We start from the raw sequence: 57,671 nt of genomic DNA, 5'->3' as shown, positions 1-57,671 counted from the left end.
GATCACTTTTCACATTGCGCAGCAGCTGATTATTCAGCGCATGTCCCGATTTATAGGCATCATATTTAGCAATAATCTGGTGTCCCAATAAATACAAGTCACCAATTGCATCCAGTATTTTATGCCGGACAAACTCATCAGCAAACCGCAGCCCCTCCTCATTCACCACACCGGTGTCATCCAAGCCAACCGCGTTATCCAAGCTGGCGCCTAACGCCAGATTATTAGACTTCAGATAGTCCAAATCCTTCATAAAGCCAAAAGTCCGCGCTTCACTGACTTCATAAACAAAAGTTTCTGTCGAAAAATCAATCGTTGCTGACTGGTCTTCTTTTTTAAAGGCCGGATGGTCAAAATCAATGGTAAAATTCAGCTGAAAGCCCTCATGCGGACTGAAGACAGCTTTTTTATCGTCAATATAGGCAGCCACAGGCTTCAATATTTTAATGAATTTTTTTGGCGCGTCCTGCTCAGCCAAGCCGCCCTGCATCAGCAAATAAATAAACGGCCCTGCGCTGCCATCCATAATCGGCACTTCTGACGCAGACACTTCAATAATCAAGTTATCAATACCTAAGCCTGCGATTGCACTCATAATATGTTCAATGGTGCCAACTTTGGCATTTTCCTGAACTAAATTTGAGCACATGAATGCTTCCTGGATCAGCATGGCATCTGCTGGAATATCCACTTTCGGTTCCAAATCGATGCGGCGAAACACAATTCCCCCGTCTGCATGATGCGGCACAAAGTTAATCATGACTTTCTGCCCACTATGAAGACCAATTCCGCTCGCTTTCACGACGCGCTGCAGGGTACGCTGTTTCAACATGCTTCTCATTCATCGGTAGATAAAACCGCTATACGTTAGCATATTTAGCCATTGATAAAAAACAAAAAAGGCAGCATTACTGCCACCTTTTTATATTTTTTTATTAAAAATCAACGCACTGATAGTTACTTGCGCTGTTGATTTTTTAAATAATCCTGAATGCTCATAGGTGTCGGGCGCGGGCTGGAAACCGCAGGAGCCGACTGAACCGGCATGCCGTTAGTGCCATCCGCCTGCTGGCGCTGAATTGCAGGTACATCATCTTCATCAACCGCCGCCTGCGCCGCAGTCTGCTGGCGGACCGCCTGCACGCTTGGACGCTTCACAGGTTCTGCAGAATCTGCAGAATTTCGGGTCAGGCCTGTCGCAATCACCGTCACGCTGATTTCATCACGCGCATCGGGATCAAAGACTGTGCCATAGAACACTTGCCCTTCATCCAAATCGACAATTTGATTGACCACATCGGTGATTTCTTCAATTTCACCGAAAGTCACATCATCGCCGCCCGTCACGTTAATCAAAATGCCTTTAGCATTCATGATGGTCACGTTATCCAGCAATGGACTGCGGATGGCTTGTTCTGCAGCCTGGCGCGCACGGTTTTCGCCGCGGCCAGAACCTGCACCCATCATCGCGTAACCGCGTGTGCTCATTGCCGTTTTCAAGTCAGCAAAGTCAAGGTTGATATGCCCTGGACGGACCACCAAATCAAAAATACTGCGCACTGCATTCAATAGAACGTCATCTGCTTTTTTATAAGCATCTTTCATTGAAATATCGCGGAACACTTTCAGCAAACGCTGGTTCGGAATAATAATCAGGGAATCAACATGCTGCTCTAAAGCCTCAATGCCTTTTTCTGCGGACTGCTGGCGGCGCTTGCCTTCAAAGTTGAAGGGCGTAGTCACCACGCCTACAGTCAAAATACCCATCTCTTTCGCAATTTCAGCAACCACTGGCGCTGCGCCTGTGCCTGTGCCGCCGCCCATGCCGGCAGTCACAAACACCATGTCTGTACCTTCCAAATGCTGGCGGATCAGTTCACGGCTTTCTTCTGCGGCCGCCTGTCCAACTTGAGGATTGGCGCCTGCGCCTAAGCCGCGTGTGCCCTGCTCGCCCAGCTGGATTTTGAACTGCGCATTCATGCGGTCCAGCGCTTGCTTATCGGTATTTGCGCAAACAAACTTCACACCCTGAATATCTGATTCAAGCATGTGCTGCACAGCGTTTCCACCTGCGCCGCCTACACCGAATACAGTGAAACGGGCTTGACCAATGCTGTCGCTTTGATCATCTTCTAAAAATTCAAATGAGGCCATGACCTGTAAAATTCCTAATCTTAATCGGCAGTCACATCAGCCCGTATACTGCCTTGATCTTAATAAAATTGTTTTTAGAATGCGGTTCCGGCCTGAGCTTGTCAAGTTCAAGCGATATTCCGTACAACTTCCCAACAATATTCCCAAAAAATTCCACTTAAAAGATGGATTTCAGTGTTTCATTCAAGCCTGACCAAGCACGCTTGACGCGTTGCGTCATTGATAAGCGCTCAGGATCATCCTGCTCTACAATCGTATCCTGCGTATCGCTTTGGCTAAACATCAGCAGGCCAGCTGCTGTTGCATATTGCGAACGGCGCAGCGCAGCCTGATTCTGTTCATCGGCATGCACCTGCACCGGCGGATTGCCCAAATGTGCAGAAACACCCAGTGTTTTGCGCGCAAAACTGACCATCCCTTCAATTTGCCCAGCATCTCCCGTCAATACCACACCATGATACAGGCCGTGAATCGCGCCATTGCGTTCCAGCACTTCCCGCACCAAGCCCAGTATTTCATCATAGCGGGCGATAATGATTTCCGTCAGCTCAATGCGGCTGATGGTTTGCGGGCCATCAATGCCTTGGAACTGAATCATATGATCCGGCTTAACAACTTTGAGATCTACACAGCCGTACAGCAGCTTAATGCGTTCCGCTTCTTCAGTCGTGGTTTGCAGCACCGCCGCGATATCGCGGGTGACATGCTCACCGCCACGCTGCAGCGTGTGCGTCATGGCCAAACGGCCATCCAAATATACAGCCACATTAGTGGTACCCGCGCCGATATCCAGCAAGCAGACGCCATATTCGCGCTCATCTTTCAGCAGGCAGGCTTCAGCTGTCGCCAAGCTGGAAATCACCATGCGCTCAACACCGATATTGGCGCCTTTCAATGCACGGTCCAAATTCTGCATGGTGCTGATCGGCAGCATCATCAAATGATAGTGCCCAGTCATGCTGTGCGCAGACATGCGGATCGGGTTAAACACCCATTCTGGCGCATCATCCAGCTCAAACCCAAGCGGCACTGCGCTGACCAGGTAATGATCCGATGTTAAATGGCTGGCTTTGGCCAGTTCTAATGCACGCACCACTTCATTGGTTGTTATTGTATGGTCCGTATTTTCTACAGGTGTACGCCCAGAGGCATAAAAACTTTTCAATTCGGCGCTAGGAATGGAAATCCATGCAGAATGCACACGGCATTCCGCCATGTCTTCCGCTTCCTGCACTGCATTTTTAATTGCGGTAATCACCTTATCGAGACTGACAATTTTGCCTTTATTCATGCCTCGGTTACGAGCGGTCGCCATGCCAATCACCTGAATATTATCCGGTGCATGGACCTTACCAATCAAAACTGAAACTTTATGTGTCCCAATGTCAATCGCAACAACTGAGGGAACAGCTTCATTCATTATTTACTACTACCATTCACTTGTTCGTTTAATTTATGGCTCAAAGCCTCTATGCGTAAAGCCAAACATTATGGCTTTACCGCTATTCCATCCGCAATGCCTGTGTCATTAATCGTTACAACAAAATGACCATTTAATATTTTAGGCGGCGCAGAGTTTTTCCACTGAATCGCCAAACCATTTCTATAGCGCAAGTCTATTGCTGAAATATTAGGCCAAACCGGCTTTAAATCCGCGCTGGCCAGATGACTCAAGCGTTGAAGCTTACTCATGGTTTGATCCTGATCAACAATAATGCGCAGGCCTGAATCAAACTGCATAAACCAAGTCATGCGTTCTGTTAAATATAATTCTTTTAATCGAATGCCGACCGGCAGGAATAATTGATTAATTTCGTTGTAGCGGCGCATCATCATTTTTGAATGGCTGACCGGCCCATGCAGCAGCGGCAAATTCTGATAATTCCGAGGGGTCACCTCTGTGAACACATCTCCGCTGTCGCTCAGCAATCGCCCTGTTCCCCAACGTGCAATTGCATTGCGAGGCATCACCCGCACACGAATGGCATTTGGCCAGGCACGCGATACAACAACGCGATCGACCCAAGACATTTCTAAGGCGCGGTCGCGTATGGTTTTTAAATCTGAGGTAAAATAATTTTCCGTCACCGCTGGAGCGACATGCGCCAGTACCTGTTTCTGCTCGGCATCCGACCGCGTGCCGACTACATCCAGCGAGGCGATTTGCGCGTCCGTCATCACCCGATACAGACCGAACACCCCTGCCGCCAATACAAATGCCGCAATCAGCAGCAAAAGCCAGCCGCCTGCATTCGCAAGCTTCTCTTTACGGGTGGGAGGCTTGTCATGTATTGAGGTAACTGCGGCGCGCTTGCGGCGCATGGATGCAGGGAGTTGAGCCATATCTTAGTGAGCCGCACCTGTCAGTGTCTGCTCTAAAATCGCGACACACAATTGATCAAAATCCAAACCTACAGTTTTGGCCGCTTTCGGCACCAATGAATGGCTGGTCATCCCCGGCACGGTATTCACTTCCAGCAGCCAAAAATCACCATTTTCATCCTGCATCGCATCAATGCGTCCCCAGCCGCTGGCGCCAACGGCCTGAAAAGCACGCAAACACAACGCTTGCAGCTGCTTTTCAACGTCTGCCGCCAAACCGCAAGGAATGCCGTATTCCACATCATTACGATTATATTTTGTTTCATAATCATAAAACGCGACATCCGCAGGCGGCTGCAAACGGATAACAGGCAAAGGCTGGCCATTTAAGAATGAAATGGTGTATTCGCGGCCTGTAATCCATTTTTCCGCCATGACCACAGCATCGTGCAGCGTTGCTTTTTCAACAGCGCCCGCTAGGTCTTCAGCTTTTTCAACCTTGCTCATGCCCACACTGGAGCCTTCATGCACAGGCTTAATAATGAGCGGTAAACCAAGGCTGGCAATCACGTCATCTAAATTCGTATCTTTTGCAATAATGCGGTATGGCGCAGTAGGAAGCTCAGAACCTTGCCAAATTTGCTTGGTTTTAACTTTATCCATGCCAATGGCGGAGCCTTGAACGCCTGTCCCGGTATAGGGGATATTCAGCCATTCCAGCGCGCCCTGAATTTGACCATCTTCACCACCGCGGCCATGCAGCACAATAAATGCGCGGTCATAACCCACCAGTTCCGTTACACAGCGCTCTTGCGGATCAAAACCTTCGGCGTTAACCCCTGAGCGGACCAATGCTTCAAGTACCGCTTTACCGCTATCTAGAGAAACCTCTCGCTCAGCAGACTTACCGCCAAGCAACACGGCAACTTTGCCGAACTTTGAAGCATTTGACACGTTTATATCCTTAAACTTTAAAACTGGTCGATCAAATCAAATAATGCATCCAAATGAAATGCTTATTTTAAATATAGGCTGTTATGAGCCAGCTCAATAGAGATAGCTCCAACATTACCTGCGCCCTGCGTTAATAACAAGTCACCTGGCTGCAGCACTTTTTTCATTACATTCTGAATATTGCCTTCTACAGGATCAATCAGAATTGGCTCTACTTCTCCGCGCAGGCGGATACTGCGCGCCAGCGCGCGGCTGTCTGCGCCCACAATCGGCTTTTCACCTGCAGAATAAACTTCCAGCAGAAGCAATTGATCGACTTGTGACAATACATCAACAAAATCGTCAAAACAGTCGCGGGTACGGCTGAAACGGTGCGGCTGGAACATCATCACCAAGCGACGGTCCGGATGGCTCGCGCGGGCAGCCTTAATGGTTGCCTCCACTTCTTTTGGATGGTGGCCATAATCATCCACCAGCTTGACATCCCCCTGCTCAAGCGCAAACTGGCCTTGCACCTGAAAACGGCGTCCAACACCGCTGAAGCCTTCCAATGCACGCGCAATCGCGGCATCTGAAACACCTTCATCTGTCGCAATGCCTATTGCAGCCAATGAGTTCAGAATGTTATGCGCGCCCGGCATATTAATGGTGACACGCAATGGCTCGCGGTCTTTACGCAATACCGTAAAGTGCGACTGCATGCCTTGATGCTCAACATCCACAGCGCGGACATCATTGTCTTCATTGAAACCATATGTCAGCAATGGACGGCCAATGCGCGGCATGATTTCACGGATATTGGCATCATCGCCGCAAACCACAGCCAAACCATAGAATGGCAGCTTTTGCAGAAATTGCACAAAAGTATCTTTTAAAACATCGAAGCTGCCGCCATAGGTATCCATATGATCGGCATCAATATTGGTGACAATCGCGGCCATCGGCTCCAAGAATAAAAATGATGCGTCTGACTCATCAGCTTCCGCGACGATATAGCGGCTAGCGCCCAATGCCGCATTCACGCCGGTACGGTTCAATAAGCCGCCGATCACGTAGGTTGGATCGAGGTTTTCTTCCGCCAGCATGCAAGTCACTAAACTGGTCGTTGTGGTTTTGCCATGCGTACCCGCAACCGCAATACCATGGCGGTAGCGCATCAGTTCACCCAGCATTTCTGCACGGCGCACCACAGGTGTACGTGTTTCAATAGCTGCTTTAATTTCAGGGTTTTCCTGATCAATCGCAGTAGAAACAACAATGACGTTTGCACCTTGAATATTTTCCGCTGCATGGCCGATATACACTTTAATGCCGTTTTCTTCCAGCTGCGCAGTGGTTTTAGACGGCTTAATGTCTGAACCTGACACTTTATAGCCTTGGTTCTTTAAGACTTCTGCAATACCGCACATGCCTGCACCGCCAATCCCCACAAAATGAATGTGTTTGATCCGGCGCATTTCAGGCACTTTAATTAATTTTTTCGCTTGCTCAGCAGGAGTTGAAGGAGACATAAATTACTCTGATTACAATTCTTGAATTAAACGGGCCACATGCTGTGCTGCATCGGGCTGTGCCTGCTGGCGCGCTTTCACCGCCATTTCCTGTAATAGCTGGCGGTTCATCAGCGGCTGCAGCAGCGCTGTTAAGCTTTCTGGCGTCATCTGGGCCTGCGGGCAAATTTTCGCAGCATTGATGTCGGCCAGGAATTTGGCATTTGCTGTCTGGTGATCATCCACTGCGCTTGGCAATGGCACAAATACTGCGGCAAGGCCTGCAGTGGCGATTTCCGTCACTGTCAGCGCGCCTGCACGGCAAATAATCAAGTCTGCTTCCGCATAGGCTTGCGCCATATCTTCAATAAACGGCGACACTTCAGCATTTAAGGTTGCGGGCGCATCCGCATAACGCGCCTGCGTCGCTTCGGCATTGTTTTGACCGCACTGATGAAATACATTCAGCGGCACATTCAGCTGTTTCAGCGCTTCCGGCACACATTCATTCAATGCACGTGCGCCCAAAGAACCGCCGACAATTAAAATCCGCAGCGGCTGCCCCGCTTTTTCCCGCTCTTGATAGCGCCAGGACGGATTTAAAATTTCAGTAATTTCCTTGCGCACCGGATTGCCGGTCGCCACAACTTTGGATTGCGCAGGAAACGTATTCGGGAAGGCTTCACAGACCACCTTGGCAATACGTGACAGCTGGGTATTGGTAAAGCCTGCGACAGCATTCTGTTCGTGAACAATCACGGGAATGCCCAAGGCGCGGGCAGCCAAACCGCCCGGCCCGGCCACATAACCGCCAAAACCGGCAACAGCATCAACTTTCAGCTTTTTCATATAGCGCATAGCGCTGAGTGTGGCTTTTAAAATTTTAAAAGGCGCCAAAATTTTGCGCACCATGCCGTTGCCGCGCACGCCTTGAATATCAATCTGATAAATTGGAATATTATGATTCTTCAGCAGCCGGTTTTCCATGCCTGCCGGCGTTGCCAGCCAAGACACGGCAATGCCTTTTTGCTGCAATTCTTTTGCCACGGCCAACGCGGGGAACACATGTCCGCCCGTACCTGCGGCCATCATCATTACATGTTTAGGCTGTTTTAGCTGTGCATCGGTCACGGTCTAATTCTTCAATTTAAATAAGGCTAGAGTAAATCGTTATAAGCAGACAATTGTAATCACAAACGCATTGCCGTGAAAGTTTATTTGCTTTATTTCACGGGCTGCACCATTGTTTTTTTCTGCAGATTTTGAAGTTTAAACTAGTTTTATTATTAATCGGGCTAAATTGTCAAATTTTATACATTTTTAAACCTTAAATGCCTAAATCTCCCATCTTGGGACTGCGTCGCAGGACCTCCAAAAAACTTCAGGCATAAAAAAAAGCCCCGAAGCGCTCTTTTTTATGCCATTTAAAGATTAAGCTTTCAGCCCATTTTCCAAGACATCAAACAAATCATCGGCAATTGAGGTGCCAAATTGCGCATCAATTTCACGCACGCAGGTTGGGCTGGTCACATTAATTTCAGTCACATAGTTGCCAATCACGTCCAAGCCCACAAAAACCAAGCCTTTTTCACGCAGGAATGGCCCAACCTTGGCCGCAATCGCCTTGTCATTTTCGGTCAATGGACGCGCTTCACCCAAGCCGCCTGCCGCTAAATTGCCCCGCACTTCGCCATTTTGAGGAATGCGCGCCAGACAGTACGGCACAGCTTCGCCATTGATCATGAGAATGCGTTTATCGCCATCCACAATTTCTGGAATATAGCGCTGCGCCATAATCGGCTGCGTGCCGTTATTGGTCAGAATTTCAATGGTCGAGCCGATGTTCACGCCGTCTTGAAATAAACGAAAAATTCCCATGCCGCCCATGCCGTCCAGCGGCTTCACAATCACATCGCCATGTTCCTTGATAAATTCGCGGATCAGGCTTTGCTGGGACGTCACCAGCGTCGGCACCTGAAGTTCAGGAAACTGTGTCGCAAACAATTTTTCATTGCAGTCCCGCAGGCTTTGCGGCTTGTTGATGATCCATGCGCCCTCGCGTTCCGCCTGCTCTAAAATATAGGTGGCGTAAACAAAGTTCATGTCAAATGGCGGGTCTTTACGCATCAGCACGACATCATAAGCCGCAATTGATTCTTTTTTCTTTTCGCCCAGCTCATAGTAATGATTGTAGTCTTCAAAAACCTTCAGTGGAGAAATCAGGCCAAAAGCCTTGCCTTGATCGATATACAAGTCCTGCTGCAATGCATAGCCCAATTCATGGCCGCGGCGGGAAGCTGCCCAAAGCATGGCCATAGAAGTATCTTTTTTCAGGTTTACATTTTCGATGGGATCCATCACAACAAGTACACGCATCTGGAACGCTCATAAAGATTTTGATTGGTGAAAAGTATAGCGGAGATTGGTGCAGATGTTTTCTGATTTTTTACGATGCTTATCTTCAATTCTGCATGTATAGAGATGAAATACAAATTTATGCGTTCTGTTTATTTTCAAAAAATTTTTCTGTATTTTGAGCATAACCACCCTCTAATAAGCCTTCAAAAAGATGCAAAAAATCGGAATTTTTAGCCTGCAGCCATTGCCGATTTTTTTTGGCATTCCAGCCTTTATGAGATAAAGTGTAGACGCGGCTACGGCTCCAGCTTGGATTGCTTCGGGCTTTAGCCCAATGGTGCGGAAATGGGCCAGCTTTTTTCATTATTTATGCAGTTTTTTACATCGCGCGCTGAGGAATTCAATATGCAGCAAGCCATTATTGGTTTTCACCAAGATGATGAAAGCCATTGGGTTGCAGAGCTGGCTTGCGGTCATACGCAGCATGTGCGCCACACTCCTCCTTGGCAAAATCGCCCGTGGGTCATGACTAAGCAAGGCCGCCAAGAAAAATTAGGATTTTCACTGCCCTGCAAGGCATGTGCAGAAACAGCGCCGCTATAAAAGCGGCGGCCAATCAGGCCTTTATTTTCAATCAGCCAGACCATTCAATCATCTCAGATAGAAACAATTGCAATGCTAAGCAGCTATTATTTATAGCAATATTAAATTATTGAAAAATAAAAGCATTAATGTTTTTAATTTAGTGTATGATATGCCTAACTGGAAAAAAGTATTGTTCCATTAAGCCTCTTTAAAGTACCGCAGTTTTATTTCATAATCCGCCGTTTTTTCAGATCGTTGTTTCAATTCTTGTTGTATTTTCGAGTTATTCCATAGTCATTTGCGTGACTAAAATTACTAAAATTTACTAGGTTATAGATTATGTCTAATACTGTTACTGGCACCGTTAAATGGTTCAACGAAACTAAAGGTTTTGGCTTTATTCAACAAGAATCAGGTCCAGACGTTTTTGCTCATTTCAAAGAAATCAACAGCACAGGCTTCAAAACTTTGTTTGAAGGCCAAAAAGTTTCTTTCAGCGTAGTTGAAGGTCAAAAAGGCCCGAACGCTGTAAACATCGTTCCTCTCTAAGTTTTTAGAGACACGAATAAAAGCACCGAAAGGTGCTTTTTTTTATGCGAAAAATTTACATTGCATCAATTAGTAATTATTTAATAATAAATAATTACTTAAACTCAATTTTCATCAATAAAATTTAAAATACAAACGATCACATGCTGTTATTTTTTCAATAAAAACCCCCATCATGAATGGGGCTTTTTTAAAATTCAAAGCTGATCTTAAAATTAAATTCCGTATTTCACACGGTAGGCTTCCATTTTCGCTAAGGCTTCTTTTTCACCTTTCGCATCCAGAAAATCCATTAGGTCTTTCATTGTAATCAGCGCATGAACTGGAATTTCCAATTCTTTTTGCACTTCTTGAATGGCAGACAGATCACCTTGGCCTTTTTCCTGACGGTCTAAAGCCACCAAAACGCCAGCAATTTGCGCGCCGGCATTTTTCAGAATAGTCACAACTTCACGAATTGCAGTTCCTGCCGTGATGACATCATCAATAATCCAGACTTTTTTACCTTCAACAGATGCGCCGACTAACACGCCGCCTTCGCCATGATCTTTAGCTTCTTTCCGGTTAAAGCCCCATGGCACGCTCACGCCATGATTTTGCGACAAAGCCACAGCCGTTGCAGCCACAAAAGGAATGCCTTTATAGGCAGGGCCAAAAACCACTTCGACATTTGCGCATTGCGTTAATTTATCTGCATAGCCCGAAGCCAGCAATGACAAGGCTTCACCATCATTCAGCAGGCCTGCGTTAAAAAAATAAGGACTCACACGGCCCGATTTTAAAGTAAACTCACCAAATTTAAGCACGCCGCGTGATAATGCGAGTTCGATAAAAGCCTGAGGGTTGAATGCCGCTTGCGCTGTCATGGGGTGCTCCATTTTTTTAAGTTGAGGTTAAACCTGAGCATGATACCAAAGAGTAGCTATCCAAGTGATCAAAAAATTCTAAGAGTCGTTTCAATTAACGTCAACGGCTTGCGCTCTTCTGTGACCAAAGGCTTGCTGGAGTGGCTGGAACAGTCCGATGCCGATGTGATCTGCATGCAGGAAAGCCGCATTACTCACGTGCAATGGACCGATAAATTCAAACCGGAAGGCTGGCATACGCATCTGTTCCCCGCAGAGCGCGCAGGCTATGCCGGCACCGCCATTTACAGCCGCCTGCCCTTCCTCTCAGTCAAAGACGGCTTAGGCTTTGAACTGGCGGATTCGCAAGGCCGTTTTATTGCTGCGGAGTTCGATTTAGGCTTAGGCAAATCGGCGCACATCTGCTCGCTTTATTTGCCATCCGGCTCTTCCGGCGATGAAGCGCAGGCGCGCAAAGACCACTTCTTAGAAGAATACACAAAAATTCTGAAACAATGGCGCGACGAAGACAAATCCATCATTGTTTGCGGCGACTACAATATCGTGCACAAGCGCATTGATATTAAAAACTGGTCAGGCAATCAGAAATCTTCCGGCTGCCTGCCGCATGAACGCGCATGGCTGGATCACATTTATGATGACTTGGGCTATGTTGATACTTTCCGCGAAGTGCGCAAAGAAGCAGAATTGTATTCTTGGTGGTCCAACCGCGGTCAAGCCCGAGCCAAAAACGTCGGATGGCGGATTGATTATCATGCCTGTTCCCCAGACTGGAAAGAGCGCACGGTTAATGCATGGGTATTCAAAGATGAGTGGTTCAGCGACCATGCACCGGTAATTATTGACTATAAATTGTAAATTTTTTGCAGATTAAGTAAACACATGTTCACTGAATCAAGGTCAATTTCTCACAAGCACTGCCGTTTTAGCAGATTTATCTCACTTTGAATGCAGCGCATTATTGTCGCACGGCACAGGGACATGTCAGGATGACACAAAAGGATAGGACGCCGTAGGAAGAAAACAAAAACAGACTAAAAGATTTAGCTTGTTTTTCATGGATGTGACAATGGACGTTGTACTGAGACCCGCATGATCAGGATGATTAAATGCGGGTTTTCTCTTTTTCCCCTCATCAATTTTCCTGCATTTTAAGCAGTTACTCGGCAAATACCTGCAGAGATCTCTGCACAGCGTATTGTTGTATTTTATTATTTTTCTTTTTTTATGCTGTGCGTTGCAGACGCTTGATTTTAATCTTCGATTTTTTTCAATATTTGCTGATCTGTTCTTCTTGGCTCTCAGTCTAGAGCGGCTTTATGTCGATTTCATTACAGCAGCGGCACGCATGCTAAAAAAAATTAAAATGATAAAAGCGGCGGACACAGGCATAGAGCTTTCACGCATTTTTAGTTAATCTGTTGAACATTGCATAACTTATTACGTTTAGGATATATCCCAATGCTCAAGATTTACGGCATCAAGAACTGCAGCACCATGAAAAAAGCCTTCGACCTGCTGAATGAATTAGGCCTTGCTTATGAATTTCATGACTATAAAAAACAGGGGATCGATGCTGAAACAGTAAAAACGTGGCTGGATGCCAAAGGCGCGGACATTATTTTGAATAAAAAAGGCACCACTTGGAAAAAGCTTGATGAAGCTGAACAGCAGGCAGCGCTTGCTAGTGAGGCGCATTTAATTGAAACCCTGACAGCGCACAGCAGCATGCTTAAACGCCCGGTACTGCAAACCCAGCAAGGCCTGATTGTCGGTTTTGATGAAGGCGCTTACCGTAATTTAAAATAAAATTTAAAGATGCTTACACCCGACGGCCGCGTATAAAAAAACCTGACTGCATACAGTCAGGTTTTTTGAATTTCTCTGGAATTGCCTTTTGGATCAGGCAAGACCGGCTCGGGCAAAATCAGTTCGCGCGAATCCAAGTTTGGTTACGGCCAAGCACAGAGACGCCAATAAAGCCGCGCAACTCAAGTTTTTTGCCGCCATCAGCAATCTCACCTTTCAAGCGGTAAGTTTTGCCAGACTGCGGATCTAAAATAGTCCCATCTGCATAGCTTGTACCACCGGTATTTTTAAGGCCGCTGACAATACGCAAGCCTTTCAGTGATTTGTTGTGATACGGGCCTTCACATTTGGTGCAGGCATTTTCTTCGCCCTTGGTCAAAATCTGCTGAATGCTGGCAGTCAATGTTCCATTCTTTTGCTCAGTAAATTTTACAATAGCTTTCGGCTGCTTGGTTTTATCATCAATTGTCTTCCAAGATGTGCCATTTAAAGGGTCTGCAGCGTTTGCCAATGCAGTCAACCCAAGTAATCCTAATGCTAGCGCAATTTTTTTCATTTTTGTTTATTTCCCTGGTCTGGTATAGACAGCTTAATTATTAAAAACTCACAACAAATTTGCAATTTTTGAATGTGACCATTTAGTGTAACCTTGTAACTTGTGTTGGTAAATAAGCAAACTCAGGCCAAAAAAGATAAAAAGATGGAAACAGCATGAAGATCTCTCCACTGACGAAACAATTATTTACAGAACGTTTTCTGAAAGCGGCAATCCGCGCGCCCAGCCAGTTCAACCTGCCGCCCGGCACGCTGCGTTTTGCACTGGAACAGCTCTGCCGCATGATTCCGCAAAATTCCGATATTCAGGTGCGTCCGCTGCGCCTTGCAGGCCTGCGTGCGGAAGAGCTGAAACCGCAAAATGCGTCCACGCAGCTGATTTTCCATATTCACGGCGGTGCATTTTTTCTCGGCTCAATGAACACCCACCGCGCATTCTTGACGCAAGTGGCCGCGCGCACACAAATGCAGGTGCTGCATTTGGATTATCCGCTGTCACCCGAATATCAATATCCAGAAGGGCTGGATGCGCTGTTTGATGTTTACTGCCAGCTGCTGGACCAAGGCATACAGGCCAAAGATATCATTTTGTCAGGCGATTCCTGCGGCGCTAATTTAGCCTTGGCGCTGGCGCTGCGGATTCAAAAAGAACAGCTCCCGCAAGTCAGTGGGCTGATTTTAATGTCACCCTTTTTAGATTTGACCTTAAGCAGCGAATCACTGCGCTTTAACCAAAAGCATGATGCCCTGCTGAGTATTGAAGCGCTTGAAGCAGGCATCGATTATTATGTGCCAAAATCTGTAGACCGGGCAGATCCCTTTGTTTCTCCGTTTTTTGCCGATTTAGCCGGATTGCCGCCCATTCATATTCAAGTCGGCTCGAAGGAAATTCTGCTGGATGATGCGCAGCGCTTTAAAGACAAGGCGGATGAGGCCGGTGTAGATGTTGAATTTAAAATCTATACGGGGATGTGGCACAATTTTCAAATGTTCAGCGCATGGTTTGAAGAAGGCCAGCGCGCTTTGGCGGATCTGTCTGATTTTGCCCACCGCCTAGACCGGGACTGAGCCGCTATGGGCAAGGCAACAGTTTGTGCCGCATCATCTGAGAATCCAAGTATAAAAAAAGGTCAGCCGAAGCTGACCATAAAAAGCTGAATCCATTGAAGGGAGAGGCTTCAGCCGAGGAAATATTCTAAATTGCTTGAATTTTAGACATTGCATCCGCCATGGCTTTGTCTTTCAGCTCAGCGCCCATATTGACGCCTTCTGCACGGATAATTTCAACATCATTCACGCCAGTAAAGCCAAATACGGTTTTCAGCATGCCTTCCTGAAAATCGACAGGGCTGTTTTCACCGTAAACACCGCCGCGGCTGCTGGCGATATAGGCTTTTTTACCGCCCGCTAGGCCAACAGGGCCATTTTCAGTATATTTAAAGGTTTTGCCTGCCACACTGATACGGTCAATCCAAGCTTTTAAAGCAGAAGATAAGCCGAAGTTATACATGGCTGCGCCAACAACCACGACATCGGCATCCAGATACTGCTGAATAATCTGCTCACCCAAAGCGGCCTGTTCTGCATCTTTGCCCATCAAAATTTCAGCGGTCAAATGCGGAATCGGCTGCTGCGCCAAATCCAAATAATCCACTTGCGCATCCGCATGCTTGTCTTTCAGCTGCGCAACAATGGCTTGGCTAAGCTGGCGGGATACTGAAGCGTCACCCATGATGCTGGAATCGATATGCAGAACTTTCATGATCAAACCCGTTTCTATAATTTATGAATTGAGGCTAGTCTACAAAAAATTCAGGAATGAAATAATCCTCTGCATTAATACACACTGTTTCATATTCAGAACAATTTGGGCATTTTGCCTTTCCGGTCTAAGTCTTGATTGAAAAATAGCCATTACCAAATGTTTTAAAGCATGCTATTTTAGATTTTAAAACAGCCTATCTACATAAACTTTAAGAAAAAAATATAATTATGATAAAGGTGAATATAAACGCATGAAGATAGTTCCTCCAAAAGGCGAAGCCGTCTCTGAGCAAAAAATTCTGAAATATATGCTCGAAGATGAAGTCGTCATGAACTGGAATATCCTCAAAAAATGCGCACTCATGCTTTTTTTAGGGGCGGCCGTTCATCTGACCTGGATCATCTGGAAGTCCTTTGTATTGCTGACCCCTAGCGTTTGGCAATGGGTCAATGTCCCTTCAGTTCAATCTCAGCTCATATTGAACAGCATTTTTTTCGTGCTGCTGCTTCTGCTGATCTGGCCCTGCTTTGCTTGGCAGCATAAACGCTGGGTCAAACTGGCGCTGCCCTATTTATCGGTCGGGCTGTTTGTGATTTCGCTTTGCCGTGACGGCTATCTGGTAGGTGTACTCAGCCCCGCCACCATGATTTCCTACGTCAGCTTAGTTACAGTGGGCCTAGTGCTGCTTCCGCGCGTGATCGTATACAGCGCATTTATCCCGGCCACCTTATATTTAATTGGCAGCGCTTATCTCAGCTATACAGGCAATTTAAGCTATGGCCCGCTATTTCAAATCAACGGCCCCTATTACAGCAATCATTTTTGGCTGCTGTCGATGCTGTTTTTTATCACGCCAATCTTATGCACTTGCCTCGCCCTGTTTGAAATTCTGCTGAGCCAATGGCGCCACCGCGAGCGCTTAATTCAGCAGCTGAGTCAAATGGACCCGCTGACCAATTTATTCAACCGCCGCAGCATCAATCAGTGCCTCGACCGATTAAGTGATCCCGACCAAGAAGACTATGCGCTGGTGCTGCTGGATCTGGATCACTTCAAACATATCAATGATCAGTTCGGGCATCATAAGGGCGATGAAGCCTTAGTGAAAGTCAGCGAAATTCTTAGCCAGCTGGTGCGCGGCACTGATGTAGTTGGACGGTTCGGCGGTGAAGAATTTATTTTAATTTTGCATCAATCCAGTTTAGAACAGGCGCAGCAGGTTGCAGAGCGCTGCCGTTCAGCGATTGAGCAGGTTGAACTGTTTGCCGATGAAGGACAGCGCATTCACATTACCGCCAGTTTCGGCATTGCCGTTTCTGAAACTGAATTCCGGCCGCAGCAGTTGCTCAGTCAGGCTGACAAAGCCCTGTATCAAGCCAAAGCCAACGGCCGAAATTCAGTTGAAATCTATTTTTCAGCTTCAGAACCAGCGCGATAAGGCTCCCGGTCAGGGATTGGCTTCCAAATACGCGACCCGCATCGGTTCAGCCACAGCCTCTTGCATCCATTGCTGCACGGCTGGATGCGCTATCATCAGCGCCATATAGCGCTGTGCAGAATCACTGACCGGCAGTCCATACGTATTCAAACGCATGACGACTGGCGCATAAAAGGCATCTGCAATTGAAAATTCTCCGCACAGAAAGCCATCTAAGCGTGGACGCGCCGTCCAAATTTGCTCAATGCGCGCCATATCCTTGCGCAGGCTTTCATCCTCTGCCCATAATTTTGCGCCCAATGCCTTTAAATCGGCATGAATATTCATACCGCATTGGCTGCGCAAGCTCATGAAACCGCTATGCATTTCTGCCGAAATACAGCGCGCCCGAACCCGCAGCGCCAAATCGGCAGGCCACAGCGCATGCTGCGGAAATTTCTCCGCCAAATATTCACAAATGGCCAGCGAATCCCAGACCATCTGCTCTTGATCCAGCAAAATAGGAACCTTGCCATTCGGATTGACCGCCAGCACTTTTTGTTTGAACTCGCCCGCATAGGGTTCATCCGAAAAGACGATCATGACTTCATCAAAAGGCAGATTGAAGGCCTTCAGCACCAGCCAAGGGCGCATGGACCAGCTGGAATAATTTTTATTTGCGATTAACAGCTGCATCGCCATACTCCTGATTAGCTAAGACAGCGGCAAGAGTCAAAACCGGCTCAGCTGCTGCAGCAATTCTTCTTCTGTAAAAGCGCCAGTCAGGCGCAGCCCGCGGACTTCCTGATGCTGCTCATTTAAAAATAAATAAGTTGGCGGGCCTAAAATATCCCACTGATTCAGCAAAACCTGATGCGCCTCATCATAATGACTCAAATCCAGCTTGATTAAATAATAAGGCGCCAAAGCCTGCTGCACTCGCGCGGACTTTAAAATACGGTGTTCTATGGGCTGGCAAGCCACACACCAGTCGGCATAGACATCAATAATCGCCTTTTGGCCTGCCGGAATTTGACTCAGCATCTGCTGAAACTCAGCCGCGGTCTTCGCCTGATGCCAAAGCGCCTGCGCAGATGCCTGCTCAGCAAAAAAACGCTGGCTTTGCTGATACTGGCTGTACGCCATATATGGTACGGCCAGCCCCAGAGCCAGAATATACAGCCATTTCAGCGGCGCACTGCGCCGGAAAATACACCGGAGAAGATAGCCGACAAAACTGAGTTCCAGCGCCAAAGACAGCCATTGCATCCAGGCTTCACTGATCAGCGGGCGGACAAAATACAGCGCCAGCCCCAGCATAATAAAGGCGAACAGCACCTTGATCTGGTTCATCCACATGCCTGCCTTAGGCAAAACGCGCGAACCCAGCACACTGGCCAGCAACAGCGGCGTCCCCATGCCAAAACCCAAAGTAAACAGCAGCAGTGCGCCCTGCCACTGGCTTTGGGTTTGTGAAATAAACAGCAGCGCGCCAGCCAGCGGCGCCGTCATGCATGGCCCCACCAGCAAGGCTGAAATCATGCCCATAATGCCGGCGCCGACCAGACTGCCGCCTTTTTGCATCGACTGCACATGATCCAAGCGCTGCACCAGCGCACGCGGCAATTTAATTTCAAACAGCCCGAATAAATTCAGCGCAAAAACCACAAACAGCAGGCTAAAAGCAATTAATGTAGACGGCTGCTGCAGCCAGCGCTGAAAATTCAAGCCCGCAGATGATGCTATCAGCCCCAAAACCGCATAGACCATAGCCATACTGCAGACAAAGGTCAGTGCAATCATCCACGCTTTTAAGCCTTTGCTGTCACGGACAATCAGTGAGGTCAAAATCGGCAGCATCGGCAAAGAGCAGGGCGTGAACGCCAAGAGCATTCCTAAACCGAAGAACAGCAGCAAACCATATGCCAATGAGCTTTCCGCTAACTTTTCTGACCACATTTGATCTTGGGCTGCTGCTCCTGAATCATCAGCGGCAGCCCTATTTTCCTGCGCTGCCGCGGGGGCCTCAGAAACAGGCAATGCGCTGTTTTGCGCATTACTGCTGCTGGCTAAATCCAGCAGCTGACGGCTCTTGCCCTGATTTTGCAGGCTGACTAAGCCATTGGCATCGGTTTGAAAGTCGATGCTTTGCGGCGGATAGCAAACGCGGTCTTTTGCACAGCCTTGCCATGTCACATGATACTGCTGTGAGGCTTGAGTCGGAATATGCAGCTGCAGCTGCTGATAATAGACCTGCACTTGACCAAAATTATCGTCATGCAGGCTTTCAGCAGGCGGTAAATTCAGCGCCAGCGGCTGGGTGCCCTGCTGTACAGTAATTTTGTGCTGATAAAGATAATAATTGGGCGGAATGCTCCAGCTCAGCTCAGCCTGCTGCTCAGAGCTGGAAATTACCGTCAATGGAAAAGCTTTCTCAGGAGAAAGCAGTGCCGGTTCCGCCTGCAGGCCTGCGCTGCAAACCAGCACGGCAAAAGCTGCGCCATAAGCCAATTTATTCATGCAAATAGACTCATCCTGAGATTATCTAAAACCTGTACCGCCTTAAAATAGGTATGCAACACCTAATCCAGACCGGTAGCTTTTATTTTTGCCGTTCAAGTCGACGCCCACACTGGCATCCAGCTGCATCCGGTCATTGACCGCATACATTAAACCGGTGCCCAACGCATATTCCTGATCTTCGCTTTCAGCTTTGCGGAATACGAATTCAGAATAGCCGGATAATTTCCCAGCAATTTGATATTCAATCGTTGGAATAGCGGAAACCGCCCAGTCGCTGTTTTGAACTTCATAACGCATCGTAATCGAAGTATTCAGCAATTCACTGTATTGATAGGAAACTGCCGAGCTCAGGCTGTAAATATCATCATCATTGCTGAAGCCTTCATTGCCGGTAGCCAAAATGGCTTCAGCTAAAATGGCCATAGACAGCTGTTCATCGTCCAAATCAATGGCTTTTTTCAGGCCAATGCTGACATCGCCCAAACCATCGTTTTCTACACTGCGTCCGCCAGTTTTAGTTTTAAACCATGCAGGGCCCTGCCAGCCCAATTGCAGTTCTAAATCTTTGGCCAAGCCTGTGCGCAGCAGCATGTCACCGTTCAAAGTCATATTTTTTGACTTTTGTCCGGCGGCATCGGTACTTTCCTGATAAGCCGCGCTAGGCAGCCCTTGTTCCCATGCCAGCTTGCCCACCGGCGTGATGCCTGTGCCAAAACCTGTACCCGGACGGTCAAACGAAAAATCTGCAGCCAGACTGCATGTACTGACGACTGTCAGCGCGGAAATTGCAAATATTTTGATTGTTGTATTCATCGTCGTCATGAAAGTCCCGTTAATTATGCCAATTCTTTGGTCATTTTGGCGCCATGGCTGCGCAGCAATTCTAAAGTCTGTTTTTCTTCATCCAGTGATTCAGACCAGTTAATCTCATCGAAATCGCAGTCGAAAAATAAATCGCTGATGGATGACAGAATCGTTAAGCCGTCGCTGTCTTTGCTGTTCGTGTTCACCTGTTCTTCCAGCAGGCGTTTTACAGCAGGCACGCACGCAGCGCTGGCAGCATCCCATAATGGGCCATATAGCTCCTCTGCATCCCATAAATGCAAATTCACTTTAGCTGAAATCAGCGCGTCTAAAATATCCATATGCACAGCCAGACGTTCCTGCTTCTGAGTTTCAGACAATGGCGCGCCCGCTTCATACGCTTCGCAAATTTCTTCCCACCATTTGAATAAGCCGTCAGACCAGACAGAAATCGCAGGGCCTTTATCAAAGTCGATAAAATTCGGATTCAAGCCTTCCGCTAATAGCTGCTTAACCTGTGTCAGGTTCTGCTCTTCTAAAGCTTGCACAAAAACTTGCTGCTGGGCTGTTAACATGGGAAAGCTCACTTCAAATGATTAATGGCGATAGAATAATGACTATTATGCCGAATAAAGCGCCTTTTGTTTTGACTTAATGTAAAACAAGCTGAATTTTCTTTAAATAGGCACAGCGGCTTACAATTCTTCAACGCATAAAAAAAGCCCCGCAGGGCTCTTTTTTAAGTTCTTCTAAAAAACAAATCCTGTTAAGCCTCTTCGTCATCTGCATCAGCAAACGCCGGCTGAGTTGCACGCGGATTTTCTTTTTTCTCAAAGACATGCTCTAAACTTCGTTTTAAACGCTCAATTGCGCCATGAATAGCAGTGTCCACATTATGGCCTTTATGGTTCACAACTACTGGCTTCAGACCAGCTGGACGCGCTTCGATCATGCATTTAATGTCGTCGCTGCCGCCCTTGTCCCCATTTTCGTCACTTAAATGCACCGAAAAGTGAGTAATTCGTTCACTATGGCGCTGAAATTCCTGATTCAGTTCTGCACGAACGTATTCGATTAAACGCTCATTATTTTGGATGTTTTTATCTGTACGGATTTCTATGTTCATAATATCATCCTCAACTTTCTGGATTATCTATAAAATTTTGTGCAAAACTTTCTTATCTTGGCACACTCACACTCGCTGTTTTAATACAGCCAGAACATCTTCAATTCAGTTTGGAACGGCGTCCTCCACATTGAATGATGAACACTTTTATAGTCTGCAGAACTGTGTCCTTATACTTCGAATATCGGGCCTAAGTGAAAAATTTGCAAGTGCTATTTTATGTTTTTTTGAAATCCTTATAAGGCTTATGGCTTTCCTTTGGCTGCACGCCATTTGGTGCAGGATTTGCACCGCTTCTCTGCTAAAAGCTGTGCAGCTGAGAATTCAATTAATTTAAGAAAAAGTTAAAAAATAAACATTTACCTATATCAAGCATTCAAAATTAAAAAATTAAAATTGAACTTTTTAGACCTCCAGTCATTTTTGGCTTTATTTTTGCTAAAGAATCTGTATGCTTTCAATGCTTCTCGGGGGAGATATTTTTTAATGAAACTTACACAATTCGCAACTGCATGTGCACTGGCTTCAGCTGCTGCGCTCACTCAGGCTTCGCCAATCGTATGGCAAGACTTCAGCTTAACTGGCCTGTACGGCGACAACTATGAAGTCGGAACCGAAGACCGCACCACAGTAACTGCAGAATATGCGGCTAAACTTAAATACTCCGATGTATTTTTCTTCGTTGACCAGCAAGTGGACGGCAATGACGATCATTCTACATATTTAGAATTATCGCCGCGTTTAAGTTTAGGTGAAGTCTCTGGAAAAAAACTTTCTGCAGGCCCAATTAAGGATGTATTAATTGCAACCACTTGGGAACACAATGCCGGGTACCGGACAAATCAGGAATTCAATAACTTCTTGTACGGTGTAGGTTTTGACCTTGATATTCCGTATACACAGTATGCCAGCGTAAACTTCTACCGCGCAGACAACGATGTGCAAAAAGATGACTACCAAATGACCATCACATACGGTGTGCCATTTAAACTAGGCTCTGAAGATTTCTTAGTCGACGGCTTCCTGGACTGGTCTACTGCGGAAAAAGGTGATCATGCCAGTGAATTGAACTGGACGACTCAATGGAAATGGAATGTGGGCAAGCATATTTCTCCAAAAACCCGATTATATCTTGGTGTGGAACACTCAGTTTGGAACAACAAGTACGGGATTTCAGGCGTAGACCAAAATGATGTCAGCGCTTTAGTGAAATACCACTTCTAAATTCCATCCGGAATTCAAAAAGCAAGGTTTTCAGCCTTGCTTTTTTTATGCCTGAGCTATCTAATCCTATTATTTTTCATCTGACTGCGATTATGCCTTTCACAATCCGCACCGCAACAGAACAGGATCTGCCCCATATCTTGGCAATTTACAATCCTGAAGTCCTGCAAGGGTTTGCAACCTGGAATGATCAGGCTTTCAGCCTTGAATCTTTTCAGCGCAAACTGCAGGAGTTCAAACAAAACCATTGGCCTTTTTTTGTGATTGAAGATCTGGAAACATGCAAAATTGCAGGCTATGCCGACTACGCGCCTTTTCGCAATTTTTCAGGTTATCGCCATACCGTTGAGCATTCACTGTATATTTCACCGGATTACGCGCGGCAAGGCTTAGGCAAGCACCTGCTGCAGCATTTGATTGACGCGGCCAAACAGCAGGGCAAGCATGTCATGGTGGCAGGCATTGACCACGGCAATACGGCGTCAATTGCACTGCATCAGCAATTTGGCTTTGTGCAAACAGGCTATATGCCGCAAGTCGGTAAAAAGTTTGGCGAATGGCGCGATCTCGTGCTCATGCAGCTGATTTTAAATTAATTTTTCTGGCCTAATTTTGCTCTGTATAACGCTTAATACCGCAAAATTCTGTCTGGCCGCAGTCCGGTACAAATCTTGCAGCTGCACATAAATCAGCTTCAGCTCCGCGAGCCGGATTTCCTGCGCCAAGGCTTCTGGCGCCGTATGCACAATATCAAACTGATAGCGCTTTTTAAGCTCATCAACACTCAAACTGCGCAGCTGCTGCTGTATTTCAGCCGTCCGCACCACTGTGTTGTAGCGCACCGCTTCCGGATGATCAATCCGTTCAGACAGCGGATGCTCGGCCTGAATCACATATTGCAGCGCATGTTCAGCAGTCTGCTCTTCGGGATTCAAGGCGCGGTTTACTGTATCCCAAGTATCGCCTAAATAAAGTGACTGCTGGATAAATGGCGACTCAAGCACAGCCTGTGAATTACCAGCCTCTAGAATCAAAGTTTCTAAGTCATTCGGATGAATTAAATATAAGCTTGCTTCCATGGTTTATCTTCTTGTCATGATCTTCACTTCAGATTAACGCGATTCAATCAAAAATATGCTGAGAAATTGTATATATACGCAACTCAATCCGCACAGAAACGCTCCGTTTCATGTAAATAATCCATTCTTTTCCCGCGGGACAATGAATCCGGCCTGCAATTAGCAGGCGCTGTCAATTCCGTACTTAGACAAAGCCGTTCCTCGGCAAGCCCGCAAAAAAAAAGCCGCAATCAATGCAGCTTTTTTTTGACACAATGTTCCTAATTTAAACCGTTAATTCGGCTAAATTCCCTTTCTGCTCCAGCCAATGCTTACGGTCGCCGGAACGTTTTTTTGCCAGCAGTTTATCCAGCAAGCCCGCGGTAAAATGCACATCATCCAAATCCAGCTGAACCAAACGGCGCGTATTCGGGTCTAACGTGGTTTCGCGCAATTGACTGGCGTTCATTTCACCTAAGCCTTTAAAGCGGGTAATTTGCGGATTTTTGGTTTTGCATTTTTTCAAAATGCCTTCGAGTTCATTATCGTCCAAGGCATAATGCACATCTTTATTGTCATCAATCCGATACAGCGGCGGCATGGCCACAAATAAATGCCCTTCTTCGACCAAGGCAGGAAAATGCTTGACGAATAACGCGCACAGTAGCGTTGCGATATGCAGGCCATCCGAATCGGCATCGGCCAAAATACAGATTTTGCCATAGCGCAATTCAGACAAATCATCACTGCCCGGATCAACACCGATCGCAATCGCAATATTATGCACTTCCTGCGAAGTCAGCACTTCATCCGAAGAGACCTCCCAAGTATTGAGGATTTTCCCGCGGATCGGCATGATGGCCTGAAAATTCTTGTCCCGCGCCTGCTTGGCCGAACCGCCAGCAGAGTCGCCTTCCACAATAAATAATTCAGATTCTTCCAGTGTATGCCCAACGCAATCTGACAATTTACCGGGTAAAGTCGGGCCAGCCACAATTTTTTTACGTTCAACTTTTTTAGCCGCTTTTAGGCGCCGCCCTGCTTTCGCGATGGCCATTTCAGCCAGCTGCATGGCAATATCTGAATTTTGATTCAGCCATAGGGCAAAAGCGTCTTTGGCAATATTCAGCACCACGCCTGAAGCTTCACGGCTCGATAAGCGCTCTTTGGTTTGACCGGAGAACTGCGGTTCTTGAAATTTCAGTGACAGAATATAATTCACGCCGTCCCACACATCTTCTGCGGACAGCTTCATATTGCGGGGCAGCAGATTGCGCAGTTCACAGAATTCACGGATGGCATCGGTGACGCCTGAACGCAAGCCATTGACATGCGTGCCGCCTTGCGCGGTTGGAATCAAATTGACATAGCTTTCTTGAACCTGATCACCGCCTTCGACATTCCAGCAAATGGCAAACTCAGCACTGGCGCGGTCAGCATCTCCGACAGCGACAAAAGCAGGCATCGGCAGAATTTCACGGTCCTGCAGCTCATCCATCAAATAGTCAACAAGGCCATTTTCAAACTGCCATTCAATCTTTTCATTATTGATTTCATCAATATAAATGATCTGCAGGCCTGCCGCTAAAACGGCTTTGGCTTTTAAGTTGTGCTTTAATGCTTTTAATGCAAATTTAGGTGAATCAAAATATTTGGTTTCAGGCCAAAAATGCACAGAGGTCCCTGTGGCGCGTTTGGCGCATTTGCCTTCCAGCACTTCCAATGGCCCAACAGGTTCACCCTGTTCAAAGGCCATTTTGTAAAGATTGCCCTGACGCTGCACTTCCACTTCTACACGCGTCGACAGCGCATTGACCACAGAAATGCCGACCCCATGCAAACCGCCGGAAAACTGATAGTTGTCTGTGCTGAATTTACCGCCTGCATGCAGTTTGGTTAGAATAATTTCAATACCGCTTTGGCCATATTCAGGGTGAATATCAACCGGCATGCCGCGGCCGTTATCTTCTACCGCCAGCGAACCGTCTTTGTAAACGGTGACCGTAATTTTATTTGCATGGCCGGCAAGCGCCTCATCCACAGCGTTATCAATCACTTCCTGCGCCAAATGGTTTGGACGGGTGGTATCGGTATACATGCCCGGCCGGCGGCGGACCGGGTCTAAGCCAGATAATACTTCAAGTGATTGAGCCGTATATTGCGTCACGTTGCAAAATTCCCTGCATAATTGGTTAAAATATTAATCTCAAGCGCTACAGTATATTCTTTTTAGCAAAAAAGCATATCCATCGATTTTCTGGCGCGGTGTCTTTGGCTATTTGGCCTGCTTTTACCGGATTTAAGCGTCAATTTATGACGCAACCATTGAATCAGCCGCCTTCTTTTGCTCTTTTTTACGGGATTTAGCCGCATTTGAACAGAGCAAGCGCCATTTATTTTTGCTGTCAAAAGCGGCCTGATACCAAGCGGCTCACATTTTCTGTTTTTTAACCGCGACCACCTGATCGGAAAGAAATTGCAGAATCATTGGAATTTTAGCTGAAAAATCATCCATGCCGTGATTTCCGCCAGTTTCACAAATGGTGACTGCATTGCTTTCAGGCTGGCTGAAAAATGTCAGGGCTTCAGCATAATCCAGCACCTCATCGCCTTGCTGCAGCAGCGCTAACACTGCTGCTGATGAGCAGGCTGCGGCGACACCTAGATTTTCCAAATCCTTTAATTGCCCCTCATCCAGCGACCATTGCGCTGTTACCGAATACGGCAGCTGCTGAGCTGAAAACAGTGTGCTGAACAGTGCCCACGGCCGCATTGCCGGATTGATCAGCACTGCAGGAAGATCATGTTTCACCGCCAGCTGCAGCGCATAGAACCCGCCCAGACTGCTGCCGACAAGTGCAGTATTCTCAGCGCCCAAGCGGTCAATCAGGGCCGTCATCCGCTGCATTACCGCTAACGGCGGCTGATTCAAATCCGGCAGATGCACCTGAATGCCGCGCCTTTTAGGCTCTGCCGATTCCAGACAATAACGCTGCAGCATTTGACCTTTAATGGATAAATTACTGCTTTGAAAGCCATGTAAATAAATAAGATTCATGCCATAGTCCTTGTTCATCGCCAAACGGAAGAAACCGCTGAATAATGCGATATATGTCACATTTTGTTAAAATATACGCAATCTCAAGAATTGTCAGACAAAAAAAATACAACCACGCTGCAAATCTCTGTATTTTAAAATTAATTCGAGATGAATGACAAAATAGCAACAAGAAAAGGCCTTCCCTGTCTCAGCAGCAATCACCGCATATCTGGGCAGGGCAAAAATAGGATAGCAGCCAATGCCTAGTTTAACGCCACTGCACGAAACTTATTGTAAATGGGACCGTACTCCGCCCAGTCAGGCAGATGTATTAGAAGGTCTGGCACAGCTGGTCACTATGCGTTTCAGTGATGTCGTGCATGACCTGATTCAAAATATTCAGCGTGAACTGCTGATAAGCATTTTTGGCATGAGCGAACAAAAATCTAAAAAATTCCATAAAATTCCATATGTTGAAAAAATATACCAACTGACCTATGAAACTTTTTTCAATTACGGCAACTACTTGCTGGCGCCCGGGCTGCGCAGCATCATTGAAAAATTTCCGCGCCTGCATGACAAGCCCCTGACCCCTTACCTGCATTTTTTAGTGGGCGCACTGAATGGCGTGCTAGGCGATTATTTATTGAAATATCACAACCCGATGGCCTTGCCCATGGTCGTTTATGACCACTATGGCGCCGTGCAGAAAGGTGAACTCACAGGCCGCATCACTCTGCTGGTGCACGGCTTATGCATGAATCATTTAGACTGGTCCACCCGAAAATACGGCGGCATTGGCGAAAAACTGCTGGCGCAGCGCGACCATAACACCATGCTGTACCTGAACTACAATACTGGGCGCCGCATCTCCGCCAATGGGCGCAGTTTATCCAACACGCTGGAAGATATCGTTCGGCGCAATCCAGGAATTACCAGCATTGACCTGATTGGCCACAGCATGGGCGGATTGGTTTCACGCAGCGCTTTATTTTACGGCAAACAGAATATGTACGGCTGGGTTCATCGGGTTGAAAACTTAGTCTGCTTGGGCTCACCGCACCATGGCGCAGTGCTGGAACGCATCGGCTTTGCGCTGCAAAAGCATTTGCGCCGCATTCCGCTGGGTAAAATTGTGGGCCATATTGCCAATATCCGCAGCAACGGCATTTTAGACCTGCGCTACGGCAGCGTGCGCGATGATGACTGGGAACATAATCAAGTCAGGATTGGCTTAATGGATGACAACCGCAAGCCGGCGCCCATTCCATCGCATATCAACACCTATCTGGTTGCAGGCACCATTGAATTTGAAAACCGGAAAAACCGCACCCTGCAAGTCATTGGCGACTATTTGGTCAGTGTTAAAAGCGCTTTAGGCGAACACCCGAACCCGCGCTATCAGCTGAAAGTGCCTGATGCACATAAAGCGATTTTTTACGGTTTGAATCATTTTGAACTTCAGCACCATCCGCAGGTTGCAGAACAAATTGTGCATTGGTTTTACCCCAATGCCGATGATCTCAAGTGCAATGAGATTCATGAATACCTGATGGATTTAAAACATTTTGAAGGCATTGCCCTGACTTAAACTCATTCATCAAGCCTTATTAAAAAAGCCCTCTATTACAGAGGGCTTTTTTAATTTTTTGATTTGAGCATTTCAGCTCAAAATCAGTATTTATCTCTTAGGCGCTTCACGGGCGCAGTTTGATATTTACGGAAGAGCTGACACAGGCTGATCAGCGCCAGCACACAGAAAAACGCCAGCGACCATACCGGTAAAGATTGCCCCAAGAAAGTCCAATCGACTCTGGCGCATTCACCAGAACCGGTCAGCACTTGCTGGAACACCGATTTTAATGGCAACGTATCCAGCCAATAGTCCAGACCAGGGCCGCAGCTCGGCACTTCATCCGGCGGCAGGCTTTGCAGCCAGACATGGCGGGCCGCCACACCGGCAGACCACAGAATAGCCAGCGTGCCTAAAAAAGCATAAAAGCGCTTAAAGCCGTTGGAAACAGGATTATGCAGAAACGCGATCAGCGACATTAAGCCCAGCCCAATAAGACCGATCCGCTGAAACACGCATAGCGGACATGGCTCCAAGCCCTGACCATGTTCTAAATACAGCGCAAAAGCCATGCCGATGACACTGGCCAAAAACAAAAAACCACTCACGAAGCGATAACTCCATTGCATGGCATATCCTCTTAATTTTTATCTAAAATGGGTTAAATACTGTTCAAAACTGATGGCGGTATCCTGCTCCAGTTCGTGCAGGCGCTGCAAGGAGGCTTGCGCCGCCTCTGCAAAATAATGCTGCGTTTCGGTGCTCAGCGGATGCTGTTCATACGCTTCTGCATGCTGCTGCGCCATAAAGCTGCCAAAACTCCAGGTGCCGCCCTGCGCCAAAGTATCTTCAATCATTTTGGCAGAAAGGGTTTCATCCACATCGTCCACACGCAATTGCATGACGTCCAGCGCATCGCGGTACAAATGTGTCTCATATGCGCTGTCCAGTAAAGCGGCCAATGGCTGCATTTCTGTTAAATAGCGGCGGCACCATTCTTCAATTGGATAGCTTTGGCCATTTTCATTAATCGATGCATTCGGCGCGCGGCCGCGGTTCACCACTTCAGCTTGATTCTGCTCAATGATTTCCTGTTCATCGTCCAGCAAATCCGGACTGTCCTGCAGCAGGCAGTACAAGGCCAGCACTTCAAGGAAGCCTGCAGCCTGCTCATCAATGCCGATCGGGCTGTAAGGATTCACATCCACAGCGCGCAGTTCAACATAGCCGACCCCGCGTTTCTGCAATGCTTCAGACGGTGTCTCTCCGTCCAGCGGCACCTGCTTAGGCCGCACCAGACTGTAATATTCATTTTCAATCTGCAGCACATGGTCATTGATTTGAATCGGCTCACCCAGCGCGTCATTTAAACCCAAACGGCTGAATGGCGCGTACGGCGTGTGCACCGCTTTTTGCAGCCCGTCTAAATAGCCGCTGAGATTATTGTAATGAATGCCCAGCTGCTTTTGCGCAGAGTTCTGATAGCCAAAACGGCCCATGCGCAGCGCAGTCGCATAAGGCAAATACAGCGTACCTTTCAGCAAAGGCAGCAAATGATGCTCACGGCCAGTCATAAAGCATTTGCATACGGAGGGGCTGGCGCCAAGCACAAACATCACCAAAGGCGTCAAGCGGATAAAATTGCGGATCAGGCCAAAATAGCGGTGGCTGCAGTAGTCCTGCAGGCTGAGCGTTTTCAGCCCTTCATCTGTCTCCGCTGCTTGCAGCGCTGCAAAAAAATGATCTGGAAAAGATAAATTATAATGCACGCCGGAAATTGTCTGCATGCGCCGCCCGTAACGCACCCCCAAGCCATGGCGGTACAGGGTTTTAAACCGGCCAATATTCGATGTGCCGTACTGCGCCAAGCGGATGCTTTCTTCCTGATCATCCAGCATGCACGGCATAGACAGCGGCCACAGTTTCTCATCATCTTTCAAATGGCCGTGCACCACGGCATGAATATCTTTTAAATAGTCTAAAGCCTTGCCGATACTGTCTTTTGGCGGGGTAATAAATTCCATTAAAGCTTCTGAATAATCCGTCGTGATGTACGGATGCGTCAATGCCGAACCCAGCGTCTCCGGATGATCGGCCTGAGACAGAAAACCGCTGCTCTGCATACGCAGGCTCTCACGCTCTATGCCGCGCAGCATGCCGTTTAAATGCGTAGAATCCACCCAAGCCGGTAAAATATCTTGAGAGGTCGATTCGGGCTGACTCATTGCAATCTCGCTTAATGGAAGAACTACTAAAATAAAATCATTTATTTATGCAGTATAACGTGATTTATCTGCTGCACATTATACCCTGCATATTTTTCAGGCAATCTACGATTTTATTTTTGCAATTTTTTATCACAAAGTTGCACTATATGACATTCAAAATTTGTGATCTTATTGAAGAATAAATGCTAACAGCACGTAAAATATATGAATTATCAAGATATTTTAGACTTTTGGTTTGCGCCTGAAAACCAGAAAAACTGGTTTTCAAAAAGTGACGCCTTTGACCAAACCCTTGAAAAACGCTTTAAAAGCACGCTTCTCAGCGCCCAGAAATCTGAACTTTGGAACTGGCGCAGCAGTGCCGAAGGCCGTTTAGCCGAAATTATTGTACTGGATCAGTTTTCGCGCAACCTATACCGCGAATCGCCCTTAGCTTTTGCACAGGATGCGCTGGCGCTGGCTTTAGCGCAGGAAGCGGTCAGTCAGGGCCTTGATCAGCAGCTGCGGCCAGATCAGCGCTCATTTTTATATATGCCGTTCATGCACAGTGAATCTCCCCTGATTCATCAATATGCGTTAAAATTATTCGAAGATCTCGGCAATCCAATGAATTTGGATTTTGAAAAAAAACATAAAGTCATTATTGACCGTTTTGGGCGCTATCCGCACCGCAATGCTGTATTAGGCCGGGTGTCCACAGCAGAAGAAGCAGAATTTTTAACGCAGCCCGATTCCAGTTTCTAAATCAGCAGGCTGCCTCTCTCCCATTCAGCCACCATTTTTAGGAGGTTAAGCATGAAAAATATTGTATTGGCTGCCGCCCTTGGCGCCAGCTTAACTCTTGCCGGCTGTGCCACCACTCCATCCAAACCGCTAACGTTTGATCAGCTTGGGCAATTCAGCACAACACCGCTGAATGCACAGACTTTCCGCATCAGCTTCAAAGCCAGCCCCAATATGAGCTACGGCACAGCGGAAGAAATCACCTTGGTCAAAGCGGCGCAAGCCACTGTGCAGCAAGGCTTTCAGTTTTTTAAAGTTTTAGATGATCCAAGCAACCGCACGCAGCAGCCGCCAAGACAGGCTGTGGTTTACCCAACCCCATCGCCTTATCCATATGGCTATTACCGCCGCTATCCCGGCTTCTGGCCTGACCCGTTCTATGATATGCCGCGTGTTGTGACTTTAGACCCGACGCAAGTGGCCTATACCATTGAATGTTTTAAAAATGAAAAAACAGCGCCCAAGGACGCTTTTGATGCCCGCCTGATTCTGCAGTCGCTGGGGCCTAAATACGGCCTGAGCAGCACGGGTGAAATCTTGCCGCCCGCCCCTGCGCCGGCACAGTCTAAATAGGAGCGCCTAACCCGCAATGCACATGGATCAAGAGCAGACCGCAGTGTCGCCGAATCTGCAGCGCAGCAAACGCTTTGCCACTATTGCCTTAATGATGGCGGTACTGGCTTGGCTTGCGCTGATGGTGGCCGCTAAGCTGCTGCCGGAATATGTCTGGCTGATTCATATTCTAATGCTGTCTGCGGAGGCGGGCGTCGTCGGGGGATTAGCAGACTGGTACGCCATTACCGTGCTGTTCCGCAACCCATTCGGGAAAATGCCGATTCCGAAATTCCTGCGTGACCACACCGAAATTATTCCGCGCAATAAAGCCCGAATTGCAGAATCGATGGGCCGTTTTGTGCAGGAAAATTTTCTCTCGCCTCAGGTCGTGGAACGTAGCCTGCAGGATATTGATTTATCGCTGGCGGTCGGAAAATGGCTGGCCAATCCGCACAATAACAAGCAAGTCACTGATGTCATTCAGCAAACTGTACCCAAAATTTTTGAATTTGTCGGACAGGAGCAAATTGGGCGCTTTATTCAAAGCAACAGCGTGCAATGGGTTAAAAACACGCAGGTGAATCATTTGGCCAGCGAAATGCTGCGGGCTGTGCTGGAAAATGATTTTCATCAGGATGTGCTGCAGCGCGGACTGGATTTGGCGCACGAATGGATGACGCATCATCCTGAACAGGCGCGTGACTTGACCCGCCAGCTGTTTAAAGAACTGGGGGTTTGGAAACTGGCCAAAGGCGCCAGCTGGATCGGCATTGATGTGCAGCAGCGCACCATTGACTCGATGATTGAGCGTGTTGAGTCCATGCTGGCAGACCCTGAACACCCATGGCGCATCCAGATAGAAACAGCTGGGCAAAACCTGATGCTGGAGCTGGCGGACAGCCGGAGTACGGCCAGCATGCGCCTGAACCAAACCAAGGATGCCCTGCTGGACAGCCCGCAAGTGCTGAATTTTATCAGCGGCGCGGTGGTGATTTTATGCGACGCCATTAAAGCTGATTTGCAAAAACCGGATTCCGGCGTCGCGCAAAACTTGCGGGTCGCAATCCAGCAAGTCGGAGAAAATATTGTCTCCAATGTTGCCGTGCGCCAATTGCTGAATGAAAAGCTCAGTGATGTCGCCATCAACCTGTCCGATCAATACAGTGAAAAAGTCATCCGCTTTATCAGTCAGCGCATTCATGAATGGGATTCTAGTGTAATGATTGACAAGATTGAAAATGAAGTCGGCGGCGACTTGCACATGATCCGCGTCAATGGCGTGGTGGTTGGCGCATTTATCGGCCTGATTCTGGGGATTATCCGCGCCTTTGTTGAAAATGTGCTTTAAAACAGCACAGCTTTATGCCTGCACAACGCCATCAAACCCGCGTCAGCGACGGCATAAGGTACTGGCTTAAAGCGCTGCACCCATCAAAACGATAAAAATCAATGCCTGTTCAAATCAGCCGCATCAAAAATAATGGCACCTGACATGCGATGCATTTCAAAACAATCCAGCAGCATGACTGAATAAAGCCTATCAGCTGCTGGAAATTTTAATCGCAGCAGCTCTGCAACATTTATTTAGGCGGCCGCATATCCACCAGCAGGCCGGCAAATTTGCGTACAAACGGCAGCAAGGTCACGACAATCGGAAATGCAATAGCCCAGGAAACCATCCAGCTGTGCAGCCACAGCGAAATAAAGCCGTCAAACCAGCCCAAATTGCGCAGCATGTTCACAAAAGAGATAATGCCGCTCATTAGGCAAGACAGAATAAATGGCACCACAATGCCGGCCCAGCGCGCAGGAAGTTTGGGAATTTTCCCCATAATTTTGGGGCTTTCAGGAGGTATCTGTTGAGTCATGTCTGCCGGGTCTGAAACACTGGTTTATTCAGTATGCATATATATCGTTTCAATTCGATATAAACAATCTTTTATTTTTCATCGAATATTATTTATTCACAGCAAATGGGTTCACCTAAAGGGTCTGAAATTTGCTATATTTGCTGTTTTTCTGCGACATTTATTCTTCGACTGATTATGAATACGGCAATACAAGCAGCTCTCGACCATGCAGTTCAATCCCTTCAAGCGGAAGGCGTACTCCCATCTGACTGGAAAAACACCAGCACTTTGACGCGTACCAAAGACCGAAGCCATGGTGACTTTGCTTCAAATATTGCCATGATTGGGTCTAAGGCTGCCGGTATGAAACCGCGTGATTTAGCGGAAAAAATTCTTGCCACTCTGCCTGAAGTTGCAGACATCAGCAAAGCGGAAATTGCAGGCCCCGGCTTTATCAACTTTTTCTTAAACGCTAACCAGCGTTTTGCTGTGCTGGAACAGATTCAAGCGCAAAAAGATCAGTTTGGCCGTACTCAAGCCAATGCAGGCAAGCGCGTTCAAGTTGAATTCGTATCGGCCAACCCCACTTCAAGCCTGCATGTCGGCCACGGCCGCGGCGCAGCTTACGGCATGACAGTTGCTAACCTTCTGGAAGCGACTGGCGCAAAAGTTGACCGTGAATACTATGTCAACGATGCTGGCCGTCAAATGGACATTTTGGCTACATCCACATACCTGCGCTATTTGGAATTAACCGGTCAAGAATTGGTGTTCCCGAAAAATGCCTACCAAGGCGACTATGTAAAAGAAATCGCACAAAGCATTATTGATCAAGACGGCGATGCATACGTGCGTCCAGTGGCGGATATCTACAAAGATGTGCCTGACGATATTCAGTACGCTGCAGAATTAGATGCAGAAGGCAATAAAGTCGTACTGTCAGGCGATAAAGAAAAACACATTGACGGTTTAATTTATAATTCGCACAACCACTTGGGCGCAGGCTACCGTGTGTTCCATCAAGCGGCGCTGAAAGCCATTCTTGATGACATTAAAGATGACCTTGGCGAATTCGGTGTGACGTTTAACCAATGGTTCAGCGAAGCTGAGCTGACCGAAAAAATTGAAGAAGCGTTGCAGACGTTAGATCAGCGCGGCTTCCTGTATGAAAAAGACGGCAACATCTGGTTTAAATCCACAGAATTTGGCGATGAAAAAGACCGTGTGGTAAAACGCCGTAACGGACAAACCACTTATTTCGCTTCTGATATTGCTTACCACCTGAACAAATTGCAGCGCGGCTACACTGATATCGTCGATATCTGGGGTTCAGACCACCACGGCTATATTGCCCGCGTAAAAGCGGCCATTGATGCCATGGGCTATGACTCTAAAAAGCTGACTGTGCTTTTGGTGCAGTTCGTCAGCCTATGGCGCGGCGGCGAAATGGTGCAAATGTCATCCCGTTCAGGGCAGTTCGTGACCTTGCGTGACTTGCGTAAAGAAGTCGGCAACGATGCTGCGCGCTTCTATTATGTTATGCGCAAGTCTGAACAGCACATTGATTTTGACTTGGACTTGGCTGTGTCGCAAAGCAAAGACAATGCTGTGTACTATATTCAATATGCGCATGCACGCGTCAACCGCATGGTTGATATTCGCGCGCCTGAAAAAAACATAGCATTTGACCGCAGCCAAATGGCCAGCTATGACGTGTCTCTGCTCGTATCAGAAACTGAAACTGAAATTTTGGCAAAACTGGCCGCGTATCCTGAAATTGTTACACGCGCAGCCAATAACTATGAGCCGCATCAAATTGGCAATTACTTGAAAGAACTGGCTGCCTCTTTCCATGGCTGGTATGCTCAGGAAGATGTCAAAATTTTAGATGAGCAAAATACCGCGTTATCTCAAGCTCGGCTCGTGCTTTCAGTAAACGTACAGCAAGTGATTCGCAATGGTTTAGAATTGCTGGGTGTTTCTGCACCAGAATCAATGTAATCCAGTTTTGATACAAGCTGAAAATGAAGTGTTCTTTTGCAAAACAGGTCTGTTGATCTGTTTTGTAAAACATGGTGATTTTTACGATTGAGTTGAAAAGACCATGCCCTTGGCGGCATTTATTAGAATAATGAGGTTCCCACGTGTTTGGAAAAACGCAGCGCGGTGTATCAGAACGGCCAAATAAGCCGAAAAAGCCTTTAATTCCTGCATGGCTGGGAACTTTGGCAATTATATTGATCATTCTAAGTTTTGTTGTAGCGCTCATGCTCTGGAAACCTTGGGAACCAGTGAAACCTAAAAATCAGGTTACGTCCGAACATGCGCCGGAAGAGACCAATAAAGACTACCGTTTTTATGATCTGCTGCCGCAGCAGCAAGTGACACCTATTCCAGAACAAGCCATTCCTGAAGCGAAAAACGAAGGAACCGTGGTGATTGTGGAAGCGCCAAAAGAAGAGCCTGCTGAAAACACAGGTGAACCGGGCTTGCAAGCCAGCGCGCCGGCTCATATCTCCAACTACATCCTGCAAGTGCGCAGCTATGATGATCCGGATCAGGCTGATGCGCGCCGTGCGGAAATCATTCTGAATGGCTTATCTGCAGATGTGGTGCAGACCACTGAAAATGGAAAAGTATGGTACCGGGTGGTTTCAGGCCCATATGACTCACAAGAAGCGGCGGTCATCGCACAGCAGACGCTGCAGCACAGCGGTATCGACTCGATTGTGGTGAAACGCTAACGCTGTATTCTTCATAAAAAAAAGCGCCTGATGGCGCTTTTTTTATATCCATGGTTCTCCCCCCTTTGCTAAAGGGGGATTTTCTGGCAGATTATCTTCTCTTTGGGAAGCTAAACAGCAGTTGCCAGAACATCAGCGAAAGAAAAAGAACCTCATCCTAGCTCTCTCCTAAAAGGAAAGAGAAATTTAGATGGTATGTCCCAAAGCCTTGCCCATCACCACGGCCGAATTGGCTTTAAATTCAGCATCCCACTGCATTTTATTCTCTTCAAATAACACCACAGCAGTCGAGCCCAAATAGAAACGGCCTAATTCTGCGCCTTTTTCCAAAAATAAATTGTGCTGATTCAATTCTAAACGGCCTGTCGGCTTCACTTTGCCTGTCGCAACAGTTTCAATGCCTGCCACAATCATTGCACCGACGAGAACTACGGCCATACGCCCCAGTTCAGTATCAAATAAGCACACCATGCGTTCATTGCGCGCAAATAAGCCCGGAATATTCTCTGCTGTGGTCTGATTGACAGAAAATAATTCGCCTGGAACATACAGGGTCTCAGTCAAGGTACCCGCAAACGGCATATGCACGCGGTGATAGTCTTTCGGCGAAAGATATACAGTGGCAAATTGGCCATTCTTAAACGGCTGCGCCAGCTGAGGATCTGCAATCAGTTTCTCCACTGAAAAGCTTTGCCCTTTGGCTTGGAAAATGTCGCCGGCTTCAATTTTGCCTAACTGAGAAATTGCGCCATCGGCTGGAGAGACTATGCTGCTTGCATCTGTATCAATTTCACGCACGCCATCTTTTAAAGAACGGGTAAAAAATTCATTAAATGATTTGAATTTCAAAGCGTTGCTTTGTTCCGCAATGGACATATCAATGCCGTATTGCGCTTTAAAAGCGCTGATCACCGCATTTTTCAGCAGCGGGTTTTCACTGGCCGCCACTTTGCCTACCACTCGGGACAGCTTATGCTGCGGCACAACACGCTGGGCTTGAATGAAAATTTGTTTTTTTAATCGTGATTTGATGCTCAAGACGGCAACTCTCCGGTTATGACAGGACTATCGAGGCGATTGCCCCATTCACTCCACGCACCATCATAAGCTTGAATATTCCAGCCCAGCAGCCGCCCTAAAATATAGGCAAGCCCTGAGCGGTGGTGTGACTGACAGTAGACCACCACGGGTTCATTGATATTGAATCCCAGTTGTTCTAAGCGCTGTTGCGTGCGTTCTAAGGGATGCAATTTTAAATGATTTTGCCGGTTTAGGGCAGTACTCCATTCAAAATGAAGCGCTCCGGGAACGTGACCGCCGCGTCGCGCAGCCAAACGCAGGCCTGTATATTCATCTTCTGTGCGGCAATCCCAGACTTGCACTGCGTTTTGACGCACCTTTTCCAGAAGCTGATCATAATTTATATGATGCAGAGGCTGATGCGCTAAATTTACCTGCAGCAGGTTTTCGACCGGCTGCAGCGTGTCCACTTCGGAAGATGTCGGCAGCCCCGCTCCCAGCCATGCATGAATGCCGCCATTCAGCAAACTGACCTTTTCAAATCCCAAGCAATGCAAGTTCCAAATCAGCCGCCCTGCCCAAGCGCCGCCTTCATCGTCATACACCACCACATGATGTTCAGGGCTGATATTCAAATGACGGATCAGCTTTTCCAAACCCTCCTGATCGGGCAGCAGGCCGGTCGCCTGCTCTTCCTGACGCACCAACAGGCCGGGCTTAAGATGAACGGCATGCGGAATATGCAGCTGTTCATATACAGAACTGCGGCATAAATCGATGATTCTTAATTTTTCATGTCCCAAATAAGGAACCAAGTCTTCTGCCTCTATCAGCAAATCTAAATTCAATGCAGCATCAGTCATCGTTATTCGATTATTTATCCATCCACTTGCCATCGATCTTAACATAACTGTATTTCACGGCTATTCTGAAATTTTGCATTCCTTTAGCAAAATCATAGATATTAAAAAAGCTGAACACAGGTTCAGCTTTTTTATAAGCTTTGGCAATTTACGCCTGCTCTTCCTGAATCGCGAAGACCTGACGCAAATAAGCCAAAAAGGTATCGTTATCGGTCATGGTTTTTCCTGGGCTGTCAGAAATTTTAGCGACAGACTGGCCGTTGCATTCCACCAGTTTCAGCACAATGTTCAACGGGGTCTGCCCCATATCATTGGTCAAGTTGGTGCCAATGCCGAAGCTGACCTGAAAACGGTCTTTGAAATAATTATGCAGATCCCAGGCTTTTTCTAAATTCAAGCCGTCACTGAAAGTCAGCATTTTCGTTTTGCTGTCAATTTTCAGTTTTTTATAATGCGCATAGGCTTTATCGCCCCATTCATAAGGATTGCCGCTGTCATGCCGCAGGCCATCAAACAGTTTGGCAAAATACAGGTCAAAATCGCACAGGAAAGCATCCATCCCGACAACATCCGTCAATGCAATGCCCAGATCGCCCCGGTATTCCTGCACCCAAGTTTCCAGCGCCGCTTTTTGAAAATTGCGCAACCGCACATCCAGCGCCTGAAAGGCTTGTAGAAATTCATGCGCCATGGTGCCGATCGGCGTAATGTTCAAATCTTTCGCAATCAAAACATTGCTGGTGCCGCGGAAAATATAAGGCGAGGCCTGATTAAACTCTTCAATCACATGCTTTTGCCACTCAAAACTGTAGCGGCGTCGCGTTCCGAAATCGGAAACTAAAAAAGGCGGATCATTGGGGTTCTGTTCCGCTTCATATTTTTTCAGCAGCGCAATTTTAGCCAAAAGGCGGCGCTCACCTTCAGCCAGCACATCATCTGTACGGATCCGGCGGAAATACAGTTCATTGACAATCGCCAGCACAAAAATTTCAAACATCATGGCCTGCACCATGGGGCCTTCCACCCAGATGTCCAAACGCCCCTCGCTGTCTATGCCTGCTTTAATAAAGCGGCGCTTCAGCTGGAAAAGTTCCAGATAATCGACAAAGTCGCTTTTAATAAAACGCAGGCTGCGCAAATACAGCAATTCATCTTCTTTGAATTTTAATTGGCACAGATGGTCGAGCTGTTCATTCAAATCCGCCAGAATATCCGTCAGCGGATAAACCGTGTCTTCTAAATTGCGGCAACGGAAATGATAAACACTGTAGGTTTGCGGAAATTTATGCAGCACCACCTGAAGCATGGTGAATTTGTATAAGTCAGTATCAAGCAAGGATTGAATGATTGGAGCCATATCTATGTGAATTTCGCTGTGCTTTTGGCATTAAAGCATATTTTCCAATATGATATTGCTAGTTTTACGTACAGCCGGCCGAATTCTAGACCAAAGTTTCAGTTAGGCGCAGCTGTTATTTCTCCGCCTCGGACGGATTCTTTTCCACAGCCTCGATAATCTGCTGCAGCTGTTTTTCCTGACCGATCACCTGCGCGAACTCCGCCGCAGTTTTCTGTCCCGGCGCTTTTGCATTGGCGTCGCAATCGACTTTACGCAGCTGTTTCGCAATAGAAAATTCCATTTTTAACAGTGCGCCCATTAGCGCCGTATTGCCCTTGTCGTCGCGCAGGCAGCGGTCTGCACCATAGCCGAGCAGTGTGCTGACGGATTCTGACTGACCGTAATACGCCGCCATCATTAAGGCCGTATACCCTTGCGCATTGCGCGCATCGACAGGGAAGCCGTTTTTCAGGAACTCATGCAGCACGTCCTGATTGCCGGTTTTTGCGGCGGCCATAAACAGGCTGGTCAATTCTTGCTGTGAGTTCATCTGAACGCTTGCGCCGCTTTGCGCGGGGGAGATATCTTGATGCTCAGCAGCCGTTGCGAATGCGGAACTGAAGGCCAAAATACTGGCAAAAACGGCTTGATGCAGTGCTTTCATGATGAACTCCAACAAAAATCGACGGTATACATTGCTCAAGAATGGTTCTAAAAACATTCATCATTGAGCGGGATAAGTGCCTGTAAAACTCACCCTAGGATTGCAGGAAAGGAAAAGAGTTTTACAGGGCTTTCTGTTGGTGATGTTTTACATCCTAGTCACCAATCTTGTTCAGACCGACCGCAATCAGTCTTTCAGTTGAGCTGCTTTGGCTTTCACCGCTGCGATGTCGCCTTTCACGGCTTGCGTTAAACGCATACCGTAGTCAGCGTCCGCTTTATAAAAATAAGACAGCATGATGTGCTTAGTTTCTGAATCTTTAACGCCGCCAAGATCGGCCGCCAAGTTCATGATCAAGTCATCTTTCTCTTTTGCCGTGTATGAACGGTAAAGCTCGCCGGCTTGCTTAAAGTTTTGCTCTTTTGTGCCGATTTGCTGTACATAACCGGACACAGGCGTTTTCACTGCGCGGGCTTTTTCTGTTGCCGGTTTTGGCTCTTTGCGGCTTGGTTCATAATTCACATCTGAATCGCGTGCGCCCGTATTCATATAGCCGTCTTGGTTATTGTTGTTCACATTCACCAATGCGCGGTTTACAGGAATTTGCTGATGGTTCGCGCCTAAACGGTACATTTGCGTATCTGAATAAGAGAAAATTCGGCCTTGCAGCAAACGGTCTTCAGACGGCTCGATACCTGGAACCAAGTTGCCCGGGGCAAATGCAGACTGCTCAGTTTCCTGGAAGAAATTCTTCGGCATGCGGTTCAGCGTTAAAGTCCCGACTTTCACTTCTGGAGCGGCATCTGTTGGCCAAATTTTTGTCGGGTCCAATGGATCAAAGTCAAATTTGCCTAAATCTTTAGGATCTAGAACCTGAATGTACAGATCCCATTTAGGGAAGTTGCCGGCATTGATATTGTTGTAAAGATCATTGGTTAAATGATTGAAGTCTTTGCCTAACTGTTCCGCCGCTTCTTTCACGTTCAAGCCTTTAACACCTTGCTTAGAACGGAAATTGAATTTCACGTATTTATATTCGCCCTTGCTGTTATACAGTTTGTATGCGTGAACGCCAAAACCGTCTTGTTCGCGGTAGCTGGTCGGAACACCCTGCTTGCCGTATACATAGGTCAGCATATTGGTGGCCCATGGCTGGCTCGACAAGAAGTCAAATACCCGGTTCGGATCTTGAACATTATTGATCGGGCTTGGCTTCATGGCATGGATGAAATCAGGGAATTTGATTGCGTCACGAATAAAGAAAACCGGGGTTTGGTTGCCCACTAGGTCCCAGTTGCCTTCTTGCGTGTAGAATTTAATCGCAAAACCATGCGGGTCACGCAAAGTTTCTGGAGAGCCTTTCGGATGAATAACCGTCGACATGCGGACAAACACCGGCGTTTTTGTACCGGCTTTAAATAATGACGCTAAAGTAATATCTGATAAATCTTTGGTAGCAACAAATTCGCCATAAGCGCCTGTACCGCGCGCATGCACAACCCGCTCAGGAATGCGCTCACGGCCAAAACGCTGCAGCTTTTGAACCAGCTGAACATCTTGCAGCAATGTTGGGCCAGCTTCACCGGCTGTGATGGAATTTTGATTGTCGCCTACTGGCGCACCGTTATCTTTGGTTAATGGCGCCGCTTGTGCGGCAGTTGCTGCTGTGAGCATGGCAACCAATATAGAACGCTTAAACATCTTCAAATCTCTCAATTCATACCTTTCCTGCACCAGCAACAATACAGAATCAATTAAAATTGATAAAACAGATTATTCTTATAAAATCAATCGTATTTTTAAATTGTTTAAAATATTACCGCCTGTTTTCAGCAGCTTATGATTATTTATTCAACACTTTGGGGATAAGGCTTGATGATTTTTTTGCTACAATGCCTGCGTTTTTTGTCATCATTTGAGTCCCATATGCGTGCCCTCCTTCAGCGTGTTCTAGAAGCCAAAGTGGTTGTCGACGGTGAAATCACCGGAGAAATTCAGCACGGAATTTTAGTATTCCTCGGCTTAGGAAAAGATGACTCATTGGAAAAGGGCAAAAAGCTGATTGATAAAATTTTAAAATACCGTTTTTTTGATGATGAACAAGGCAAAATGGGCTGGAATGTCAGTCAAGCCGGCGGCGGGCTGCTGCTGGTCTCTCAATTCACGCTGATGGCGCAAACGCAAAAAGGCCTGCGTCCTGATTTTGGCCCAGCAATGCCGCCCAGCGATGCCAAAGCCCTGTATGAGCAGCTGGTCAGCTACGCTGAGTCACAATTTAAAAATGTGCAAACCGGTATTTTTGCCGCTGACATGAAAGTCCATTTGGTCAATGACGGCCCTGTGACATTTAATCTGGAAGTTGAATAATTTATTTGGCAGCTCAACCTGTGCTGTAAATTGAATACGGCATCTGGTTCACATTCGAATTGATTTGAATCACCATGCCGCCATGATCCCTTCTCTTCAAAAGTATTCGCCAAGGCAACAGACGCGTAAACTTAAGCGGATACCGTACGGCGCAGTAATTTTTTGCTGGGCAGAATTTAATACAGGCTGAATGAATAGCGCTGAAGCTAAATCGCCGCTGGGCTGCATTTAAAGTGCAGCTGGCTCTGCGTGTCCAGCACGGCATGAATTTTAGCCGGAGCGGCTGACAGGAAAGAGCTGAGGCAATATCATGCAGATGCTGAATGCTTGCACAGCATTTGCTGGATTGCAGTTTGCCTTAAATAAACACCATAAAAAACCGATTGCAGCATGTCTGAAATCGGTTTTTTAACATCTATCTTTTAAGGCTGGCTTTCAAAATTAGCGGCCGGTTTTTTCTTTCAGGAATTGGCGGGCAATCTTAATTTTTTCTTTCACCGGTTTTGGCAGTTTCGGCGGAATCAATTTCGCTACGCGATTGAACCAGACCAATAAGCCAAAGTCGCCTTCCATTTTGATGCTGCCGTTTTGCATGCCCGTCATGAACGCCGTCGGGTCGCCTTTCATCAAAGTTTTTACGCCCTGCTCACTGTCAGCAAACTGCAAAATAAAATCCGCTTTTTCTGCATCGCCCGAAACTGTGTCAATTTGCCCATTATTTACAATAATTTGACGCGCTACGCCCAAGTCAGTCCCAATTTGAATGCGGAACTGGCGCTCATGAACCAATTCAATAAATTTTGGACTGGTGCGCGCAAGCTGTTTCATGCGCAGCGCTAAACCAGCGACCAGCAAATCCAGCGGATCCGTGCTGACATCAACCAGCGGCAGCTTTACGACAGGGATTGACGATAGTTTCATGACTTTGAGCCTATTGTAATTGTTGGAAAATTGACTGCTTCATCCTACCATAACTTCTATTTTCAGAGGCAAGCCTTTGTATAACAATTATCAAACGGCAGCCCATAAAAAATGCGCCCCAAAGCGCATTTTTTATGGATCTAATTATAGATTAACGGCTAGAGCACTGCTGCTGTTCATCTTCATACACAGGGGTATGCTCTATATAGCGGCGACTAGCTACCGCGCGCTCTGCACGGCGGTCTTCGCGCAGTAAAACCAAACTAAACACCACCATCGCAGACGTCATTGCGGTCAGATAGCTGTAGGTCATGGGCAATTCAAACACTGTTTGCGTGCCAAAACGAATGACTTCAATAAGTCCCCAAACCAGCATCCCGGCCAGCATAAAACTCAACCAGCGACGATAAGGCGAGAAGAAAACAGCAATCAACGCAGTGGCAATTAAACCGATGCCGATGATGGTCGCTAAATTCGCTGTTACCATAAAAACCTCCGTCATACGGCAGAAGCGGCATTCAATTGCTGCATTCTTCTGCCAACTAATACCGTTAAATGAATCAATGGAATATTGTTGATCTCAATCTCTATGCATGCATTATGAGGAGTTTTTTGTATAAAAAAAGTCTTGTATTTTGGGTAAGCGACATACCTTGTCGCAATATTATTTTGTCATTACATTTTTTAGTTTTCCGGTTTTTCTGGAACAATGATTCCATCCCGCTTGGCGTGTCATTACAAAAAAAACACGGCTTTTATACATTAAAAAAATATTTTTTCAGATGGGCTTAATCGTTGTTTTTCTCAGCAATTTTAAATTACCGCTGGTCGGCTTTAGCGTTGAATTGACAAAAAAAATGCGGCGCCAGCGCCGCATTTTCATCAAACCGTCATTTTTATGCACGGTTTAAGTCTTTGTCGTGCACGCCCAATAAGTACAGCACACCGTCCAGTCCCACACTGGAAATCGCCTGATTGGCGTTCTGGCGCACCAAAGGCTTAGCGCGGAACGCTACGCCCAGACCAGCAATAGACAGCATCGGCAGATCATTGGCGCCATCGCCGACTGCTATCGCCTGCTCTAAAGAAATCCCCATTTCTTCAGCAATATGGGTCAGCAGCAAAGCTTTGCGCGCGCCATCGACAATATGGCCTTTGACTTCACCGGTTACGACACCATCCTGAACATCCAGCACATTGGCATGCACTTCGTCCAAGCCCAGTTTTTCTTGCAGGTATTCTGCAAAATACTGAAAACCGCCAGACAGAATAGCGGTACGGTAACCTAATGATTTCAGTGTTGAAATCAGGCGTTCTGCTCCTTCTGTAATGGTCAGGCGCTCTGCAATTTTCGGCAGCACAGACGCATCCATGCCTTTGAGCAGCGCAACGCGCGCGCGGAAGCTTTGCTGAAAATCCAGCTCGCCCTGCATGGCGCGTTCTGTAATTTCCGCCACCTGCTGGCCGACGCCTGCTTCAATGGCCAATTCATCAATCACTTCCTGCTCAATCAGGGTTGAATCCATGTCAAAGCACACCAAACGGCGGTTGCGGCGGTAAGCATTGTCTTCCTGTACAGCCACATCCACACTCAGTTCCGCAGACAGGCGCAGGCACGCGGCACGCATTGCCGCGGCATCCAGCATCTGACCTTTCAGGCCGAACTGCACGCAGGCGCGTTTCGGGCCATTTTGCTGGCTGTTCAAGTGCGGACGGTCGGATAAACGGGTCACGGTTTCAATATTGAAGCCTTGGCCTGAGACGATTTTTGTAACGGCCTGTAAATGCGAAGCAGTCAGTTCTGGCGCCAAAGCCGTCACGATATAGCGTGTACGCCCCCCCTCACTCACCCATTGGTCATATTCTGCTGCAGAGATCGGTTTAAAGCGCACAGTTAAGCCGATATCATGTGCTAGAATCAGAATTTCCTTCATGGCTAATGCTGTCGCAGTTTGATCATCAGACGACACAACAATACCTAAAGTCAGCTGGTTATGGATGACGGCTTGTCCAACATCTAGAATTTGTAAGGAATGAGTGGAAAGAACCTGCATTAATCGTGTGAATTGATTAGGCTGGTCAGGTCCTAAAAATGAAATAAGAATGATTTCTCGCATGAAGTGACTCGGATCAGAGCTGCAACTGTTGTGAGAATCATAATCGAAAATGAACTGAATTGCCTTGGAAGTTTACGTTGAATGCGCCTAGACAAGGGCTATTTGCTAGCCTACTGATTATAAGTTTTGCTTTTCATACCTTTTTATTGGTATTGGCAACAACTCACCAGCTGAATGAAAACCGCGCCAGTCAGGGCCAGCTCATGACCAGCCAGCTGGTGACAGACAGCATTTCTGAAATGGAACCCGCGAATACCGTATCGCTGGCGTTGCTGGCGGACCGCTACGCGACCAATCCAAGCGTGGCCTCTATCCGCATTTTAAATGCCGATAATCAAGTGATGGCGACGGGCGGCTTGACCAAAACCCGCGAAGGTGAAGTTTTTGTCCGCGATGCGCTGCTGAATGAAAAGAAAGTCGGCACCATTGAAATCACCTTAATCAAACCAAGCATTGGCGAAATTTTACGCACCCAATGGCTGGCCATTTTAGCATCGCTGTTTATTCATGGACTGCTGTGGCTGGCTTACCGCGCCATTGCCCGTCCAAGCCGCACCGAATATCTGGCGCGCATCAACAATGAATCGCGCTTAAAGCATGAAATTCAAACGCTGACGCAGGCGCTAGAACAGGAAAAGCACAATGCCGCCGTGGCGATTGCGCAAGCGCAGCAAAATGCGCAAGCCAAAGCCAAGGCCAAAGAAAGCAAGCCGGTCATTGTCGACAGCAACGATTTGGCATTGAATATTCAGTTCTATGATCCTAAGCAATTGCTGGATACCGTCAATACGACCGTTTCTGTGCCATATTTCAATTTGTGTCAAATTTTCCTGAACAAAACTGTAGAATTATGCGTACAGCACTACAAGCTGAACAATTCAGACATCTGCACAGTCCATAAATTCAATGACAAAGGCGCAACCATCAGCATTTCGGCTGATACGCCGAATGCGCTGCAGTGCCTCACCATGATCAGCGCTGTCTTCCAGCTGCTGTCTGACGTGCTGTACAAGCGTTACCGTGAGGAAAAGCGCTTTGTGCTGCAGACCCGCAGTGCCGTATCCAGCGCAGTTGAAGCCATGCAGCTGTCTGCTGTACAGGCGGCTGAACGTTTGGTGCAGCAGCTGTCTGCAAAAGAAAGCGCAGTGCATGTGCCGAATACGCAGCTGAAAGAAATTTCTGAGCATTTCCAGCTGGTCAGCTTGCCGAATCCAACCAATGTGCTGACCCGCCACGCCTTCATGGTGAATGGCATGGATAGCGGCGCCGCTGAACTAGCGCAAAGCTTCCGGACTGAGATTTTAAAATCCAAGCAGTCCAAAGCCTCTTGAATTGCAGATGCAGAATAAAAAAAGCCTGATATTGTTCAGGCTTTTTTTATTAGCGAAAATCAATCCTCAAGATGCATTGCATTTTGCGAAATGCTTTAAACCTTAGACTTTCAGCATTTTTTGTTCAATCAGCAGCCGCTGGGCGCTATGCGCCTGAGCAGGATCAGTGCAGGCTGCCTTTGTCCAATGGCCGTCTGACTGCAGCTCCCATGCATTTTGATTGTCCTGCAGATAATTCATTAGGCCATCTTTAAAAATCCGTTTTTTCAGGCTGCTGTCTAAAATCGGAAAACAGGTTTCCACACGTGAAAACAGATTGCGCCCCATCCAGTCCGCACTGGCGCAATACAATTTCTTCTCGCCGCCATGCTCAAAATAATACACGCGGGTATGTTCTAAAAAGCGTCCGACAATTGAGCGTACATGAATATGCTCTGACATGCCTTTCACTTGAGGAATCAGGCAGCAAATGGAGCGGATGATTAAATCCACTTTCACCCCGGCTTCGGAAGCGCGGTACAGCGCTGCGATCAGCTGCGGCTCTGTCAGCGCATTGACTTTAATGATAATGCGGGCGGCTTTTCCTGCTTGAGCAAAGACGATTTCCTGCTCAATCAATTTCAGCAATTCACTGTGCAAAGTAAATGGCGCGTGCAGCAAGGCTTTCAATTTGGCCATTTTGCCCATGCCGGTCAATTCCTGAAACATGCGGTGCACATCTTCACAAATATCCGGCTGTGTGGTCATGAGGCCGTAATCGGTATACATCCGCGCATTGCCGGCATGGTAATTGCCCGTGCCTAAATGCACGTAGCGCAGCAGCTGATGGCTTTCACGGCGCACAATCAGAATCATTTTGGCGTGGGTTTTATAGCCGACAATGCCATACACCACCACGGCGCCGGCTTCCTGCAGAATATTCGCCACAATGATATTGGATTCTTCATCAAAACGCGCGCGCAACTCAATCACAGCCGTGACTTCTTTGCCATTGCGCGCGGCTTCCGCCAGCACCTGCACTATTTCTGAATCCGGCCCGCTGCGGTACAGCGTCTGTTTAATCGCCAAAACTTTCGGATCTTTGGCGGCTTCTTTCAGCAGGCTGATGACTGGCTGAAAAGAATCAAAAGGATGATGCAGCAGCACATCCTGCGTCTTTAAAATATCAAAGATACTTTGCTGTTTTCGGAAAATTTTGGGAATCACTGGGGTAAAGAGAGGGTGCTTCAACTCGGGGCGGTCAAAACTGCTGCTTAAGCGCGACAGATTAATCGGCCCGTCAGTCCGGTACAGCTCCTGTTCCGTCAAGTCAAACTCATTCAGCAAGTACCGAATAATCGTTTCAGGACAGTCATCTTCAATTTCCAGCCGCACTGCCCGGCCGAAACGGCGCGATGACAGTTCATCCTTCAGCGCTACCGCCAAATCATCCACATCTTCGGACAGGATGAGATCCGCATTGCGGGTGACGCGGAATGCATAACAGCCGGTCGCCCGCATGCCCGGAAATAAATCGCTGATATGCTGCTGAATAATTGCGGTCAGGAAAATCTGGGCATCTGCGCATCCTGCAACGGCAGCGGGCAAATGAATTAATCGGGGCAAGGAGCGCGGCGCAGGCACAATCGCCAAAGTGATTTCTCGGCCAAAAGCATCTTTGCCTTCAAGGCTGACAATAAAATTCAGGCTTTTATTCACCAGCCGCGGAAATGGATGGGATGGATCCAAACTGATCGGGGTAAGAACCGGCTGCACTTCTTTCGCAAAGAATTTGGCAATCCAAGCCAGATGCCTGTCTTCAATATCCTGATATTGAATGAACTGTATGCCATTGGCCAGCAGTTCGGGCAATATGGCGCGATTCAAAATTTCATACTGTTCTTTAACCGAAGCATGTACCGCTTCGGACAAGGCCTGCAAGACTACTTCTGTCGGCAATGCATCTGGCGTACGGGCAATGGCGTTTAAATCACGCTGTTTCATTAAACCCGCAATGCGGATTTCAAAAAATTCATCTAAGTTGCGGGCAAAAATGATCAGAAAACCCAGTCGTTCCAGTAACGGCAAGCGGGTATCCTGTGCCTGTGCAAGTACACGGCGGTTAAATTCAAACAGCGACAATTCCCGATTGAAATAGGTCTCCGATGAATGCTGAAAGTTTTGCATACCCTCTCAATGCTGTTTTTCAACAGTCTGTTATAAAGCTTACGGAGAGGCATGTTAGGCAGACATTATGACAATCATGTTACATCGCGCCCGAAGCGTTATTTTTCATTGCAATAACGGCGAGACTGCCGCAATAAAAAAGAGCGACGCGCGCTCTTTTCAACATAATGATCAACAGATGCATTAAAGAGGCTCAGATTGCTCTTCAGCAGGCTCCGCTCTGCTGGCCCAATAGCTGGCTAAAGCTGGGCCAGAAATATTATGCCAAAGGCTGAAAATAGCGCTCGGCACCGCCGTAACAGGCGATGCCGCAAAATGCGCAGCCGCCAATGCCACACCCAAGCCTGAATTCTGCATGCCGACTTCTACTGCAACGGCTTTGCAGTCAGCATACGGCAGCTGCAGCAGTTTACTGGCCCAAAAACCCAGTAAATAGCCCAAGCCGTTATGCAGCATGACCACGCCTAAAATCAGCAGGCCGGATTCCAAAATCTGCGCTTTGCTGCCCGCAATAATGGCCGCGACAATAGCCACAATCCCCAGGACTGAAATCAGCGGCATGACCTGAATATAAGATTCGGCTTGACGTTTAAATACACTGCGGGCAATCAGCCCTAAAAAGATCGGAAACAGCACAACCTGCAAAATTGACACCAGCATTGACAGCGCATTGATTTCAATCCACTGGCTGGCCAGCAGATAAAAAATTGCAGGCGTCAAAATCGGTGCAAGAAGAGTGGAAACCGAAGTGCAGGCCACCGACAGCGCAGTATTGCCTTTGGCCATATAAGTAATGACATTTGATGCTGTTCCGCCTGGGCAGCAGCCCACCAGAATCACCCCCACCGCTATTTCTGCCGGTAAGGAAAAGGCTTTGCATAATACATAGGCCAATCCCGGCATGACCAGAAACTGGGCCGCCACACCAATCAGCACGGCCTTCGGACTGCGCATGACGCCTTTAAAATCCGCTGGAGTCATGGTCATGCCCATCCCGAACATGATGATGCCGAGCACCCACGGAATATACGCTTTCAGCCAAACAAACACGTCCGGCATCCAGAGCGCAAGGCCTGAAAACAGCACCACCCAAAAGGCGAAAGTCTTTTGAACCCATTGATTGAAGTTTAGAAATGCTGCCATTCGTTTTGACCTCTGCTGCATTCAAAATAAAAAGGCATCTGGAAATGATGCCTTGGATCACCGGCTATCAGCGCCGAAACTAAACAGTTTCATGCACTTTGACAATATCTTTTGTATAAATGCGCTTTACGCCGTGCGCCAGCATCTCTTGCCACGCATGCTGCAATGACCCCTGCAGATCAATGCCTTTGCAGGCATCCGCAATGACAAAAGACCGAAAGCCCAGCTTGCAGGCATCAATGGCTGTCCACGCTACGCAGAAGTCTGTTGCAATACCGGTAATAAAGACGGTGTTAATGCCGCGCTCTTTTAAATAGCCGGCAAGCCCGGTCGAAGTCTGATGATCGGCCTCGAGAAAGGCAGAATAACTGTCAATTTCTGCATGAAAACCTTTACGGATAATCAGCTGGGCGTGCGGCACATTCAAGTCACGGTGCAAAGCGGCATCATGCGTGCCTTGAACGCAATGCGCCGGCCACAGGACTTGTGCGCCATAAGCCAGCTGAACCGTTTCATAGGCCTTGCGCCCCGCATGATTCTCTGCAAAAGAAATATGATTGGCGGGATGCCAGTCCTGCGTCAGCACCACATGATCAAAATACTGCGCCAGCTGATTGACTGCAGGAATAATTTGATCAGCGTTGGCGACCGCTAAATTGCCGCCCGGGGTAAATCCATTTTGAATATCGACAATAATCAATGCACTCGTCTTCTGCATAAGGCTCGGTTCCATTTTATTATTCCTTGCTTACAGCACGTCAGCATAGCGTAAAAACCGCAAGTATTCAGGTTCAGCCTCAAAAATGAAATGGCCCGGGCGCTATATTCATCCCGCCGAAAAGCAAATGATTTACTCTGAAAGCACAGCGATATCCCATGTCTACGCATATAAAAAAAGCCCGCTGATGCAGGCTTTTTTTATATTGTTTGCTGTTATTGCGGAATGCGGCGCACCAGCAGCAGCATGAAGATGGCTGAAATAATGATGCATGGAATGGCTGCAGAAATCACCCCTGCTGCGCCAAACCCTGCGGCCAGCAACTGGCCGGCAATGGCAGGCCCAAGCATTGCGCCGATACGGCCTACAGCAGAACCCACGCCAACCCCTGTGCCGCGCACTTCTGTCGGATAGACAATGCCGCCGAATGCGTACAGCACGCCTTGGCAGCCAATCACAAAGGCGCCGACCAAAGCCGAAGCCATGTACATTTGCGTTAACGACCCTGCGCCATTCAGCGCAAATAGGCCCGCCAAAATACCGCCGTACATCAAAATAATCACATAGGCTTTTTTCCAGCGGTCTGTCAGCATGCCTAAAATAATGGTGCCGACAGTCGCGCTCACCATGAAGTAGAATTGTGCTGTTGCGCCGTCTTTACGGCTGAAGCCAAGCTCTGTAAACAATGACGGCAGCCAGCTCAGCATGATGTACACCACCATCAGCGTAAAGAAGTAGCTCACCCAGATGCAGAAAGTGCGGATCCGGTTTTCTGTATTGAATAAATCCTTGAATGACGCTTTTGGCGCCGCATCTTCTGCCGATGCCGCTTTGTCTTGGGTTTTCAAGAATTCACGCGACTCTGGCAGCAGCCAGATCATCAGCGGAATTACAATAATTGGCAACAAACCGCCTAAATAGAATACATTTTTCCAGTTTGCGCCAAAGTCCGTGGTCGCAATGAGCGACAGAATAGCCGCGCCAACCGGCATACCGCAGTACATCAGGCCCACAGCCCTGCCGCGGTTTTGCGGCGTTACTGCTTCAGAAGCCAGCGTAATCAGAATCGGCATGGCTGCGCCTAAGCCTGCGCCTGCCAAAAAGCGTACCGCCAGCAAACTGTTGAAGCTGTTGACCCACACCGTGCACAGCGTAAATAAAGCAAAAACGGCTGTAGACCAAATCAGGACTTTTTTGCGTCCAATCCGGTCTGCAATACGACCACCAATCAGTGCGCCAGGCAATAAGCCCAGAATCCCTGCACTAAAAAACACGCCCAATTGCGATTTGTCCAAGCCAAAGTACTCGCGGATACCAGCAGCGGCAATGCCTGCCGCCTGAATATCCAAGCCTTCAATGACCGCAATCAGGAAACAGATGGCGACCGTGACAATAGCGTGTTTATTGTCTGATTTTTCCATTGGAGAATCCTTGTTCAATCAGTGTTCAAATTAGAAAGTCATCATCTATGAGCGCGCGTTCTAAAATAACTATCAATAAGTTGAACCTTTTACTCAGGTTTCACTTTAAATGATGGATTGTTATCATTTTTTACAGAGGGCAATAAAGTCATAAAAACAATAACTGAAATAGGCAAACTGATCCCAAAACAAGAAATCCCGCTTTCAGATCAGCATCAGCAGTCAGAATCCAGCCCAGCGATGTTTTTTGTTTTATATTTAAAACAGATTATTAAGATAGTTTTTATTGATCATTTTAATCATGCGCAGCAAAAAACAAGATAGCTTTCAGGTCTATCCTCATCTGTTTTTCCTCTTAAAATCAGAGTAAAAAGCACGGATTTCAATCATTTCCATGCATTCAAGATAATTGAAGCGCCCGAGTTCGGGCCATACGGCATCGCTAAGCCGGCTAAAATTGACGGCGCCGATATTTTTTTTGATCCTGCTGTCTTTGTGTAAACTTCTGCGTTCATCTGCTTGATTGTTTTAAATATGCTTTGTATAAAGAATTTTATGGCTTTGACTAAAGCATATTGTTCTTATGCTTGCGATCAGTCATAATTTGCCTAAGCAATATTCAACTGCCATTAAGCGCATTGATTTTGCTATAAATCAAAATACGAACCCATCCAAATTCATGTTTCCCAAACTTCGCTTCGGATGGACAAATAGGATTTTTTTCAAAATGACTCAGCAAGCACAGACCATTCAAGGCTCAATTGTCGCAATCGTCACCCCCATGTTTGAAGATGGAAGCGTAGATTGGAAGGGTCTAGAGAAGCTGGTTGAGTGGCATATTGCCCAAGGCACCAACAGCATTGTTGCCGTCGGCACCACAGGCGAAGCGTCAACGCTAAGCATGGCTGAACATACGCAAGTGATCAAAGAAATCATCCGTGTGGCCAACAAGCGCATCCCGATTATTGCCGGCACTGGCGCAAACTCTACCCATGAAGCGATTGAGCTGACTAAAGAAGCCAAAGAGCTAGGGGCAGACGCAGCCTTGCTGGTTACGCCGTATTATAACAAACCGACTCAGGAAGGCTTGTTCCAGCACTATAAAGCAATTGCTGAAGCAGCGGACATGCCGATGATCCTTTACAATGTTCCGGGCCGTACAGGCGTCGACATGGAAAACGAAACCGTGATCCGCCTTGCTGACATTGCGCAAATTGTCGGCATTAAAGATGCTACCGGCGATGTGCCGCGCGGCCAAGCCCTGATTGAAGGCTTAAAAGGCAAAGACATGACCGTGTATTCAGGTGATGACGCAACAGCTTACCAATTAATGGGCTTAGGCGCGCAGGGCAACATTTCAGTCACGGCCAATGTTGCGCCGAAAGAAATGAGCGAAGTCTGCGCAGCTGCCATTGCCGGCGATGCGGCTGGCGCGGAACTGCTGAATGCCAAAGTTGCAAATTTACACAATATTCTATTTTGTGAATCGAACCCGATTCCTGTGAAATGGGCACTTCATGACATGGGCTTAATCGGCGCAGGCATCCGCTTGCCGTTAACTCCGCTAGCAGAACAATACCGCGCACCGCTTCATGAAGCATTAGCCGATGCGGGCGTTATTCAATAAAGAGCAAAATATTATGCAATTACGTTTAGGATTAACCCTTGCGCTTTCAGTATTCAGTTTAGCCGGCTGCAGTTCCTTAGCCTTTAACAACGGCACTTTGGACTACAAAAACACCACCGAGCTTAATCCGCTGCAATATCCTGAAGGTTCAGTGGTTCGTCCTGCAACGCCGCTGTATCCTGCTCCAACGGTTGATCAGCTTGCTATTGAGCATGCTCCTAAACTGGAAAATCAGAAAGGCAACCGTTTTTCCCTGCCGCGCCCTGACGAAACTCAGGAACAATCCATTTCTGATGCCGGTCAGTCCGAAGAGGCTTCTATCGGCCGCCCTCAGCTGGTAACAGACGGAAATCAGAATCCATTGCTCAAAATCGATGGAAATTCTGCTACAATTTGGCAATACACACTTGCTACCCTCAGCAGCCTTAATCATACCGTCGTTGGTCAGAGCAAAAACCGTTACGAAGTAACCGTTAAAGTCGATCAGCAAACCTATATTTTAAGACTTTCATCTGCCGGGTCCAGCAACAGCCTTGCTGTGTTCAATGCCGATAACAGTTTTGCAGACAAAGAGAAAGCTGCAGACCTGTTAGCTCAGATTTACCAAAATTGGCCAGCCTAGACATTTCTAGGCATTTTTTTTGAAAAAGGTTCCCTCCATGTTAAAACAAACCTTGCTCTATACTGGTAAAGCGAAATCTGTTTATGAAACAGACAGCGCAGATCACCTTATCCTAGTCTTCCGTGACGATGCATCTGCATTCAACGGCGAGAAAATCGAACAGCTGGATCGTAAAGGTAAGGTGAACAACCGTTTTAACGCCTTTATCATGGAAAAATTGGCTGCTGCCGGCATTGAAACTCACTTTGAAAAACTTCTTTCTCCGACTGAAGTTTTAGTGAAAAAATTAACAATGATTCCTGTTGAATGCGTAGTGCGCAACTATGCTGCAGGTTCATTATGCCGCCGCCTGGGTGTTGAAGAAGGCAAAGAGCTGGTTCCGCCTACATTTGAATTATTCTTTAAAGATGACGCGCTGGGCGACCCGATGGTCAATGAATCTCAAGCGATTTCTTTAGGCTGGGCAACAGCTGAACAGCTGGCTCAAATGAAAGAATTGACATACAAAGTGAACGAAGTGCTGAAAGAGCTTTTCGCTGCCGGCAATATGCTTCTTGTTGACTTCAAACTTGAATTCGGCGTATTCCACGACCGCATCGTTCTCGGTGACGAATTCTCTCCAGACGGCTGCCGCCTATGGGATAAAGACACCAAGAAAAAATTAGACAAAGACCGTTTCCGCCAAGGTTTAGGCGGTGTGGTTGAAGCGTATGAAGAAGTTGCTGCCCGTATCGGCATTGACCTTTCAGATATCTAATTGACCTTCTATTAGATCGCTTAGCGATAAAAAAAACCGGGCATTAAGCCCGGTTTTTTTATGCATTCAGAAAAATCAGCTCAATGTATTAATCTAAAAAACAGATTATTAACATGAAAACTATCGTTTTTACAATATGTGATAGATCACATAAAATATTTTTCATACCAGGCAACATGAGCAGTTTCACCGCTGATGCTTTGCCGACCAGATTGCAATGTCTATTTTTAATACCCTCTAGGATGTATCTCCCAAGGAACATCCTATTTTGCCCAGCCCCCTAAGCTGGGCTTTTTTTTACTGCTGCTGCTGTTCCTGCATCCAGCGGCGCTGCTGCAGGCGCTCGCCTTCCACTTCCCGCTTATTGCGGGCAGACTCATACAGCTTAGTGCCTTTCAATTCTGGCGGCAGGTAGTCCTGCAGCACAAAATGCTCTGGATAGTTATGCGGATACAGATAATCCGCGCCATAGCCCTGTTCCTTCATCAGCTTGGTCGGCGCATTGCGCAAATGCAGCGGCACAGGCAAATTTGCGGTTTTTTCCGCTAAGCTCATGGCCTGATTAATGGCCAAATACGTGCTGTTGCTTTTGGCGCTGGTGGCCAAATATACGGCGCATTGCCCCAGTATAATCCGCGCTTCGGGCATGCCAATAACCTGTACAGAGCGGAAGCATTCACCCGCCAGCAGCAGCGCATTCGGGTTGGAGTTGCCGATATCCTCAGATGAAGCAATCAGCATGCGGCGCGCAATAAATACCGGGTCTTCCCCGCCTTTCAGCATGCGCGCCAGCCAGTACAACGCTGCATCGGGGTCACTGCCGCGAATGGATTTAATCAAAGCGGAAACCAAGTCATAATGCTGTTCACCGGATTTGTCATAGCGCGCAATATTCTGCTGCGCGACTTTAACCACCACGGCATTAGTAATCGTATTTTCCTGATCCGGTTCAAAAGTACTGGCAATTAAGTCCAATAAATTAAGCGCCTTACGCGCATCCCCAGCTGCAAATTGAATCAGGGCTTCAAATTCTTCAATCTGAATATGCCGTTCTTTTAAGAAGCTGTCGCTGCGCAGCGCATGGGTCAGCAACGTTTGAATCGATTCAGCGTCCAAGGCATTCAGGGTATACACCTGACAGCGCGACAGCAGCGCGCTGTTGACCTCAAAGGACGGATTTTCCGTAGTTGCGCCAATCAGGGTAATCTTGCCTTTTTCCACCGCATTCAGCAGCGCATCCTGCTGCGATTTATTAAAGCGGTGAATTTCGTCAATAAACACGACCGGCGTCAATAAATCACCGCCATCGGCAATTACTTCCCGCAGTTCCTTCACCCCGGTATTCAGTGCGGATAAGCTGACAAAAGGCCGGTCTACCGCTTGCGCCAGCAGCAGGGCGATAGTGGTTTTTCCGACACCGGGCGGCCCCCAAAAAATAATGGACGGCAAATGCCCCTGATCGATCATTTGACGCAGCGGCGCCTGATCTCCCAGTAAATGATCCTGTCCAATAATTTCGGACAGGTCGCGGGGTCGAATACGTTCGGGTAGTGGAATATTGCTGTCTGACATCTTCTGATTTCACGGCTGCTAAAACACGTCGGGATCTATTCTAACATCAGGATTTTAAATCCACGCGCTTTATTCATCATGCAGATGCTCTGGCGCCTTCAAATTTCCTGTTTAACCCTTAGTATAAACACACTATGCAAAGGCTGATAAATATGTTTAATTGACCAAGCATCATTGAAATAATTTGATCAAAAAACCAATTTTATAAACTAAAAAATGTGATTAATGCCATACTTTGCTGTGTGGTCACTCAGTGGTGGACGTCATGAAATCGTCATTGAAAAGCAAAGCGCAAACACCCGCGCAAATTGAAACTGAGATTGCAGCCCAATTTCAGCCACCTGCTATTTTTCCAATGCCGATATCCAATGTACAGCTTCATGATTTAATTGATCATTTTCATCTGCCGATTTGGCTGAAAACCCGTCAGGGAACCTCAGATATCAACAGCGCGATGATGCAGTTTACGGGGCTGCAGCAGAACCCGCTAAATGACGGGCAGTGGCTTCAGTTCATACATCCCGAAGATTTAGAGCATTTGATGGCGCTGTGGCGCAACGCGCTTGCAAACACTCAAATTTCAGATATTATTGCGGGTGTCATCTCAAATGTTTTTTATCAGGACCTGAATTTCAGCAAAGAACAAATTGCTGAAGCCGTCAAAGTCTACGGGGTGATTTTCAGCTTGGTC

At 47.3% G+C, this 57,671-nt stretch carries 55 protein-coding genes and 1 pseudogene (1 of these 56 running past the window's edge); 20 read left to right on the top strand and 36 right to left on the bottom strand.

Annotated features, from left to right (window positions below; all coding sequences use genetic code 11):
• The 8 genes from lpxC to gshB all read right to left on the bottom strand — a co-directional run.
• Positions 1 to 832, bottom strand: partial view of a UDP-3-O-acyl-N-acetylglucosamine deacetylase gene (gene lpxC, locus AZH43_RS07770; RefSeq protein WP_067668402.1) — the 5' portion only. 71 nt of this gene lie to the left of the window's left edge; 832 of the gene's 903 nt are visible here — the first part of the coding sequence; the start codon lies at positions 830 to 832; the stop codon falls past the left edge of the window.
• A 125-nt stretch (positions 833 to 957) separates the two neighbouring features.
• Positions 958 to 2,154 (bottom strand): cell division protein FtsZ, encoded by a 1,197-nt coding sequence (gene ftsZ / locus AZH43_RS07765; RefSeq protein WP_067668400.1) that lies wholly within the window; start codon positions 2,152 to 2,154, stop codon positions 958 to 960.
• Between the two features lie 157 nt (positions 2,155 to 2,311).
• Entirely contained in the window at positions 2,312 to 3,574 is a 1,263-nt protein-coding gene (gene ftsA / locus AZH43_RS07760) for a cell division protein FtsA (protein ID WP_067668398.1), read from the bottom strand.
• Positions 3,575 to 3,642: 68 nt separating this feature from the next.
• Positions 3,643 to 4,497: a cell division protein FtsQ/DivIB gene (locus AZH43_RS07755; protein ID WP_067668396.1), complete on the bottom strand. Its 855-nt coding sequence runs from the start codon at positions 4,495 to 4,497 to the stop codon at positions 3,643 to 3,645.
• A 3-nt stretch (positions 4,498 to 4,500) separates the two neighbouring features.
• A complete protein-coding gene (locus AZH43_RS07750) occupies positions 4,501 to 5,430 on the bottom strand; it encodes a D-alanine--D-alanine ligase (RefSeq protein WP_067668394.1) in 930 nt (309 codons plus the stop codon).
• A gap of 62 nt (positions 5,431 to 5,492) precedes the next feature.
• On the bottom strand, positions 5,493 to 6,941 hold the full coding sequence (gene murC / locus AZH43_RS07745) for a UDP-N-acetylmuramate--L-alanine ligase (RefSeq protein WP_067668392.1): 1,449 nt from the start codon (positions 6,939 to 6,941) through the stop codon (positions 5,493 to 5,495).
• 12 nt (positions 6,942 to 6,953) lie between these two features.
• Positions 6,954 to 8,051: an undecaprenyldiphospho-muramoylpentapeptide beta-N-acetylglucosaminyltransferase gene (gene murG, locus AZH43_RS07740; protein WP_067668390.1), complete on the bottom strand. Its 1,098-nt coding sequence runs from the start codon at positions 8,049 to 8,051 to the stop codon at positions 6,954 to 6,956.
• A gap of 300 nt (positions 8,052 to 8,351) precedes the next feature.
• Positions 8,352 to 9,296: a glutathione synthase gene (gene gshB, locus AZH43_RS07735; RefSeq protein ID WP_067668388.1), complete on the bottom strand. Its 945-nt coding sequence runs from the start codon at positions 9,294 to 9,296 to the stop codon at positions 8,352 to 8,354.
• A gap of 387 nt (positions 9,297 to 9,683) precedes the next feature.
• On the opposite strand from gshB, the gene AZH43_RS07725 reads away from it, so the two are divergent.
• Both AZH43_RS07725 and AZH43_RS07720 read left to right on the top strand, forming a co-directional pair.
• Positions 9,684 to 9,881 (top strand): DUF3565 domain-containing protein, encoded by a 198-nt coding sequence (locus AZH43_RS07725; RefSeq protein ID WP_067668446.1) that lies wholly within the window; start codon positions 9,684 to 9,686, stop codon positions 9,879 to 9,881.
• A 321-nt stretch (positions 9,882 to 10,202) separates the two neighbouring features.
• The gene (locus tag AZH43_RS07720) at positions 10,203 to 10,412 is read left to right on the top strand and encodes a cold-shock protein (protein ID WP_067668384.1); all 210 of its coding nucleotides are present in this window, start codon (positions 10,203 to 10,205) and stop codon (positions 10,410 to 10,412) included.
• 215 nt (positions 10,413 to 10,627) lie between these two features.
• Here the strand turns inward: AZH43_RS07720 and pyrE are convergent, their stop codons facing one another.
• Positions 10,628 to 11,278, bottom strand: coding sequence for an orotate phosphoribosyltransferase (gene pyrE / locus AZH43_RS07715; RefSeq protein WP_067668382.1), 651 nt, complete (start codon positions 11,276 to 11,278; stop codon positions 10,628 to 10,630).
• Between the two features lie 39 nt (positions 11,279 to 11,317).
• On the opposite strand from pyrE, the gene AZH43_RS07710 reads away from it, so the two are divergent.
• Both AZH43_RS07710 and AZH43_RS07705 read left to right on the top strand, forming a co-directional pair.
• Complete coding sequence (locus AZH43_RS07710; RefSeq protein ID WP_067668380.1) at positions 11,318 to 12,136, top strand: exodeoxyribonuclease III; 819 nt, start codon at positions 11,318 to 11,320, stop codon at positions 12,134 to 12,136.
• 603 nt (positions 12,137 to 12,739) lie between these two features.
• A complete protein-coding gene (locus AZH43_RS07705) occupies positions 12,740 to 13,087 on the top strand; it encodes a Spx/MgsR family RNA polymerase-binding regulatory protein (protein ID WP_067668378.1) in 348 nt (115 codons plus the stop codon).
• 118 nt (positions 13,088 to 13,205) lie between these two features.
• Here AZH43_RS07705 and AZH43_RS07700 read toward each other — a convergent pair whose 3' ends face one another.
• On the bottom strand, positions 13,206 to 13,643 hold the full coding sequence (locus AZH43_RS07700; protein WP_067668376.1) for a DUF2147 domain-containing protein: 438 nt from the start codon (positions 13,641 to 13,643) through the stop codon (positions 13,206 to 13,208).
• Positions 13,644 to 13,798: 155 nt separating this feature from the next.
• On the opposite strand from AZH43_RS07700, the gene AZH43_RS07695 reads away from it, so the two are divergent.
• On the top strand, positions 13,799 to 14,710 hold the full coding sequence (locus AZH43_RS07695; RefSeq protein ID WP_067668374.1) for an alpha/beta hydrolase: 912 nt from the start codon (positions 13,799 to 13,801) through the stop codon (positions 14,708 to 14,710).
• A gap of 127 nt (positions 14,711 to 14,837) precedes the next feature.
• Here the strand turns inward: AZH43_RS07695 and AZH43_RS07690 are convergent, their stop codons facing one another.
• Positions 14,838 to 15,404 (bottom strand): FMN-dependent NADH-azoreductase, encoded by a 567-nt coding sequence (locus AZH43_RS07690; RefSeq protein ID WP_067668372.1) that lies wholly within the window; start codon positions 15,402 to 15,404, stop codon positions 14,838 to 14,840.
• A gap of 253 nt (positions 15,405 to 15,657) precedes the next feature.
• Here AZH43_RS07690 and AZH43_RS07685 point away from each other — a divergent pair, with 253 nt between their 5' ends.
• Positions 15,658 to 16,845 carry a GGDEF domain-containing protein gene (locus tag AZH43_RS07685; protein WP_067668370.1) on the top strand — a complete coding sequence of 396 codons (1,188 nt, stop codon included), beginning with the start codon at positions 15,658 to 15,660 and terminating at the stop codon, positions 16,843 to 16,845.
• Positions 16,846 to 16,854: 9 nt separating this feature from the next.
• Here AZH43_RS07685 and AZH43_RS07680 read toward each other — a convergent pair whose 3' ends face one another.
• The 5 genes from AZH43_RS07680 to AZH43_RS07660 all read right to left on the bottom strand — a co-directional run bounded on the left by AZH43_RS07680 (position 16,855) and on the right by AZH43_RS07660 (position 21,277).
• The gene (locus tag AZH43_RS07680) at positions 16,855 to 17,520 is read right to left on the bottom strand and encodes a glutathione S-transferase family protein (RefSeq protein WP_067668444.1); all 666 of its coding nucleotides are present in this window, start codon (positions 17,518 to 17,520) and stop codon (positions 16,855 to 16,857) included.
• A 36-nt stretch (positions 17,521 to 17,556) separates the two neighbouring features.
• On the bottom strand, positions 17,557 to 19,344 hold the full coding sequence (gene dsbD / locus AZH43_RS07675; protein ID WP_067668367.1) for a protein-disulfide reductase DsbD: 1,788 nt from the start codon (positions 19,342 to 19,344) through the stop codon (positions 17,557 to 17,559).
• Positions 19,345 to 19,386: 42 nt separating this feature from the next.
• Complete coding sequence (locus AZH43_RS07670; protein WP_067668365.1) at positions 19,387 to 20,160, bottom strand: transporter; 774 nt, start codon at positions 20,158 to 20,160, stop codon at positions 19,387 to 19,389.
• Positions 20,161 to 20,183: 23 nt separating this feature from the next.
• The gene (locus AZH43_RS07665; RefSeq protein ID WP_067668363.1) at positions 20,184 to 20,726 is read right to left on the bottom strand and encodes an ankyrin repeat domain-containing protein; all 543 of its coding nucleotides are present in this window, start codon (positions 20,724 to 20,726) and stop codon (positions 20,184 to 20,186) included.
• Between the two features lie 191 nt (positions 20,727 to 20,917).
• Positions 20,918 to 21,277, bottom strand: coding sequence for an HPF/RaiA family ribosome-associated protein (locus tag AZH43_RS07660; protein ID WP_067668361.1), 360 nt, complete (start codon positions 21,275 to 21,277; stop codon positions 20,918 to 20,920).
• A gap of 486 nt (positions 21,278 to 21,763) precedes the next feature.
• Here AZH43_RS07660 and AZH43_RS07655 point away from each other — a divergent pair, with 486 nt between their 5' ends.
• Both AZH43_RS07655 and AZH43_RS07650 read left to right on the top strand, forming a co-directional pair.
• Entirely contained in the window at positions 21,764 to 22,501 is a 738-nt protein-coding gene (locus AZH43_RS07655) for an outer membrane protein OmpK (RefSeq protein WP_067668359.1), read from the top strand.
• A gap of 47 nt (positions 22,502 to 22,548) precedes the next feature.
• A complete protein-coding gene (locus AZH43_RS07650; RefSeq protein ID WP_067668357.1) occupies positions 22,549 to 23,097 on the top strand; it encodes a GNAT family N-acetyltransferase in 549 nt (182 codons plus the stop codon).
• Here AZH43_RS07650 and AZH43_RS07645 read toward each other — a convergent pair.
• The 3 genes from AZH43_RS07645 to AZH43_RS07635 form a co-directional block, all read right to left on the bottom strand.
• The gene (locus tag AZH43_RS07645) at positions 23,089 to 23,580 is read right to left on the bottom strand and encodes a DUF1877 family protein (RefSeq protein WP_067668355.1); all 492 of its coding nucleotides are present in this window, start codon (positions 23,578 to 23,580) and stop codon (positions 23,089 to 23,091) included. The genes AZH43_RS07650 and AZH43_RS07645 overlap by 9 nt on opposite strands.
• 265 nt (positions 23,581 to 23,845) lie before the next feature.
• Positions 23,846 to 25,726 (bottom strand): DNA topoisomerase IV subunit B, encoded by a 1,881-nt coding sequence (parE, locus tag AZH43_RS07640; protein ID WP_067668353.1) that lies wholly within the window; start codon positions 25,724 to 25,726, stop codon positions 23,846 to 23,848.
• A 264-nt stretch (positions 25,727 to 25,990) separates the two neighbouring features.
• Complete coding sequence (locus AZH43_RS07635; protein WP_067668442.1) at positions 25,991 to 26,617, bottom strand: YqiA/YcfP family alpha/beta fold hydrolase; 627 nt, start codon at positions 26,615 to 26,617, stop codon at positions 25,991 to 25,993.
• A gap of 241 nt (positions 26,618 to 26,858) precedes the next feature.
• Between AZH43_RS07635 and AZH43_RS07630 the strand changes: the two genes are divergently transcribed.
• On the top strand, positions 26,859 to 28,190 hold the full coding sequence (locus AZH43_RS07630) for a PGAP1-like alpha/beta domain-containing protein (RefSeq protein ID WP_067668351.1): 1,332 nt from the start codon (positions 26,859 to 26,861) through the stop codon (positions 28,188 to 28,190).
• 83 nt (positions 28,191 to 28,273) lie between these two features.
• On the opposite strand, the gene AZH43_RS07625 is transcribed toward AZH43_RS07630, so the two are convergent.
• Positions 28,274 to 28,801: a disulfide bond formation protein B gene (locus AZH43_RS07625; RefSeq protein WP_067668349.1), complete on the bottom strand. Its 528-nt coding sequence runs from the start codon at positions 28,799 to 28,801 to the stop codon at positions 28,274 to 28,276.
• An 18-nt stretch (positions 28,802 to 28,819) separates the two neighbouring features.
• Positions 28,820 to 30,397 (bottom strand): glutamate--cysteine ligase, encoded by a 1,578-nt coding sequence (gshA, locus tag AZH43_RS07620; RefSeq protein ID WP_067668347.1) that lies wholly within the window; start codon positions 30,395 to 30,397, stop codon positions 28,820 to 28,822.
• Positions 30,398 to 30,604: 207 nt separating this feature from the next.
• Between gshA and AZH43_RS07615 the strand changes: the two genes are divergently transcribed.
• The 3 genes from AZH43_RS07615 to AZH43_RS07605 are packed head-to-tail and all read left to right on the top strand — an operon-like array spanning position 30,605 to position 33,086.
• Entirely contained in the window at positions 30,605 to 31,144 is a 540-nt protein-coding gene (locus tag AZH43_RS07615; RefSeq protein WP_067668345.1) for a DUF924 family protein, read from the top strand.
• A 51-nt stretch (positions 31,145 to 31,195) separates the two neighbouring features.
• Positions 31,196 to 31,756 (top strand): CC0125/CC1285 family lipoprotein, encoded by a 561-nt coding sequence (locus tag AZH43_RS07610; RefSeq protein WP_067668343.1) that lies wholly within the window; start codon positions 31,196 to 31,198, stop codon positions 31,754 to 31,756.
• A gap of 22 nt (positions 31,757 to 31,778) precedes the next feature.
• Positions 31,779 to 33,086, top strand: a complete 1,308-nt coding sequence (locus AZH43_RS07605) for a DUF445 domain-containing protein (protein WP_067668342.1) — start codon at positions 31,779 to 31,781, stop codon at positions 33,084 to 33,086.
• Between the two features lie 232 nt (positions 33,087 to 33,318).
• On the opposite strand, the gene AZH43_RS07600 is transcribed toward AZH43_RS07605, so the two are convergent.
• Positions 33,319 to 33,606: a DUF2798 domain-containing protein gene (locus AZH43_RS07600; protein ID WP_067668339.1), complete on the bottom strand. Its 288-nt coding sequence runs from the start codon at positions 33,604 to 33,606 to the stop codon at positions 33,319 to 33,321.
• A gap of 177 nt (positions 33,607 to 33,783) precedes the next feature.
• On the opposite strand from AZH43_RS07600, the gene argS reads away from it, so the two are divergent.
• Positions 33,784 to 35,589, top strand: coding sequence for an arginine--tRNA ligase (gene argS / locus AZH43_RS07595; RefSeq protein WP_067668440.1), 1,806 nt, complete (start codon positions 33,784 to 33,786; stop codon positions 35,587 to 35,589).
• A gap of 143 nt (positions 35,590 to 35,732) precedes the next feature.
• Entirely contained in the window at positions 35,733 to 36,332 is a 600-nt protein-coding gene (locus tag AZH43_RS07590; protein WP_067668337.1) for an SPOR domain-containing protein, read from the top strand.
• 186 nt (positions 36,333 to 36,518) lie between these two features.
• Here AZH43_RS07590 and asd read toward each other — a convergent pair whose 3' ends face one another.
• The 5 genes from asd to AZH43_RS07565 form a co-directional block, all read right to left on the bottom strand.
• A complete protein-coding gene (asd, locus tag AZH43_RS07585) occupies positions 36,519 to 37,370 on the bottom strand; it encodes an archaetidylserine decarboxylase (protein WP_067668335.1) in 852 nt (283 codons plus the stop codon).
• Complete coding sequence (locus tag AZH43_RS07580; protein ID WP_067668333.1) at positions 37,367 to 38,215, bottom strand: sulfurtransferase; 849 nt, start codon at positions 38,213 to 38,215, stop codon at positions 37,367 to 37,369. The genes asd and AZH43_RS07580 overlap by 4 nt, the downstream gene beginning before the upstream one ends.
• A 148-nt stretch (positions 38,216 to 38,363) precedes the next feature.
• Positions 38,364 to 39,572 carry a nicotinate phosphoribosyltransferase gene (gene pncB / locus AZH43_RS07575; RefSeq protein WP_067668331.1) on the bottom strand — a complete coding sequence of 403 codons (1,209 nt, stop codon included), beginning with the start codon at positions 39,570 to 39,572 and terminating at the stop codon, positions 38,364 to 38,366.
• A gap of 115 nt (positions 39,573 to 39,687) precedes the next feature.
• Positions 39,688 to 40,218, bottom strand: a complete 531-nt coding sequence (locus AZH43_RS07570; protein WP_067668329.1) for an ankyrin repeat domain-containing protein — start codon at positions 40,216 to 40,218, stop codon at positions 39,688 to 39,690.
• Between the two features lie 186 nt (positions 40,219 to 40,404).
• Entirely contained in the window at positions 40,405 to 41,919 is a 1,515-nt protein-coding gene (locus tag AZH43_RS07565) for a catalase (protein WP_067668327.1), read from the bottom strand.
• A 225-nt stretch (positions 41,920 to 42,144) separates the two neighbouring features.
• Here AZH43_RS07565 and dtd point away from each other — a divergent pair, with 225 nt between their 5' ends.
• Positions 42,145 to 42,585 (top strand): D-aminoacyl-tRNA deacylase, encoded by a 441-nt coding sequence (gene dtd / locus AZH43_RS07560; RefSeq protein WP_067668438.1) that lies wholly within the window; start codon positions 42,145 to 42,147, stop codon positions 42,583 to 42,585.
• Between the two features lie 441 nt (positions 42,586 to 43,026).
• On the opposite strand, the gene AZH43_RS07555 is transcribed toward dtd, so the two are convergent.
• The 3 genes from AZH43_RS07555 to serB form a co-directional block, all read right to left on the bottom strand.
• Entirely contained in the window at positions 43,027 to 43,506 is a 480-nt protein-coding gene (locus tag AZH43_RS07555; RefSeq protein ID WP_067668325.1) for an SCP2 sterol-binding domain-containing protein, read from the bottom strand.
• A 151-nt stretch (positions 43,507 to 43,657) separates the two neighbouring features.
• A complete protein-coding gene (aciT, locus tag AZH43_RS07550; RefSeq protein WP_067668436.1) occupies positions 43,658 to 43,993 on the bottom strand; it encodes a ciprofloxacin tolerance protein AciT in 336 nt (111 codons plus the stop codon).
• A gap of 409 nt (positions 43,994 to 44,402) precedes the next feature.
• Positions 44,403 to 45,623, bottom strand: coding sequence for a phosphoserine phosphatase SerB (gene serB, locus AZH43_RS07545; RefSeq protein WP_067668323.1), 1,221 nt, complete (start codon positions 45,621 to 45,623; stop codon positions 44,403 to 44,405).
• Positions 45,624 to 45,700: 77 nt separating this feature from the next.
• Here serB and AZH43_RS07540 point away from each other — a divergent pair, with 77 nt between their 5' ends.
• Positions 45,701 to 46,954, top strand: coding sequence for a hypothetical protein (locus tag AZH43_RS07540; protein WP_067668321.1), 1,254 nt, complete (start codon positions 45,701 to 45,703; stop codon positions 46,952 to 46,954).
• Between the two features lie 102 nt (positions 46,955 to 47,056).
• Here AZH43_RS07540 and ppk1 read toward each other — a convergent pair whose 3' ends face one another.
• The 5 genes from ppk1 to AZH43_RS19055 all read right to left on the bottom strand — a co-directional run bounded on the left by ppk1 (position 47,057) and on the right by AZH43_RS19055 (position 52,917).
• Positions 47,057 to 49,120: a polyphosphate kinase 1 gene (gene ppk1, locus AZH43_RS07535; protein ID WP_067668319.1), complete on the bottom strand. Its 2,064-nt coding sequence runs from the start codon at positions 49,118 to 49,120 to the stop codon at positions 47,057 to 47,059.
• 183 nt (positions 49,121 to 49,303) lie between these two features.
• Complete coding sequence (locus AZH43_RS07530) at positions 49,304 to 50,263, bottom strand: bile acid:sodium symporter family protein (protein ID WP_067668317.1); 960 nt, start codon at positions 50,261 to 50,263, stop codon at positions 49,304 to 49,306.
• Positions 50,264 to 50,342: 79 nt separating this feature from the next.
• Positions 50,343 to 50,981, bottom strand: coding sequence for a bifunctional nicotinamidase/pyrazinamidase (gene pncA, locus AZH43_RS07525; protein WP_067668434.1), 639 nt, complete (start codon positions 50,979 to 50,981; stop codon positions 50,343 to 50,345).
• A gap of 215 nt (positions 50,982 to 51,196) precedes the next feature.
• Positions 51,197 to 52,402 carry a 3-(3-hydroxy-phenyl)propionate transporter MhpT gene (mhpT, locus tag AZH43_RS07520; RefSeq protein WP_067668315.1) on the bottom strand — a complete coding sequence of 402 codons (1,206 nt, stop codon included), beginning with the start codon at positions 52,400 to 52,402 and terminating at the stop codon, positions 51,197 to 51,199.
• 386 nt (positions 52,403 to 52,788) lie between these two features.
• Positions 52,789 to 52,917, bottom strand: coding sequence for a hypothetical protein (locus AZH43_RS19055; protein ID WP_264753347.1), 129 nt, complete (start codon positions 52,915 to 52,917; stop codon positions 52,789 to 52,791).
• Between the two features lie 212 nt (positions 52,918 to 53,129).
• Here AZH43_RS19055 and dapA point away from each other — a divergent pair, with 212 nt between their 5' ends.
• Genes dapA through purC form a run of 3 tightly spaced genes read left to right on the top strand, consistent with a single transcriptional unit; the run spans position 53,130 to position 55,408 of the window.
• Positions 53,130 to 54,029, top strand: coding sequence for a 4-hydroxy-tetrahydrodipicolinate synthase (gene dapA / locus AZH43_RS07510; RefSeq protein ID WP_067668430.1), 900 nt, complete (start codon positions 53,130 to 53,132; stop codon positions 54,027 to 54,029).
• Positions 54,030 to 54,042: 13 nt separating this feature from the next.
• Positions 54,043 to 54,651 carry a lipoprotein-34 precursor (NlpB) gene (locus AZH43_RS07505; RefSeq protein ID WP_067668432.1) on the top strand — a complete coding sequence of 203 codons (609 nt, stop codon included), beginning with the start codon at positions 54,043 to 54,045 and terminating at the stop codon, positions 54,649 to 54,651.
• Between the two features lie 37 nt (positions 54,652 to 54,688).
• Positions 54,689 to 55,408, top strand: a complete 720-nt coding sequence (gene purC / locus AZH43_RS07500; RefSeq protein WP_067668311.1) for a phosphoribosylaminoimidazolesuccinocarboxamide synthase — start codon at positions 54,689 to 54,691, stop codon at positions 55,406 to 55,408.
• A gap of 297 nt (positions 55,409 to 55,705) precedes the next feature.
• On the opposite strand, the gene AZH43_RS07495 is transcribed toward purC, so the two are convergent.
• A complete protein-coding gene (locus AZH43_RS07495) occupies positions 55,706 to 56,980 on the bottom strand; it encodes a replication-associated recombination protein A (protein WP_067668309.1) in 1,275 nt (424 codons plus the stop codon).
• A 265-nt stretch (positions 56,981 to 57,245) separates the two neighbouring features.
• On the opposite strand from AZH43_RS07495, the pseudogene AZH43_RS19100 reads away from it, so the two are divergent.
• Positions 57,246 to 57,671, top strand: a pseudogene (locus AZH43_RS19100) (PAS domain-containing protein); the annotation flags it as partial.

Origin of the sequence: Acinetobacter pragensis, from assembly GCF_001605895.1 — a bacterium.
Taxonomy (GTDB): domain Bacteria; phylum Pseudomonadota; class Gammaproteobacteria; order Pseudomonadales; family Moraxellaceae; genus Acinetobacter; species Acinetobacter pragensis.
The sequence above is the reverse complement of the archived record's forward strand: the minus strand, read 5'-3'. Positions and strand labels throughout refer to the sequence as shown.

Bases quoted from the DNA above. Each gene is read 5' to 3' on its own strand.
- AZH43_RS07625 (WP_067668349.1), bottom strand. From the start codon at position 28,801: ATGCAATGGAGTTATCGCTTCGTGAGTGGTTTTTTGTTTTTGGCCAGT.
- ftsA (WP_067668398.1), bottom strand. From the start codon at position 3,574: ATGAATGAAGCTGTTCCCTCAGTTGTTGCGATTGACATTGGGACACAT.
- AZH43_RS07570 (WP_067668329.1), bottom strand. From the start codon at position 40,218: ATGAAAGCACTGCATCAAGCCGTTTTTGCCAGTATTTTGGCCTTCAGT.
- AZH43_RS19055 (WP_264753347.1), bottom strand. From the start codon at position 52,917: ATGAACGCAGAAGTTTACACAAAGACAGCAGGATCAAAAAAAATATCG.
- AZH43_RS07600 (WP_067668339.1), bottom strand. From the start codon at position 33,606: ATGACTCAACAGATACCTCCTGAAAGCCCCAAAATTATGGGGAAAATT.
- AZH43_RS07505 (WP_067668432.1), top strand. From the start codon at position 54,043: ATGCAATTACGTTTAGGATTAACCCTTGCGCTTTCAGTATTCAGTTTA.
- AZH43_RS07705 (WP_067668378.1), top strand. From the start codon at position 12,740: ATGCTCAAGATTTACGGCATCAAGAACTGCAGCACCATGAAAAAAGCC.
- pncA (WP_067668434.1), bottom strand. From the start codon at position 50,981: ATGCAGAAGACGAGTGCATTGATTATTGTCGATATTCAAAATGGATTT.
- AZH43_RS07610 (WP_067668343.1), top strand. From the start codon at position 31,196: ATGAAAAATATTGTATTGGCTGCCGCCCTTGGCGCCAGCTTAACTCTT.
- AZH43_RS07495 (WP_067668309.1), bottom strand. From the start codon at position 56,980: ATGTCAGACAGCAATATTCCACTACCCGAACGTATTCGACCCCGCGAC.
- AZH43_RS07665 (WP_067668363.1), bottom strand. From the start codon at position 20,726: ATGTTAACAGCCCAGCAGCAAGTTTTTGTGCAAGCTTTAGAAGAGCAG.
- AZH43_RS07660 (WP_067668361.1), bottom strand. From the start codon at position 21,277: ATGAACATAGAAATCCGTACAGATAAAAACATCCAAAATAATGAGCGT.
- AZH43_RS07710 (WP_067668380.1), top strand. From the start codon at position 11,318: ATGATACCAAAGAGTAGCTATCCAAGTGATCAAAAAATTCTAAGAGTC.
- gshB (WP_067668388.1), bottom strand. From the start codon at position 9,296: ATGCGTGTACTTGTTGTGATGGATCCCATCGAAAATGTAAACCTGAAA.
- AZH43_RS07580 (WP_067668333.1), bottom strand. From the start codon at position 38,215: ATGACTGATGCTGCATTGAATTTAGATTTGCTGATAGAGGCAGAAGAC.
- AZH43_RS07695 (WP_067668374.1), top strand. From the start codon at position 13,799: ATGAAGATCTCTCCACTGACGAAACAATTATTTACAGAACGTTTTCTG.
- mhpT (WP_067668315.1), bottom strand. From the start codon at position 52,402: ATGGAAAAATCAGACAATAAACACGCTATTGTCACGGTCGCCATCTGT.
- AZH43_RS07650 (WP_067668357.1), top strand. From the start codon at position 22,549: ATGCCTGAGCTATCTAATCCTATTATTTTTCATCTGACTGCGATTATG.
- AZH43_RS07725 (WP_067668446.1), top strand. From the start codon at position 9,684: ATGCAGCAAGCCATTATTGGTTTTCACCAAGATGATGAAAGCCATTGG.
- gshA (WP_067668347.1), bottom strand. From the start codon at position 30,397: ATGAGTCAGCCCGAATCGACCTCTCAAGATATTTTACCGGCTTGGGTG.
- AZH43_RS07635 (WP_067668442.1), bottom strand. From the start codon at position 26,617: ATGAATCTTATTTATTTACATGGCTTTCAAAGCAGTAATTTATCCATT.
- AZH43_RS07530 (WP_067668317.1), bottom strand. From the start codon at position 50,263: ATGGCAGCATTTCTAAACTTCAATCAATGGGTTCAAAAGACTTTCGCC.
- AZH43_RS07655 (WP_067668359.1), top strand. From the start codon at position 21,764: ATGAAACTTACACAATTCGCAACTGCATGTGCACTGGCTTCAGCTGCT.
- AZH43_RS07670 (WP_067668365.1), bottom strand. From the start codon at position 20,160: ATGAATACAACAATCAAAATATTTGCAATTTCCGCGCTGACAGTCGTC.
- AZH43_RS07615 (WP_067668345.1), top strand. From the start codon at position 30,605: ATGAATTATCAAGATATTTTAGACTTTTGGTTTGCGCCTGAAAACCAG.
- ppk1 (WP_067668319.1), bottom strand. From the start codon at position 49,120: ATGCAAAACTTTCAGCATTCATCGGAGACCTATTTCAATCGGGAATTG.
- argS (WP_067668440.1), top strand. From the start codon at position 33,784: ATGAATACGGCAATACAAGCAGCTCTCGACCATGCAGTTCAATCCCTT.
- AZH43_RS07605 (WP_067668342.1), top strand. From the start codon at position 31,779: ATGGATCAAGAGCAGACCGCAGTGTCGCCGAATCTGCAGCGCAGCAAA.
- pncB (WP_067668331.1), bottom strand. From the start codon at position 39,572: ATGGCTCCAATCATTCAATCCTTGCTTGATACTGACTTATACAAATTC.
- AZH43_RS07755 (WP_067668396.1), bottom strand. From the start codon at position 4,497: ATGGCTCAACTCCCTGCATCCATGCGCCGCAAGCGCGCCGCAGTTACC.
- dsbD (WP_067668367.1), bottom strand. From the start codon at position 19,344: ATGAATAAATTGGCTTATGGCGCAGCTTTTGCCGTGCTGGTTTGCAGC.
- dapA (WP_067668430.1), top strand. From the start codon at position 53,130: ATGACTCAGCAAGCACAGACCATTCAAGGCTCAATTGTCGCAATCGTC.
- AZH43_RS07645 (WP_067668355.1), bottom strand. From the start codon at position 23,580: ATGGAAGCAAGCTTATATTTAATTCATCCGAATGACTTAGAAACTTTG.
- AZH43_RS07700 (WP_067668376.1), bottom strand. From the start codon at position 13,643: ATGAAAAAAATTGCGCTAGCATTAGGATTACTTGGGTTGACTGCATTG.
- AZH43_RS07685 (WP_067668370.1), top strand. From the start codon at position 15,658: ATGAAGATAGTTCCTCCAAAAGGCGAAGCCGTCTCTGAGCAAAAAATT.
- AZH43_RS07565 (WP_067668327.1), bottom strand. From the start codon at position 41,919: ATGTTTAAGCGTTCTATATTGGTTGCCATGCTCACAGCAGCAACTGCC.
- AZH43_RS07555 (WP_067668325.1), bottom strand. From the start codon at position 43,506: ATGAAACTATCGTCAATCCCTGTCGTAAAGCTGCCGCTGGTTGATGTC.
- pyrE (WP_067668382.1), bottom strand. From the start codon at position 11,278: ATGACAGCGCAAGCGGCATTCAACCCTCAGGCTTTTATCGAACTCGCA.
- AZH43_RS07630 (WP_067668351.1), top strand. From the start codon at position 26,859: ATGCCTAGTTTAACGCCACTGCACGAAACTTATTGTAAATGGGACCGT.
- AZH43_RS07720 (WP_067668384.1), top strand. From the start codon at position 10,203: ATGTCTAATACTGTTACTGGCACCGTTAAATGGTTCAACGAAACTAAA.
- ftsZ (WP_067668400.1), bottom strand. From the start codon at position 2,154: ATGGCCTCATTTGAATTTTTAGAAGATGATCAAAGCGACAGCATTGGT.
- serB (WP_067668323.1), bottom strand. From the start codon at position 45,623: ATGCGAGAAATCATTCTTATTTCATTTTTAGGACCTGACCAGCCTAAT.
- AZH43_RS07680 (WP_067668444.1), bottom strand. From the start codon at position 17,520: ATGCAGCTGTTAATCGCAAATAAAAATTATTCCAGCTGGTCCATGCGC.
- dtd (WP_067668438.1), top strand. From the start codon at position 42,145: ATGCGTGCCCTCCTTCAGCGTGTTCTAGAAGCCAAAGTGGTTGTCGAC.
- aciT (WP_067668436.1), bottom strand. From the start codon at position 43,993: ATGGTAACAGCGAATTTAGCGACCATCATCGGCATCGGTTTAATTGCC.
- purC (WP_067668311.1), top strand. From the start codon at position 54,689: ATGTTAAAACAAACCTTGCTCTATACTGGTAAAGCGAAATCTGTTTAT.
- murC (WP_067668392.1), bottom strand. From the start codon at position 6,941: ATGTCTCCTTCAACTCCTGCTGAGCAAGCGAAAAAATTAATTAAAGTG.
- AZH43_RS07690 (WP_067668372.1), bottom strand. From the start codon at position 15,404: ATGAAAGTTCTGCATATCGATTCCAGCATCATGGGTGACGCTTCAGTA.